This window comes from Morganella psychrotolerans, from assembly GCF_001676055.1.
GTDB lineage: Bacteria > Pseudomonadota > Gammaproteobacteria > Enterobacterales > Enterobacteriaceae > Morganella > Morganella psychrotolerans_B.
Genome location: NZ_LZEX01000004.1, coordinates 57,672 through 115,342, shown reverse-complemented (window position 1 = coordinate 115,342; position 57,671 = coordinate 57,672). Strand labels below are relative to the sequence as shown.

The window sequence follows — 57,671 nt, the reverse complement described above, 5'->3', positions numbered from 1 at the left end:
AATAATGCCCTGCGGGTCAACAACAAACGTACCGCGGTCAGCCAGACCTTCCAGTTCACGCATGTTTTCAAAGTTGCGTGTCAGTGCACCGGTCGGGTCACCGATCATGGCGTATTTGATTTTGCCGATAGTGTCAGAGCTGCTGTGCCATGCTTTGTGTGTGAAATGGGTATCTGTTGAAACAGAATAGATATCCACACCCATTTTTTGGAATTCGTCGTAATGGTCAGCCAGGTCGCCTAACTCTGTCGGGCAGACAAACGTGAAGTCGGCCGGATAAAAGAAGAAAATGCTCCACTTGCCTTCAGTATCTTTTTCAGTGACTTCAACAAATTCACCGTTTTTGAATGCCATGTTTTTGAAAGGTTTGATTGGGGTATTGATTAAAGACATAGGTAACTCCTCCTGTTTCGTTGAGGACAACAATACGCAAACGGGAGAGGGCGCGCCAATGGCTTCCCGCTATCGATTTGATAGGTTTTACCTTGCCGCCTGCCTGCATCTTGAATGACGTTGGGTATATATTTCAGGAAGTGATACTGAAGCACATTCAATCAGAAGAGGGATTTGTTAAGATCTAAATAACTAAAGATGAACAAAAAACGGGTGGCGAAATGACGTTTCGGCTTTCAATTTGAGGTCGCTGTGTTTATCATGCCCCTTCTTTTTTTCGACGGCGTAACTGGTTTTGGGCATTGGCCATAAGTAGACCAATCTGCTTTAACAGTCTTTTTTCAGTTACGGTTCTATCTGCATGACCTCCGGGATAGAGTATATAAATGACTGCAACAACTTTTCTGACACCACTTGTTACCCTGAAAGGCCTGAGTAAAGGTTTTGACGGCAAAAATATCATTAAGAATTTCGATCTCACTATCAACCACGGTGAGTTCGTCACCATTCTTGGCCCGTCCGGATGCGGAAAAACAACCGTTTTGCGTCTGATTGCCGGACTCGAAGATGTGGACAGCGGCACCATTATGCTTGGCCCGCAGGACATCACCCATATTCCGGCTGAACAGCGCCATATCAATACCGTATTCCAGAGCTATGCTCTTTTCCCGCACATGACGGTATTTGAAAACGTCGCATTCGGGCTGCGTATGCAAAAGACGCCCGAAAGTGAAATTACCCTGCGCGTGGAAGATGTACTGAAAATGGTGCAATTGCAGGACTTTGCCAACCGCAGGCCGGCTCAGCTTTCCGGCGGACAGCAACAAAGGGTTGCTATCGCCCGCGCAGTGGTAAACAAGCCGGAAGTTCTGCTGCTGGATGAGTCGCTTTCCGCACTCGACTATAACCTGCGCAAGCAGATGCAGAGCGAACTGAAAGCATTACAGCGCCAACTGGGGATCACCTTTGTTTTTGTCACTCATGATCAGGAAGAAGCACTGACCATGTCTGACCGCATTATTGTTATGCGCGAAGGGAAGATTGAGCAGGACGGCACGCCGCGTGAAATTTATGAAGAGCCGGAAAACCTGTTTGTAGCGCAATTTATTGGCGAGATCAATGTATTCGGTGCCGATGTTCTGCACCGGATAGATGACCAGCGGATCCGTGCCAGTGTTGAAGGTCATGAGTGTGATATTTATACCACGCTGGCAGTGACACCGGGACAACATGTGCATGTGCTGCTGCGCCCGGAAGATCTGCGGGTTGAAGAGATCCATGATAATTCGCCGGTTGCAGGATTGATAGGCTATGTCCGTGAGCGCAACTATAAAGGTATGACGCTGGACTCTGAAATTGAAATGGAAAACGGCAAACGGATAATGGTCAGCGAATTCTTTAATGAAGACGATCCGGATGTGGATCACTCGCTGGATCAGAAAATTGCAGTGACATGGGTTGAAAGCTGGGAGGTGGTGCTGAGCGATGAAAAAGACGCGTAAATCTTTCCAGACCATTGTGATAACCCTGATTGTCGCATGGTTACTGTTATTTGTTTTCCTGCCTAACCTGATGATAATTGCGACCAGTTTCCTGACACGTCATGATACGGATCTGGTCAGTATGGTTTTTACCCTCGATAACTACCGCCGGCTATTTGACCCGATGTACGCGCAGGTGATGCTGCATTCACTTAATATGGCAGTAATCGCGACCCTCCTGTGCCTGTTGATTGGTTATCCGTTTGCGGCAATGATTGCCCGCATGCCGCAGAAACTGCGCCCGCTGATGCTTTTCCTGTTGATAGTCCCGTTCTGGACAAACTCTCTTATCCGCATTTACGGGTTGAAAATATTTCTCAGCACACGTGGTTATCTGAATGAGTTTTTATTATGGACGGGCGTGATAGATAAGCCGTTTAAAATTATGTATACCTCAGAAGCCGTGATACTCGGGCTTATCTATATTTTACTGCCGTTTATGGTGATGCCGCTGTATTCAAGTATTGAGAAGCTGGATAAATCCTGCCTCGAAGCGGCCCGTGACCTGGGCGCGAATAAATTTCAGACTTTTTTCCGCATAACATTGCCGCTCACCATGCCCGGAATTATTGCCGGTTGCCTGCTGGTACTGTTGCCGGCAATGGGGCTGTTTTATGTGGCGGATCTGATGGGCGGGGCAAAAAATCTGCTGATTGGTAATGTTATCAAGAGTCAGTTTTTAAATATCCGCGACTGGCCATTCGGGGCGGCAACCAGTATTTTCCTGACGGCAGCGATGGGCTTATTGCTCTGGGTCTACTACCGTGCGGCAAAACTGTTAAATAAGAAAGGTGAACAGGAATGACGGGACGCCTGTTGCGCGGTGGTTTTATGACCATCATTTATGCTTATTTATACATCCCGATTATTATTCTGATTGTGAATTCCTTTAATTCATCTCGTTTCGGGTTCAGTTGGCAGGGCTTTACCACAGACTGGTACAGCATGTTGATGAACAACGACAGCCTGCTTCAGGCGGCCGGGCATTCACTGACAATGGCGGTTCTTTCTGCCACATTTGCCACGGTTATCGGTTCGCTGACCGCAGTTGCGCTTTACCGCTATCGTTTCAAAGGTAAACCGTTTGTCGGCGGCATGTTATTTGTGGTGATGATGTCACCGGACATCGTGATGGCGATTTCACTGCTGGTCCTGTTTATGATCCTCGGGGTATCGCTGGGGTTCTGGTCGCTGCTTTTTTCGCATATCACATTTTGCCTGCCGTTTGTGGTGGTCACTGTTTATTCACGGCTGAAAGATTTTGATGTAAAAATGCTGGAAGCGGCGCGTGATCTCGGTGCCGGTGAGTTTACTATTTTGCGTAAAATTATTCTGCCGCTGGCGTTACCGGCTGTTATTGCAGGCTGGTTGCTGAGCTTTACCCTCTCGATGGATGATGTGGTGGTGTCTTCATTTGTCACCGGGCCAAGCTATGAGATTCTGCCGCTGAAAATCTATTCGATGGTAAAAGTCGGCGTTTCGCCGGAAGTAAATGCATTAGCGACGATTTTAATGGCTCTTTCGTTATTTATGGTGATCCTCAGTCAGCTTGTGTTGCGTGACCGCTCACACAAACAGCAATAGCCTTTCCTTAACCGGCGCAGTCTGCCGCCGATCCGCCGGTTAATATTATCTGTAATCTCACATTACAACTGAATTTTGTATTCTGATGCTGCTTTAACCGGGCATTGTTGCTTTACCCCCCGCCAGTCCGCTTTTATAATCACGTTGTATAATCAAAAAAGGGGGCGTTATCGCCTGTGATATTCATCGACTAACCCGACGTTCTGAGGGGAAACACTGAAATGAAAAAGTGGTCCTTGCTGCTTGGTGCCGGTATTCTGGCAGCAGGCATAAGTTCAGCATCAGCAGATAACAGTAAAACGCTTTATTTCTATAACTGGACTGAATATGTCCCGCCCGGATTGTTAGAGCAGTTTACAAAAGAGACCGGAATCAAGGTGATTTATTCAACCTATGAATCCAACGAGAGCATGTATACCAAACTAAAAACCTATAAAGACGGTGCTTATGATTTGGTGGTGCCGTCGACGTATTTTGTCGCCAAAATGCGCCATGAGGGTATGCTGCAAAAAATAGACAAATCAAAACTCAGTCACTTTAGTAACCTGGATCCTAATCTGCTGCATAAACCGTTCGATCCTGAAAATGATTACTCTGTTCCGTATATCTGGGGAGCGACCGCTATCGGCGTCAACAGTGATGAGATAGACCCGGGGTCGGTCACCTCATGGGGTGATCTGTGGAAACCGGAATATAAAAACAGCCTGCTGCTGACCGATGATGCCCGTGAAGTGTTCCAGATAGCACTCAGTAAGCTGGGTTATTCTGCAAATACCACCAACCCTCAGGAAATTGAGGAAGCCTATAAAGAGCTGCAGGCGTTGCGTCCGAACATCCTGGCCTTTAACTCTGATAATCCGGCTAACCCATTTATGGAAGGAGAGGTTAACGTAGGTATGATCTGGAACGGTTCTGCTTATGTTGCCCGTCAGTCTGGTCTGAATATTGAGGTTATCTGGCCTTCCGAGGGCGGGATATTCTGGATGGACAGTCTGGCAATACCGGCAGGTGCGAAAAACCCGGAAGGTGCGCATCAACTGATTAATTTTCTGTTGCGCCCGGAAGTTGCAGCTCAGGTTGCACAGACCATTGGCTACCCGACACCAAATCTTGCTGCGAAAGCACTGTTACCGGCAGAGGTTGTGAATGATAAATCTCTCTATCCCGATGATGAAACTATTCAAAAAGGACAGTGGCAGGATGACGTTGGCGACAGCAGCGTGCTGTATGAGCGCTATTATCAGAAGTTGAAAGCAGGTCGTTAATTTTGCTAATTAATTGATTTTATGTTGCAGATAGTAACAGGTGCTCTCAGGAGTGCCTTTTTTGTTTCTGTATGTAATAAAAAACAAAGTGAATTATTTTTCTTTTATTACACATAATTATATAAATTTTTATATTTAGTAATATTAAACGGAAGTTAATCAATAAAGATTATTACCCTGAATGGGTATGTGAGATTAATCATATCTAATTATGACAGTGGCAGGATCACTTGTTTTAAATCAATTTACATTTAATATTATGAAATAAAAGAAAAAATTTAGAGGTGGTGATTTTTTTGTCAAAACGAAAAGTAATAAATCACAATTAAAATATTACAAATACAACAAATAAGTTACAATGTGTTAAGACGATTCTGCAATATCATGCTGAATATCTTTTTTTGCTGAGAATAAAAACTGGAAACTAAAGTAAATAGTTCATGTTGCAGCATGAAACACTTACTCACCCTGAATGTCAGATTTTAATAGTTTTTTGAACAAACAGCATAACTGATGTCTATCTAAAAATAATTAGATGATTATAATTACGAAAGTAATCAAGTAGTGAGAAAATGTGTAAACAAAAGTACCATTATTGGTGCAGATCCTTTCAGTCATGTTCATCATCAGACACTGGTTATGCTTCCATAGGGTTTTTTTTTCACCAAAAAGGCTTTTTTTTTAAGCTGAAATGTAAAATAAACGTGATCAAAGTCACTAAATTGATGCAATCGGCTGAAAAATATTTTGTTGCATGTGATCTATTCCGCTTTTTATGATGTTAGATCAAGGAATGATGGTTAGATAATGGATTAGTATATCTACAAGCATTCAGAGCTATATCTAATTTTTATTTTTTGCCTTAATTCTTGTAGTAAAAGAAATGAACAGGCGGAAAAACAAACATAAATGAGCCAAGTGATTATACTTAAATAATTAACTATTCTTATGTTGTTAGTTAATGGCACCTGGTCATAATTTGTTTAGAGAATAATCTGAAATAACCAGAGTGGTTTTAAATTTTGTTATCGTAAATAAGATTCTAATGTTTTTCTATGACGCTGTACTTTTTAAGCAGTTAAACAGATAAGCGGAAATTATGAATATTATACAAATTCAGATAAATCCGTTTCTGTGATGGCTTGTGTTAAATGGTTTTATATGACAAGCGTATATCACTATCAGGCTAAAATTAATTGTTACGTCATAATTTAAAACGAATCTCTTCATTATATTTTTGCATTTCGTAAGAAATGCTTTGTTGTTTTTATTTTATTATATAAAAAAATATTGTAAATTTAAGTATTTTTACTTAATTTAATTCACGACTTATAGAGAAAATAGGTAGATATTATGGAAACTTCCGACTTTTATGCAGTCTTAGGACACAGAATTCAATCAAGACGTAAAGAACTCGGGATCGTTACAGTTAAATTAGCGCAAAAACTGAATATCAGTCAGCAGCAATTTAACCGTTATGAGCGCGGTGTTAGTAAAATCAGTCTTCATCATCTCATTGAATTATCTGATTTATTAGACGTGCCAGTTGAATGGTTCCTCAACGGAAAATCTGACGCATCAGAACATCCTCACGAGCCACATATTCAGATGCGTTCAAATCAGTTCAGAGCCGAGACCGTTTTACTGAACGGAAAACAGTTTATTTAAATCATGATATTGTTTCTGCTGTTATCAATTAAGATACGGCAGGCATTATTCATTAATACCGGTAAGCCAGTCATCTTTGTTATTATCTTTATCAAAATCAGCGGAAAGCACATCCGGTGCCAGACTCATCTGTTTTTGGTTAACCATATTAAGAAGATATTGTTGGTAAAAGGCATGGTAACTCACAAGTTCTCCTCCAACCTGGCTTACTGATTTACGTATTTCCGTATCAGAATATTCCGGATTTTCTGTTAATTCTTTTTCGACGGTAATTAATAATGTTATTTTTTCTTGTATATTGTTACCGGTATTAAAACCATCAACACCCACCTGTGTTAGTCCCCGATATACATCCTCTTTTTTATTATAATTTAGTATAAGCCAGTCATGTAATCGTTTGGCTTTTTCTTCTCCCCCATCAAAGACACTATTTGTTTTCCCTGTGATGATATCTGTTTTCATTATTGTCATCCTTTTTTATATATGTAAGTGTTTTTGCTTAGCCTATTTAGTGCTATCCGGAATTATTCCGGTATTCAGCTGTGATATTTTTTTACAGGCAAACGTTTCCGGTGTCAGATAAAGTAATTTTTTCCCGGTGCGTAATACGGTGTAATGGTTAGAATGAAATGAAACCGGCACAGGAAGTGGCAGATATCCGGACATTTCTTTTTTAAGCACTGCCGGCAGAATTAATTCACATTCACACTCTTCAGCATATTGTTCAACCAGTTGGTGAATCAGTTGAAAGCGTATTTCAGTATCATCAAAAAAGGCAGCTAACTCAGTTTCCAGCCCGGCAACTGCCCGGGCCAGGTTTTGATGAATTACCGATTTATATTCATTAATTTTAGATATCAGTTCAGGCAACGCCTGTGTCAGCCCTTGCTGAAATCCGGCATCAAATCCCGCCTTGTGGTGTTGCTCAGCGACATTTTCAGCCTGTTTTATCAGACGGGCAGCATGGCGGTTTGCCTGGCGGGTCAGGTTATCGAGGCGGCAGAGTACTGAAATGTGTTGCTGTTTAATCAGCACGCCATGTTTTACATGTATTAATAAAGTGTCAGGCAGTGAACGGCACATAATGTAAGACCAGGGGTAAAAGGGAAGGAGGCAGATGTGGGATCCGGAGCTCTGTTGTTGATAAGGATGGATCCGTCATCAGCTGAAACCGGGCTGCCAGCGCAGGTGAAAACCCGGATAATAATTGTGTCATGGCAATAATGCCGTACAGGGCACCTGAAATATCCGTCAGTGTTTTTGCTTCCGGCCAGTCCGGTAATGACAACACCGGACATAAAGATAAAAAAGCCTGTTGTGACTGATCCGGCACTGAATCACACGGCAGCTCATAGGCATGACGTATGAATGCGTCCAGGTAGTCACATACTGCCGGAAGATGGGTCCAGTGGCGCAGCAACGGAATTATCAGGGGTGATAACAGGGAAAAATCCTTTTCCGGGGGCAGCTGATAATGGTCAATAATGGCTGCATTCTGCATTCTGTGGTATTGCACAGATTGTTTTTCCGGCGCAAGTCCGGTAAATAAACGGCTGCTGTGCAGATAATCCGCGGGCTGGAACATCACACGGGCAACCGCCGCGGGTATATCAAACAGGTTATTCATGATTTTTCATCTTCCGCTTCATCAGGAATGCCTGTAATTGGGTGCGCCGGAAATATCCGGCACCGGCCAACAGAAGCAGTATCGGCAATAGCAGAAAAAACGGGGACAAGTTTGTATTGCTGTCAGGCTGCGGTGGCAGGGAAAGGGCCGGTTTTCGGGGGTAAAGGATCACGGAAACGGTTTCTTCCGTCAGTCCGTCAAAAGCATTTATAACGAAAGTCTGAATATCCCGGGTAAACTGTGTTTCATCCTCAATTCCGGAATGATAAATCAGTACAGAGGCCCGTGGTATTTCCTGCCGTTTTTTATGATTAACTGATCCCGATAAAGGGTAACTGAGATGAACACGGGTCTCGGTTACCGCATCAAATGACAGCAGCGATTGTTCCAGGCGCTGTTCAATGGCGGAGATCAGGCGTGCTTTTTCTGACTGCGGGGAGGCAATCAGTGAATCAGCCGGGAATATCCCGGCAATTTCAATCCGTTCATTACTGGGCAGATGGTATTCCTGCAAAATATGAATAGCATGGCGGCTTTGTTCTTCAGGTACTGAAATAGTAAACAGTCCTTTCCCCTGCGGGATTTTCACCGCCTGAATCTGATGTTTATGCAGAGCGGCGAGTACTTCATTGGATTGACGCTGGTTTAGTGATGAAAGGATTGAGCCATCTTTACATCCGCCGAGCAGAAGACCAAACCCGGTTATCAGTAATATAAACAGTATCTTGTGCATTACTGGCCCTTAATCACGGTATCTGCGGCATTCAGGGTCAGGTGAAGCATACGCGAATAAAAACCAATTTCCGTATGCCACTGCGCCATCACAGCCTGGTTTTCCAGCATCATCATTACATCGCTGGTGTCAGTGGCTGTTTTTTTTTGAGTTCAGTGCCTGAGTTTTGCTGCGAAGATCTTTTCTGATGGCTCCCGGTAATGTCAGACTCTGGTGAGCTGATTGCTCCTGAGCGGTAAGATCTGCCAGTAACTCAGTGATACCGGTGATATTTGAGACAGGTAAAATTCGGTTGAATGATGACATCATAAAATCCTTTTTATGCGAAATGACAGGAAAACAGCATTGTATTTTCCTGTCATTCTTTGCGTCATAAATCAGCGCATATTGCCGATTGGGGTTGAGAGGTTTTCTTTATGCTGACGGATCATGGCAGAGAGTGCGGAGCATTTGATATTCAGTGATGATGTGTGAGCTTGTAACATCGCCATATTATAGGCATTGGCGGTGTCTTTACTGCCGGACTGTAAATCATTCATCAGCGTATTTAGCTTTATATTATCTTTACTTATAGGTGACTTAAATCGAGTTAACAGTGAGTGGAAGGTCATAGTATCATTGGTTTTTGCGATGTCAGGCATAAATATCCTTATTTATTGTCAGATATAAATTTTATATGATTATCAGATAATAAATGATAATTATCTGTTCCGTATACCCCGGGATGTCTTTCCTTGTTACTGATTTCCCGGTGTTGTACCAGTGTGTTTCCCGGAGATGAGAAAATTTCCGCATTGATATCATGAATAGATTTATTTGTTTCTTCAGGTCTCCTTTTTTCAGAATAAATAATAATGTTGTTGTTTGATTTCTCTATAGAATAACGGATTAGTTTGTGTTCGAATCTGTTGTTTATTAATCCCACTATATCACCGAATGAAAATGACTTAATGATAATACTGCCTATGAATATTTCAGGGATGTTTAACATATCATTGTTGATGTTTTTTTCTTTCGTTACTTATATAAATTATTTGTTTTTTGTTATTGAGTTTCGACATGGCGATTATGTCATTTTTATTTATTTTTAAAGTATTTTTATCCAATTGATGAATGTTGTAGTCGGGTAGTTCTTTCTTAACATAATCAATCATATCGTTATCAGCAGTGAAGATAAGAATATTATTCCCTCTGGTGATATATTCTTGTTTTTGATTATATCTCTTAATTATATCATTATAGTCTGATTTTTTTTTCATTAATTATTTTACTATTAAACCAGTATGTAAAGCATATCGCCAGTATGGATGACAACATCAGAGAGAAAATAATAATGAATATTTTCAATTCGTTGCCCCATGTTTTTCTTCTCTTTTTATTCGTTGTCAGAATGTTGTTATTCCATTTTTCTTTTTGTTTTTTTATGGCGAAAAGACATTTTCCCTGATAGAAGCAGGATGAGTTATAAGGTATTTTTTCTGTTACTGATTTATTGTCATATGTTACTAATGAGACACGATAGTTATCTTCATATAATTCTATTTCTATATGGTCCACAGAGGTGATTATATCATGAATATTCAGATTGATTAATCCACCATCAAGATCTGTTTTATTGTTAATGCAGTATTTCCCCGGGGGTAATATTATTTCACTCTTGAATTTATTTTCTGTAATTATAGCCATGCTGTATAGGTCTTCCATTTATTCCCCTTGGTTATTTAATCATGGTTATAATAACTTTATCTAATGGTATTTTTCTCGTTTTCAAATGGTAGTTAGTTTTATAAATAAATGGTAGTAAAAAATAGTGTCATATTTTAAATTCCCTGATAAATTTAAGTCTGTTCAGGTGACGTTTAAAACTATACGAATGTTTATTATTCACCATGTATTCACTATGATGTAAGTGATGGAGCAGATTTATATGGAAAAGGAAGCCAGAATCTATATTTATAATGATTTGTATAATGCTGATGGATGTATTAAAAATGAGACGGCTGATTGCTGCTTTCCGCTCTCAAAATGTATTAAATTATTGGCATTTATAGATGGCCATTATCATTTAACACAAACAGAGCATCACGAAGAAATCGAAAATCCTGATTTTCAAAATTATGAAGCGGTTTTTTATGTTCCGGGAGAGGCAGATAATCCGGAATACCGCCTGGTCTGTGAAATGCTGAATGAAAAGAGTGTTCTGAGGACATTTTTTAATACACTGCGTAATTCTGAACATTATTGGCTGGTGAAACATCTGATCAGCGCGGCTGACTGTAAAAATAGCAATATCCGGGATATCAGCCAGCGCTACGGGTTATCCGGTACGCATTTCAGACGCCTGTGTCAGCGCTATATCGGCAATCAGAGCAAGCATCAGCTGCGTCACTGGCGTGGCGTGACATCTGTGCTGGATATTTTGGTAAAGGAGCACTCACTTACCCGTATTGCCGCAGATAATGGCTACTGTTCCGCATCGCATTTCTCAAATGAAATCAAAATATTATTCGGAATGTCTCCCCGGAAAATAAGGAATTTAAATCATGTGGTTAAAAAATAACACTGAAAGATGCAGGAGACTGTTTTTTGTCTTTTTTTTATCTCTTTTCTCTGCCGGTAGCGGCACAACAGACTCTGTTATATGAAAAAAAACCACCGTCTGAGGAGCAGTATGTAGCGAAAGAAACCCGGCTGGATCATTTTTTTGATGCACTGGCAGGGAAGCTGGACATGATGATTATCACGTCAGAAGCGGTGAAAAAAAAGAAAATTTCCGGCACATTTGATTTGTCTGACCCGCAGGCAGCACTGTCCCGGATGCTGAAAACCATGGCGTTGGTGTCATATCGGGAAAATCGCACACTCTACATTTATAACAGTAATGAAGTTGAGTCTTCCATGCTGGCGCTGAATACCGTTACCCGGAGTGAACTGACGGCATTTCTGCAACAAACGGGATTATTTGATGCCCGCTATCCGCTGAAATCTGACCTTCAGCAGCAGATTTTATATATCACCGCACCACCGCGCTATATGTCATTGATCCGCTCCGCAGTGGATGCACTTGAGGCGCAGTACAGTGTGCAAGAGCAGGGAATGAATCCGGAAGATGAGCATATTCAGCTGGTTAAGCTGGAAAATAGTTTTGTTCAGGACAGGGAAATCACCTCGAGGGGAAAAAGCCAGGTATTACCGGGAGTGGCCTCCGCACTGCGGGAATTGCTCAATGGCGGAACGGCGGCAAAAACCGGTCTGATACCGCGTGATGAAGAACAGGCACAGGCACTGCCGGCAGAAACTGTTTGGCTGGGAGGGGAACGGATACGGATAGTCCCGCTGCAGGGGGAAAACAGTCTCCTGTTAAAAGGTAATCGCAATGCATTGAATTTAATCAATCAACTGATAAAACAATTGGATGTGGCGAAACCACAGATTGAATTATCACTATGGATTATCGATGTATCAAAAAATGAAGCCGATCAGTTAGGGATCAACTGGCAGGCTGATTATGGTGGCGGGAAAATGAAAGTGGCGTTTAATCTCAGTGAGCTTAATCAGTTCACCGGCTTTTCTTTCTTCAGCAAAATCAGAGCATTGTCAGCAAAAGGGCAGGCTAACATGGTGTCCAGGCCGATTATTTTGACTCAGGATAATACACCGGCCGTGTTTGATAATAATACGACATTTTATACCACGCTGCTTGGCGAGCGGGTTTCATCTCTGGAGAGCATCACTTACGGCACAAAGGTGAGTGTGACACCACGAATCGCTAATCAGAGAAAATCGGTGGAAATGATTATTGAGCTGGAAGATGGCGCACAAAAAAAAGAGATTGCCGAAAGCAACGGAGAAGGAGCCCTGCCGGTTATTAACCGGACTAATATCAGTACGATAGCAAGGGTAGCTCAGGGGAATACGCTGCTGATTGGTGGCTACACACGGGAAAATACTCATCATCATAAAGATAAGGTTCCGCTGCTGGGGGATATTCCGCTGGCAGGTCGCTTATTTCAGTTTGAATCAGTGAAGACAGAAAAAATGGTCCGGCTGTTTTTATTGCAGCCCCGTATTCTGCAACAGGATTTTTTCAGTGATACGGAGGTTACCGGACATATTCCGTTTAGTACTGAGAATAAACAAGGTATTAAGATGATGCAAAAACTGAAGCAGGACTATTGATATGATCAATGGGGTACCCGGAGCGACTGCGTTTCGCCCGTCGGTCATACCGCAAAAACAGCAGAGTGAGGCGGTGGCAGAGCAGCGCCCGGCTGAAACCCAGGCAGAAAATCATGCTGAGCAAATGATGGATGTGATGGATGATATGGCTATGGCGTTGTCGCAGTTTAACCGGCGGCAGTATGGAAAAGATGAAAATATCAGCCAGTTACCCGCATCAGAGCAGAAAAATAGTGCAGAGGGCGCTGATACAAAGCTGGATCGGGTGGTGAAATGGTTTGCCGCCTCCGGCCGTTCGGTGCGTGAGTTTCTGGATTATGTACGCAATCTGTTTCCGGATCCCAGTGATTATGTGATGGCGTTACGCACATTGCTGCGAAAATTGCCGTTCTCAGCTGAAGAAGCGGCTGAAATTGATGCCGAAATTGAACAATTACTGTATGGCGAATTTGCGCAGGAAACGCGGGCCGGTATCAATATCGCGCTGAAAATCCGCCAGTATGCGCCGGTGACACAGCTGGAATGCACTCAGTTACGAATGGTGTACCGCAGCTATATCAGCTGGAAATTCGACATTCTGTATTTGTGGAAAGTGTGGTTGGAGCAGTACAGGAAAAGCCGTGTCAGGAGTCTGCTGAATTATGTCCGGGATTCACTGGTGTGCGATATGGCCGCATCTTTGCCGAGTTGCAGCCATCACAGTGAGTTCGGGGAATTGACAGTGCGGTTGCACACTCTGAATCAGCTTATTTCTTTGAATGATATGTTTCATCAGAAAATCAGTTCTCTCAATTGTATTGAGCCGGTACTGGCAGATGAGCAGAGGTTGAATCAGTTATTGATTTCCGGGTTGGGTGATCCGGATGCATTTCAGTCAGAAACAGAATCATTGTTAGCAACGACGGAAGATGATAAAAATAAACCGATTATTTTACAGCGACTTATCGTTATTTTTGGTGAGATACCGGATGTCCTCTTTTTGCAGGAAGCTGGCAAGGAAAGCGTAGTTTCTTTTCTGAAAGCGCTTATGAGCGAAACTATTAATATCTTATAACTTTCTCCGGCAATGGATTGCTATGCTGACAAATTTTATTAATGCGGTCAAAAGCAGGCCTGAGATAGCGGTGCTGCTGATTATGGTCATGGTGATTGCCATGTTGATCATTCCGCTGCCGAAATGGCTGGTCGATTTTCTGATCGGGCTGAACATTGTGATTTCTATCCTGATGTTATTGCTCTCTTTTTATATCACCCGGATTCTGGGATTTACCTCTTTTCCGGCGCTTCTTCTCATCACCACGCTGTTCCGGCTGGCACTGTCAATCAGCACGAGCCGTCTGATCCTGCTCGATGCAGATGCCGGGGATATTATTCAGTCATTTGGCGATTTTGTTATCGGCGAAAATATTGTCGTTGGCTTTGTTATTTTCGCTATCGTGACTATCGTCCAGTTTATTGTTATTACCAAAGGTTCTGAGCGGGTGGCGGAAGTTGCGGCTCGTTTTTCCCTGGACGGGATGCCGGGTAAACAGATGAGTATTGATGCGGATCTGAAATCCGGGCTTATTGATAATGAAGAAGTACGCAAACGCCGCAAAGAACTGGAGCAGGAGAGCCAGATGTACGGCGCGTTTGATGGTGCGATGAAATTTATCAAAGGGGATGCGATTGCCGGTATTGTCATTATTTTTGTGAATTTTGCCGGAGGTATCAGTATTGGTGTTGCGCAAATGTCGATGCCGTTCAGTGAGGCGCTGAGCACCTACACACTGCTGACCATCGGAGATGGCCTGGTGGCGCAGATCCCGGCACTGTTGATAGCTATCAGTGCCGGTTTTATTGTCACCCGGGTCAGCGGTACTAATCAAAATCTGGGTGAAAATATTGTCAGAGAGCTGTTTTCTCATGATTTTACCTTGCTGGTGACTGCTGTGCTGGCGCTGTGTATGGGAATGCTGCCGGGGTTTCCGATCGGAGTTTTTGGCTTGTTGTCCGGCGGGCTGATGATATTTTACGGCGTACGGTTCAGACAACATAAACAAGCATCAGGTGCTGTGCAAACCAGCGCAGACAGTCATGTTGCCGCGTCGGTTTCACCACAATCTGCGGATGATTTCTCCTGTCGCGGATTGACGGCAGAAAATAATGAAGCGATTCCTCTGATTATCACACTTCACAGCCGTTATCAGTCTCAGTTTGAAAAACAAAAGATTACCGCGTGGTTGCAGGAGGAATTTGCTTTCCGTTACGGCGTCTTTTTACCCGGCATTATCATCAACTACAGCGGGGAGATAGCGGAAAATAAAGCCGTGGTCCTGATCAATGAGATTCAGTCCGGGGCTATTTACAGCTATCCGGATAAATACAAAATTACACAAGCGAATGACGCGCTTGAGTCACTGACGATTGAACCGGTGGTAATTGAGCCGGAAAGTGGTGAGAAAACACTCTGGATTGATAAAAAACAGGATGAATTGTGCCGTGCATCCGGCATGGAGACAGAGCACGGTATCACTGCCTTTTTCAATGAGTTCAGCCGGATAATGACACACAATATTCAGGAATTACTCGGTATTCAGGAAACCAAAACCCTGCTGGATAATGTGGAAAATAAATACCCGGAACTGCTGAAAGAGTGTTACCGCTACCTCTCTGTCCAGCGCATTGCCGATGTATTTCAGAGACTGATCGCAGAGGAGATATCCATCCGTAATATTAAAATTATTCTGGGTGCGCTGGTGCAATGGGGGCAGAAAGAGAAAGATCCGCTGGTACTGGTTGAGCATGTCCGCAGCCATCTTGCCCGCTATATTTCAGCGCACTTTGCCTGCAATCAGGTCTTGCGGGCGGTTGTGCTGTCAAACCAGCTGGAGGAGATTATCCGTCAGGGGATCCGGCAATCTTCCGGCGGTACATTTATTAATCTCGAACCGGCACAGCTCGATCATTTCTATGATGCGATGGCGGTAGTGATGACACCACTGCGATACCGGCAGGACATTGTTTTGCTGACGGCGATGGATATCCGCCGGTTTGTCAGAAAACTGACTGAACTGCATTATCCGGGTATTGCTGTACTGTCATTTTCTGAAATTGTACCGACCGCACAGGTATCGGTGATTGACTCTGTTTAATGTAATAAAAAGGAAACCAAGGATGGATCTTGCAACACTGGTTACAGAAAGTATGACACTTATCGGACGCGGGGATTTGGTGTCTGAGAGCGGTGCATTGGATAATCATTCGACAATCTCATTATCCCTCGGGGACCAGCAGGTTGTTCATATCGCGGTGATTGATGAATACCCTGTTATCTGGGCACCACTGTCAGCAGAATTACCGGTATTGCCGCCGGAAGTGAAAGGCCTGTTGCTGGATGTTCTGACGGAAGAATCCACTCCGCTGTTTTACCCGGGTTTACCGGCGCTGCGGCAGACAGATAACGGCGCCGAGCTGGTCGGGTATTTCAGTGATACGGCGGTCAGCGGCGCGGAGTCGTTTGTGCAGGCGCTGGATCTGTTTGTCCGGCTCAGCCAACAGTGTCATTCACTGATCCTCAGAGGCTGATCGTGCTTGATGCACTGCTCAGTCAGCGGGCATTCCCGGTTCATATCCGTGGCTATTACCTGGAAGCGCCGCTGCCGGATGTTTTTATCGGGGAAATTTGCCTGCTGTGGCGGGATCTCAGCTGCCGTGTGTTGCTCGGGCGTGCTCAGGTGGTGGGTTTTAATGAACACAATACATTGCTGAGCCTGATCGGGCAGGCGGCCGGACTGACATTGACGACCGTTATCGCGCCGACAGGCAGTGCGATGACGCTGACATTCACACCGCAAATACCGGGTTCAGTGATTGATCCGTCCGGTAATACCCTGGCCAGATTGAGCGAAACGATCATTTCTGATACCCGGATAATAACCCGTCCGATTAACGCGGAGGCACCGGATGTCCTGTCCCGGCTGCGCATCACGGATATTCTGCCGACTGGTGTGAAAGCGATAGATGCCTTGCTGACCTGTGGCAAAGGTCAGCGGCTGGGTATTTTTGCCGGTGCCGGGTGCGGAAAAACCGTGCTGATGAATATGCTGATTGAGCATGCGCAAGCGGATATTTTTGTCATTGCCCTGATTGGTGAGCGCGGGCGGGAAGTGACGGAACTGATTGATGAGCTGCGCCGCAGTCCGCAGGCAGCGAAATGTATTTTGGTATGTTCTACCTCGGATAAACCGGCGATTGATCGCTGTAATGCGGCGCTGGTGGCAACCTCACTGGCAGAATATTACCGCGATGAAGGTAAAGAGGTGATTCTGTTTACCGATTCGCTGACCCGCTACGGGCGTGCGCTGCGTGATGTGGCACTGAGCGCGGGAGAGATCCCTGTCCGTCTGGGGTATCCGGCATCTGTTTTTGAACGCTTACCTGCACTGCTGGAACGCCCCGGAGCCACAAAAAACGGCATTATCACTGCGTTTTATACCATTTTGATTGATAACGAAAATGAGCCCGATGGCTTTGGCGATGAAGTACGGTCTGTTCTCGACGGACATATTTATCTTTCCCGGCGGCTGGCAATGCAAAATCATTACCCGGCAATTGATATCCCGGCCAGTATCAGCCGGGTGATGTCGCAGATTGTTTCACCACAGCATCTGACTGCGGCGGGGCGCTTTCGGACATTGCTGGCGAAACAGAATGAACTGAAACTGCTGGTGGAATTAGGGGAATATAAACCGGGGCTGAATGTGGACAATGACAAAGCCGTTGAACTGACGCTGCCGATGCGCCGTTTTTTATGTCAGTCACCGGCACAATTTGTTGCACTGCATGAAACCGGCAAAGAACTTGAACAGCTCACGCAATGATGTGCAGCAGCTGATCGCCCACTTTAGTCTGAAAGAGCGTTATGCACAGATAGTGCTGGCGCAACTGCACCGGCGCTACCGGCAGGAGCAGGAAAATAAAGATCAATTGCTGCTTTTAATCAGTGGTTTAGAGCAGCAAATTCATGATTTTGAATGCCGTGGGTTGCTATCGTACACCGAACTGAATGAACTGAGGCGTAAACAGGCGATATACCGCAAACAGATCCTCGATGTCCGCGTCCGGGTGGACGAATCATCAGTGCAGTTAAGTCAGATTCTGGATGAAATTGAAGAAAGTAATAAAGCTATCAATAGTCTGAGAAAGAAAATAATAAAATTTGAAGAATATAATAAGAAATAAATTCAGAAGGTAAATATAAACAGAGGATTGCGATGAATATCAGCCATGATTATACAGAGACAGGGCCATTTATTTCTGATGGTGATGTTGATAAGAAAGCATCACACATTCTGAATATAATGAATAAGAATAAAAACAAAAATAATGACAAGGATGTTGTTGTGCCATTTAACTCCAATGCGGTATTGTATAACGATTGTTATCGTGGTGATGCATTGTGTGGCTCTCCACCGAAACGAATTAAAAAAAAACGGTGGCATCATTATTAATCATGTTCATGAGATATATATCCGGTCGGATAAGATAAGGTTTTTTACATTGTCAGATAATGACGGTAATACTAAATTAAGTGAGGTTCATGATATTATCACTACGGATAAATCGGCAAAATTGATATCTGGTAATAGAGGTATCGATGTATTTAAAGGTGATATTATAAAGAATAAATATATATTATCAGTACAGCGGGGGATAACGAAAAACAATGCTATGATGGTACAACCGGAAGAGATGATAAACATAACATCAGACAACGAAATATGTGATTATGGGGAAATAAATATCATCTTAACTGAGATGCCAACAGAGGTTGTATCGGCGGAAACACCTGTGCCATCGGAGTTGCCTGTTTTTCTTCACCATGTGATAGAGAGTTCAGAAACAAAAAATTCTTTGCCAAATATCTTGTTTAATCAACGGGATAATGGAGGGCAGGGAAAAATGTTATTACTCAGCGCTGACACCGGGAAATATCCGGTATCACAAGAAAATAACAGGGCTGACTATTATTTTTCTTATTATTTTAGACAGAAATACCAATCTCCTGAACCGGTTTATATTTATCGTGACCAATCGAACAGATTCAAACTGGATACACATTCAGAATTGGTTAAGCGAAAGCTTAAATTAGCAATGGATGTTAATACGGTTGATGATATTGATATATTATAGACGGGAATTATAAATGCATTATGATACATGCCAGTCAATGGATTATCTGAGCTGCTATCTGCCTGAACAAAAAGAAAATAACAAAAGAAAAATAAAATGTCATTTGGTCAATACACAAAATGCATTAGAGGTACTCATTGATGTTGAATCATTTCTCAGTTATTTGATTGGTGAAAATGATATTCCGTGGGAAATTATTCCTGAGAATTATTTAATTGAACTGATTAATGAAAATAGAAAAGAGATTTGGTTACCTTTTTTCTCCACAGAATGCTATTTCACAGAATTCGGGACGGAAAGTTTCTCCGTCAATACGGCGCGCAAACTTGCATTCAGCCGGGAAGGTATTGATTTTACACTATTGGGTGCCAGAGGCCGTTTTGATATTGACAGCCCGCCTCTGGCACAGGATTTATCTGTACCGGTGAGTGCCGGTATTTATATAGGTTCAACTCTGACATTCACCGGTGTGATTCAGCAGATTAATGAAGGTGATGTCATTTTCATTATACAAAACGACCGATTTCTGAGAGCAGGAGGCTATTTTCAGATGACACTGATGCAGGAGCAGGATGAAACTGTTATCACAGGGCGGGGAACTGTTCCGGAAAACCCCGTTGCAGCACCGGAAACTGCCGTTTTTGACAGTCGCAGAATACCGGTCCGGGTGGATTTTTTACAATGCCGCCGGGTGTTTCCGTTGTCAGATCTGATGGCATTACAGCCGGGGGACAAAATACCACTGCCGCAGACGGATAATCATCTGATCACACTGGAAATTAACGGACAGCGCTTTGCTCAGGGGGAACTGGTGCGTATCGGGGAACAGTATGCAGTTGAGATCCATCATATTTTCAGTAAGGGAGAGTGATGACTGACAGCGCAGTTTCGATGATGCTGATGCTGGCAGCCGCATCGATATTACCCTTTATTCTGGCAGCGGGAACCTGCTATCTCAAATTTTCCATTGTATTTGTGATGGTGCGTAATGCGCTGGGTGTTCAGCAGGTGCCGTCAAATATGGTTCTCAATGCCGTTGCATTTATTCTGGCAATGGTGGTGATGTTTCCTCTTGTCAGTAAAACCTATCACTATGTTGCTGAGAATCCGGTGGAATTATCACAGCCCGAATCACTGTCCCGCTTTGCGGACGAAGGTTTACAGGATTACCGGCAGTATCTTTTTCGTTATGCCGATAAACCTTTGCTGCATTTTTTTGCGCAAACCGATGTTGATGAGGAGGCCGATCCACAACTGCATGATGCCCGCGATGTCTCGTTTTTCCCACTTCTGGCTGCCTATGCATTGGGGGAGATCAAATCTGCGTTTTTGATAAGCTTCTATCTTTACCTGCCGTTTATTGTGATCGACCTGGTTGTTTCCAGTGTTCTGCTGGCACTGGGAATGATGATGATGAGCCCGGTTACGCTTTCAGTACCCATCAAACTGATCTTATTTATTTCACTGGATGGCTGGTCATTGTTATCCACCAGTCTGGTCTCTCAGTACCTCGAACTTATGGATATTTAACATGGATGTTATTTATGCGGCGGATAAAGGAATTTATCTGGTGATTATGTTATCCCTGTTGCCGGTGGCAGTGGCAACCGTCGTAGGGCTGACTGTGGGGCTATTACAAACCGTAACCCAAATCCAGGAACAAACATTGCCTTTCGGGCTTAAACTGATTGCGGTATTTGTCTGTATCCTGAGTCAGCTTTCATGGCTCGGGGACTCTGTGCTCAATTATGCCCGCGAAATGTTTTCGCTGGCACTCAGCGCAACGGCGGCGGGATAATCCCTGTGGCATTGTTTTCCTGGCTTCATGATATATTTCAGGCAGCATTATTCAGCAGTGTGCGGCTATTTGCCGCATTCTCTTTTCTGCCGTTTCTGAATGATAAATTTATTCTCAGCCGGACAAGCAGGGGCGTTGTGATTTTCACCCTTGCACTGTGCTTCAGCGCAAATGAAGGAGGCTCCGGTGTAACATTTTCAGCTGTCAGTGTACTGAGTGAGATTATTACCGGTACTGTCATGGGGCTGGTTTACAGTACGCCGTTCTTTATTTTCTCCGCATTTGGTGAATATATTGATAACCAGCGCGGGGCAAATATCAGTGACACTGCTGACCCGACAACCGGCACTGATGCTTCGCCGTTTTCTACCTTTATGAATCTTTTTTCGGTCTCATTTTTTTTGCTCAATGATGGTTTGGTATTATTAATGTCCTCGGTTCAGGACAGTTTCCGGTTGTTACCGCCGGGCACATTACTGACAAAAATTGATTACACGGTGGTGATGAATTGGCTGACAAACAGCCTGTCACTCTCGATACTGTTTTGCATGCCGGTTCTGATTATTTTATTTATTTCAGAGGTCAGCCTGGGCGTGCTGGCACTGTATAACTCACAACTCAATCCGTTTTCATTATCACTCTCAATAAAAAGTATTATTGCCTTTCTGCTGGCTCTGTTGCTGTTTCGCAGCACGACAGTGACGGACGTTACTGTGTTGTTTGATACGTCTCCGATAACACAATTTCTGAGGAAAAACGATGGCTGAAAAAACGGAAAAGCCTACCAGTAAAAAATTGAAGGATGAAGCCAAAAAAGGTAACACGTTTAAATATAAAGAATTACTGTCGACTGTCGGATATATATCAGGTGCATTTTATTTACTCTATATTGCCGACTGGACGGTATTTACCCGATTTTATCAAACGGTATTATACAATGTGAATCATCTGTCACTCTCTGTATATATCGATATGTTATCGGATATTTTTTTTCAAATGGTTTTACCGCTGATCATATTATGTAGCATGAGTGTCAGTTTTGTTTCACTGATGCAAACGCGTTTTTCCATTGCGACAGAAGCGATTAAATTTGATTTAAAAAAAATTGATCCTATCGCCGGGTTTAAACGGATCTTCACCAGGAAATCACTAAAAAATCTGGTGAAAGCATTGATCTGTGTTGTGATTTATTTATCAGCAGGTTATGTATTTATTTCTTTATATACCGGTGATATCTATCAGATGGTGGTTATTCCGTTCTCTGAGGTAAGCAAAGGATTTCTGTATTTTACCGGCCATTATATTTTTATTTTTATTTTACTGCTTATGCCATTATTAGTGATTGATTATATTGTTGAATACTTTTTCTTTTTTGGTGACATGAAAATGGAAAAGCATGAGGTTAAACAAGAATATAAGAACAGTGAAGGTAATCAGGATATAAAATCAGCCCGTAAGCAGCAGCATAGAGAGTTACTGAATGCAGAAACTAAAGCACTGATAAAGAATTCAGATGTTGTAGTCGTTAACCCGGTGCATATTGCAATAGCCATTTATCTTGACCCGGAAAATGGTGTTATGCCTCTTATTACAGTTAAAGAGAAAGGAACATATGCACTGGCTGTTCGCCAATATGCAGAAAAACATCAGGTTCCGGTTGTCCGGGATATTCGTCTGGCACGGCAATTATTCAATAAATACCATGTATTCGACACTATTATTGGTGATGACCTGGATAAGTTTTTGGATCTCTTATTGTGGTTGAATGAAGCTGAACAGGCAGGTCTTGACAGTTCAGAGTAACCTCAGGACTGAGGCGTATTTTATGAAAGTGATTATCAGGACAATAAGATAGTATTTTCCTGACTTGATAATCGGATATTATTAAGGAGCATTGTTATGGATGACAATATAAATTTTGATATTAAATCACTGGTAGGGAATATTTTTTCTCATCTGGAGAGTGGCAATATCGCTGATCTCCTGGTACCAAAGAAAGAACAGGATTTTACAAATGTTTATTCTTTGGCTTGTGATTATTATGATAAAGGACTGATTGAACAAGCAGAGAATATTTTTCGTTCACTCTGTTTATATGATTTTAGTAATGTGGATTATTTACTTGGATTGGCCGCTGTTAAACAAGTGCAAAAACAATATCAGAAAGCAATCAATCTTTATTGTTTAGCTATTAACTTAGATGAAACGAATGCATCTATATACCTGTATATAGGTCAGTGTTATTTATATACAGGCGAAAAAGAATCAGCAATAAGTAGCTTCAGGCATTGTCTCTCACTAGCGTGTAATGATAGTGAGCGGGAACAAGCGACCAATTATATATCCATTCTGGGAGGTAACTAATGCGATTAGAACATGAGCCAAGAATAGAAAACAGAGTCGGGTATCCGGATTCTCATAACTCATTGGATGCTAATAAACCAGTTGGTGGAGCATCTAATACCTCATCTGATGAAGAGAAACTAACGGTACTATATAATGAACTTGAGAGAATTGATTCTGTTTTATCTAATCCGGGTACAACAAAAGAACAAGCATTAAAAGAACTTGAATCATATAATTCGTTAATAAAAAATAATGAAAATACAAAGTTACTCAATAGTACGGGTAATGAGATTGCGGAAAAATCAAGGGCAATAAGTGATAAGATTCAGGACTATTTTATCATGAAGGATATGGTCACTTTTGGTTATTTTATTGATAAAATGGATACTGTCAGTAAATATGCCTATGATATTTCAGTTAAATATCAACGGGAAGGTATGAATAAGTACGTTGATTTTTATAAAGACGTAACAAAAAAAATTAAATACGTTCGGTGATTATATTAAAGAGAGTATTAACGACGGAAAACAAAATAAGGTATATAAACGAAAATATTATTCAGAAGTATATAACACAATGAAGCCTTACTTTTATAAAGGAGATGGGGAAGGCTATATTTTATATGAAAATAGTATAAGGTTAGTCAAGGTTGGCGATGATAAATTTAATGTTTTCATCGGAGATGAATTAGTTGATAAAGAGATCTCATATAAAGAGGCGTACGGGAAAATGGAGTATTTTTTTGCTTGTCATGAGCCTGTGATTAAGGGTACCCGCCTGTGTAAATTATTAAAGCCTATCATGGATAAAGACAATAATATTGTGGGTTTAGAAGGTAAGGTGGAGCAATTTTTATTTCCTACCGAATTTTATTATTTTATGGAGTTTGCATATAGCGAAAGTGATCTTGATAAGATAAATGAAAATTTCGATAAAAGCATCAATGAAAAATCACCTGATTTATCAATTTGGAATAATGTTAATGAAACATCAATATCTGCTACCAGTGATGTGGAATATACCAAGAGAGTGCTGAAAGAAAACTATGATGCAGGGGTCTATGATTATTATACAGATGAAGATAAGAAAAATGTTGGCTCTGATTTATATCAACACGATATAAATAGCATAAATCAAAAAATAGATGGAGCAAAAAAAGGGTTACAATTAACATTGGATGAATACACTCAGCGATATAATACTGTTAATAGTAATTATGATAATATGCTGAGAACCATTACAACAATGATAAGTGAATTAGCCCAGGAATTAAAGGGTTTTTTACGGTTCTGATATCAAAAGGAAATCATATGGATGTAAATGTTAATAAAATTTCAGGGTCAGGTACTGTAAATGAAAATTCTACAGGCGAAATTAAATCTGAAAAAAAAACGAGATATCACCAATAATCATATTGGTGAATTTAATGGGGAGATAATTAGTGATGTTAGTAAGAAATCAATAGTAGTTAATGAGGACAAAAATAAACCAAAATTAACTAATAGCAAACATGATGATAAAAATAATACAAAAACAAAGCCTGACTACTCACTTAACATAATTAATTCATTATTGTTCGATTTTTTTTCAGATGAGAAATTAAAATTTAATTCCAGAGCGCACGGGTATAACCACAAATTCCTTGAGGGGCTATGGTCTGAAAAAGAAGAAAATCAATTAACTGAATGTATTTCAGATTCTGCTTATTTAATTAATGATCATATCGATGCAACAGCTGATTACTATTTTTTACTGATGAATGAAAATAGTGATTCATTATCAAAAATGCCTGATGGAGAATTGAAAAACAAACTAACAGGTGATGGGGTTGATAAATTTAAAGATAAAAATGAAATTGTTTCCTATTTAAGAAAAAAAAACAAATGCAGATGAGGTAATTAAAAATATAAATACAGATTCCGCTTTCTGTAAAGATAAGACTAAATTATTTAAACAATTATCTGAAGAATTAAATAAGCTGCCGGTTCTTGATGATGAAGTCGGTTCACTTTTATCAGGGAATCGTGATGAAATTAATGCTGAGCTTACATCATTACATGCCTTGGCCGATATTCAGGATGATGCAAAAGATATTCTTAAAGATGCTGTCAATTTATTTGGTGCTCAGCGTAAATCTGACGTTAATTTTACTGAGTCATTAACTATTTTAATGGGTAAAATAGCAGATTTACGGGATAAATTAGCACAAAATAAACTTGAAAATGACCGACTTGTAGCCACTGCTCAGCAAAAAACATTGCAGGATAAAATTGATGCTGACGGGGCTGAAATGGCGAAGAAAATAAAAAAAGCAGAACGATTACAGGCTATTTTTAAATGGCTGGGACCATTATTGATTGCAATAATGGTTATATTAACTGCTTTGACCGGCGGCTTGCTGGCAAAAGCATTAGCTGCGGTGGTTGTGGCAGTCACCATTATCAATGAAATTGTTAAGGCGTCCGGTGGCCCGGATATAATGGCAAAGATAATGACACCGGTGACAAAATTGGTGGAAGCTATCCAGAAGTTTATTAAAAATATGGCTGTGGAACTTGGAAAAGCGCTTGGGCTGCCACCGGAAGCATTAAAAAAACTGGAAGAAAATATGGAGGTTATTTCTATGTTACTTGCAGTTGTTGTTGTAATGGCGGTGTTTGCTGCCGCTGGTGCTGTTGCCGGCAAAGTTATTGGTCAGGTGGCATCAGAAGCGGTGAAGGAAGTATTAAAACAAGTAATGGCTGAAGTTAAAAAAAATATTAATTACAATGATGCTGACATCTACTGTCATCAATGGTGTAAATTCAGTCACCCAGGCAAAGCTTAATGAAGATGCAATGAAATTAAACGCTGATATAGATTTAGATCAGGAATTGCTGGGTAAACTAATGGCGCTGATGGAGAAAATAATGGCGACTTTTTCGGAATCACATCGGGATTTAAATAAAATGAAAGAGCAATTAGGTAAGATTGGAAAAGATGATTTTCAGCGGAAGAAATCTATTATACAGCCAGGGCTATTAGCAGTTTAATTTAAAAAGGAATTTATCATGACAACTATAACTGCAGCAGATACCTCCAAACAGGTTTATTCACCGGAAATTGACGATGTTATTTCGGTAAAGAAAAGTTCACAGGAAATAAGTATTGACCCTGACGTTATAAAAGAGGTTACAAAAAATAACGGTATAAAAAATACAGAAGTTACAGATGAACAGATTGGTGCTGAGATCCGTACCCGGGTAGGATCAGTAATGCCCTCTCTGTTATCTGTCAGTGATCAAAAATGGATGAAATTAGCCATAGAATTATGCAAAGTTATGAATGATGATTCCCTGGGTCAGCTGGAGCGCCAGAATAAACTGGATGCACTTGTTATCGATCTGGCAAAAGAATTAAAAAATATGAAATATAAGGAAGCCGAGCTTCAGGTCAAAGCTGCCGTCGTCGGTGCGTTAGTTTCTATTGGTATCGCCATTGTCGGTGCTGCTATGTCAATAAAGGGGATTGATGCGGCTAACCCGACGGCGCCAACACCTTCCGGAATCGCAGGTCAGGCGATGTCCGGGCTGTCACAGCCTGTTAGTCAGGTATTCGTACAATTAATTCAGAAGAAGGTTACTGAGCTACAAGGTGATGCTGAAGTTGTTCGCGCGCAGAAAGACCTGAAGCTCAAAAGCGGATCTTCTCACGGTAAATTGTCTAATGATGCGAATGAATTAAATAAAAAACTGATGGATATGTTTAACCGTTATCTTGATAACAAGCAGGCGGCAACGAGTAACTTGCTTAATAATATGCGGGCATAATCACTGTTTTGTTTATAAAAATGAGAGCCGCTTCTGGCAGCGGCTTGAGATTGCTGACAAAGCAGGATAAAACGTGGTTTTTCCTGCTTTGTGTTATCAGCCGAAAATCAATAAATTGATTTTCCTGGTTTATTTTTCAACCTTTTTTATACTTTCTCTCATCATGAGGAAAATTCATCTTCATTTTACCACTTCTGCTTTGATCTCTTTCCGCATTACCGGTATAAAAAGATAAGTCTATACGTCTGGACGTCTAAATAATAATATTCACCTGTGCGGTAAGGAAGAACACATGAAACTTGAAACGCTCTCTGTCCATGCCGGTTATTCACCGGATCCGACCACTAAATCTGTTGCTGTTCCCATCTATCAAACAACCTCTTATGCCTTTGATGATACACAACATGGCGCGGATCTGTTTGATCTCAAGGTTCCGGGAAATATCTATACCCGTATTATGAACCCGACAAATGATGTTTTGGAACAACGGGTTGCTGCGATTGAGGGCGGCATTGCCGGGTTAGCGGTAGCATCAGGCATGGCAGCGATCACGTATGCGATTCAGACTCTGGCGGGTGTCGGCGACAATATTATCAGTGTCTCCAAACTGTATGGTGGTACTTATAATTTGTTTGCGCATAATTTTCCCCGTATCGGGATAGAGGCCCGGTTTGTGGAGCATGACGATTTTGCGCAACTGGACGCGCTGATTGACGACAACACCAAAGCTGTGTTCTGCGAAACTATCTCTAACCCCGCCGGACATATTGTTGATCTGGAAAAGATTGCAGAAATTGCCCATCGTCACGGCGTGCCGCTGATTGTGGATAATACCGTGGCAACCCCTGCACTGTGTCGCCCGATTGAGTTCGGGGCTGATATCGTGGTGCATTCACTGACGAAATATATCGGCGGACACGGCTCTTCCCTTGGCGGTATTGTTATCGATTCCGGAAAATTTCCGTGGCATGAGCATGCAGATCGCTTTGCCGTACTTAATACGCCGGACCCCTCTTATCATGGGGTGAATTATGTTGAACACTTCGGCGCGGCTGCATTTATCGCCCGTTGCCGTGTGGCGCCACTGCGCAACACAGGTGCAGCACTCTCTCCGTTTAACAGTTTCCTGATTTTACAGGGGCTCGAAACATTGGCACTGCGCATGGAACGCCATGTCGAAAATGCACAGCGGGTAGCGGAATATCTGCAACAGCATCCGCAGGTTGCCTGGGTCAAATATGCCGGCCTGGCAAACAGCCCGGAGCATGCCCTGGCACAGAAATATGTGAAAGGTACGCCGGCGTCGATTATGTCATTCGGTATCAAAGGCGGGGCAGAGGCGGGTGCGAAGTTTATTGATGCACTGAAACTGATTGTCCGTTTGGTGAATATCGGGGATACGAAATCGCTCGCCTGTCATCCGGCAACCACTACACACCGCCAGTTAAATGAAGCTGAACTGGCCCGTGCCGGGGTATCCCGGGATATGATCCGTTTATCCATTGGTATTGAGCACATTGATGACATCCTGGCGGATATCAGTGCGGCACTGGACAGTGCAAAATAATATTATTAAAAAATAAAAGATAACAATGCATTATGGAGATGACATGAAAAAAATTATAATATCCGCACTGCTGGCCTGCACCACATTACTGGCGGTTTCCTGCTCTCAGAATGAGGATGAAAAACCACTGAAAGTCGCTATTAATACCGGGCCGGACCAGGCTATCTGGGAAGAAGTGGTGAAAATTGCCAAAGAGAAGCAGGGGCTGGATGTTGAAGTGATCGCCTTCAATGATTATGTCCTGCCGAATGAAGCCCTGCGTAATAAAGATGTGGATGCCAATGCATTCCAGACCGTGCCGTATTATGAAGCACAAAGCAAAGAGCGTGGCTATCAGTTTGAAGTCATTGGTAAAACCTTTATTTTCCCGATCGCCGCTTACTCAAATAAAATAAAATCTGTTGATGAATTACCAAATGGCGCAACTATTGCGATTTCAAATGAAACCACCACACTCGGCCGCAGCCTGCTGCTGTTACAGGCGCAGGGGCTGATTAAGCTGAAAGATGGTGTAGGTTATCTGCCTGGTACCCCGGATATTATTGAAAACCCGAAAAAACTGAAAATTGTGGAAATCGATACACCACAACTCACCCGCGCGCTGGACGACCCGGACGTATATCTTTCTGTTATCAATAATAATTTCTCATCACAAGTCGGGTTGTCCGCCGCACGTGACGGGCTGTTTATGGAAGATGCTGATTCGCCCTATGTCAACCTGATCGTGGTTCGTGCAGCAGATAAAGACAATGAAAAGCTGAAAAAACTGGTCGCCGCGTTTCAGAGTGATGAGGTCCTGAAGAAGGCGGAGGAAGTTTATCGTGGTGACGCTGTCCGCGCCTGGTAAATACGCGTCATCCTTCAACCTGTAGCTGTGTTGGCTTCGTTCGGCCATGCGGGTCACATACTTATGTATGCTCCCCGCCTGTCCTCACTTTGCCGCCTTGCTACAGATTGAATGATTTAGCGTATTAATCTGAATGGATCAGAAAAACAAATTCTTATTTTCAAAGCTATGGCGCAGGTGACGGACAAAGAAAGCAGAAAGTAAAACACTACGGATGACAGATATTAGGATCATTATATTTTATTGAAAGTAATCTAATCATTTCATTTCGCAGATAACCGGTAAAAAAAGCAGAAAGCATGCGAGCCATGGATGGCGAGCCTGAGCGTACAGGGAAGTATTTACAGCGGCTTTCTGTTTTTACCGGTTTATCAGCGCAACACCGTAATCCCCCGGTTTTATTATGTCCGTCTCCGGTGCGGGCATCTGAATCACCGGTTATTCAAAAGTATTCACAGCGGCTTTCTGTTTTTACCGGTTTATCAGCGTAGCACCGTAATCCCAGGTTTTATCTCAGTGTCTTATTCCCCGAATCCTTGCCTTGAATCTCCCGCCGATTGCCTGAATAATAGTCGTCATTCAGACAAGGAAAATACAATGAAACAACTGATTATCGGGCTGTTAGGTGTGGTCGTACTGGTCGGCGTGTTACTGGTCTCCAATTACAACAGCATTCAGGCACAGGATGAAGGCGTAACAGCTTCTGCCTCTGAAATGCTCAATCAATACAAACGCCGCGCGGATCTGATCCCGAACCTGGTCAAAACTGTTCAGGCCTCTTCAGACTTTGAACGTCAGGTATTGCAGGATGTCGTGGAAGCCAGGGCGAAAGTCGGGCAGATGAATATCAAAATCACGGATCTGAACGATCCGGCGCTGCTGGCAAAATTTCAGCAGGCACAAAGCGAACTGGGATCTTCACTCTCCCGGCTGCTTGCCGTATCAGAGCGCTATCCGGATCTGAAAAGTAATGCGCTTTACAGTGACCTGATGGTGCAACTGGAAGGCAGCGAAAACCGGATCGCGGTGGCGCGCGGGCGTTATATTGAAAGTGTCCGTGAATACAACACCACTATCCGTAAATTCCCTGCGGTGATTATTGCAAATTACATGGGATATACCGGAAAACCGAACTTCAGTGTAGAAAATGAAGCTGAAGTTACCACGGTGCCGGATGTGCAATTTAAGTAAAAAATAAAGGGATAACAGGATGTTATTCCTTTTAGTTATTCTGATTACTGATTATCCCCAAAGGAGAGAGGGAATAATATGGAGTTGCTGTGTTAACTGAAGAGTTTCTCTCCAATAACGTACTCAGCCTGATTGTGTTGGTTATCTGTATCTTAGGCTCTGTTGGGTTGATGATTTATAACCGCAGGCGGGAAAAGGGTAAACATGCCACATTGGTACACATTTCCCAGCTTGTGATGTGGGCGCTGTGTGTCGTGATCCTCGGGGATTTTACCGAGCAGGGAATTGTCTATTTTCATTGGCGCTTTATCACCGCTGATACCGTGGCAATGATTTGTACCACGCTTATCGTATTGCTGTTGATCCGTAAATTATTCCTGATGATCAACCGCCTGGCGCAGGCACAGATAGCCCGTGGCAGTGATATTACCTCTGCGCACATTATTTCCCGCGTGCTGAAAATTCTGATCGTGATTGTGGTTTTTCTGCTCTACGGTGAACATTTCGGCATGAGTCTCTCCGGGCTGATGACGTTCGGCGGGATCGGCGGCATTGCTATCGGCATGGCGGGAAAGGATATTCTAAGTAATCTCTTTTCCGGCATTATGCTCTATTTTGATCGCCCGTTTAAAATCGGTGACTGGGTCAGTTCGCCTGACCGGCAGATTGAAGGCACGGTGGTGGAGATTGGCTGGCGTATCACAAAAATTATTACCTTTGATCACCGCCCGCTCTATATTCCTAACTCCCTGTTTTCTTCCATCAGTGTGGAAAACCCGGGACGCATGACGAACCGGCGGATCAAAACCACCATTGGTCTGCGCTATGAAGATGCAGATAAAATTGCGCCGGTTGTCAGTGATATCCGCGCTATGCTGAAAGCTGATGCAACAATTGATCAGCACCAGACCATGCTGGTCTATTTTGATGAATTCGGCGATTCGGCGCTCAATATCATGGTCTATTGCTTTACAAAAACCACCGTATGGGCAGATTGGCTGGCGGCGCAGCAGGCGGTTTATCTGAAAATTATTACTATTGTTCATCAGCACGGCGCAGATTTCGCTTTCCCGAGCAGGACTCTGTACATGGAACGAAATTCCGCTCCTGCAAGCCGCGAACCTGCGGGAATGTGATCCGGTACCTTGCACTGAATACCCTGTTTCCGTTATCGTGCCGCCGGTTAATCATTAAGATGTGACTCAGAGGCGGCACGGTATGGCGAAATATTTTTCTATCGGCGAAATGGCAAAACTTCATAAAATCAGCATTCAAACGCTGCGTTATTATGATCAACTGGGGTTATTCAGACCGGTCTATGTCGATCAGGAAAGTAATTACCGCTACTACACTATCGATCAATTCTCCCAGCTGGATATTATTAAATATCTGAAATACTTAGGGATGCCGCTGAAAGAGATTAAACACCGCTTACAGGACAGTGATACTCAGATTCTTAATCTGCTGACGCGGAAGATCACCGTTGTGGATGAAAAAATCCGCGAGCTGGAGCTTATTAAGAAGGTACTCTCCACCAAGAAAGAGACGCTGGAGAAAGGCATTGATACGGACAGTATCGGTAAAGTTACCCGCCGCTATATTCCCCGCCGCCATATTTTATCAATGGGTTACGAGCCGGGTCTGAGCTTTGAGGAAACCATGGAATTCTCACGGCGGCAGATTGCCAATATCCTGGAAGAGAATATTTCTATTTTCTACGGCGGTGTCAGCGGGCTTGTATCCCGTGACAATTTTCTTGCCACGCAGCAGGTTAACTATCTGAACAGCTTTGTGATTGTTGAGCGTGACCTGTTTAACCCGCAGGTGCAGAATAAAATTACTGAAATCCCGGACGGTGAATTTATTTGTCTGATGTATCAGGGGCCTTACAGTGACAATGGCGCGGCATTTAAAGCCATCACTGATTATGCTGAATACAAACGGATTCCGGTGGATGACATGATGTATGAAATCCCGGTAATTGACCCGCTGTCTACCAATGATGAGCAGCAGTTACTGACTGAAATCCAGATCAAAGTGAAACGGCGTGAAATAGATACGCGCTGCCTGGTGTAAAACCCTCCCCTTGGTATAGATAATAATCCGTATCCCCTTATTTATTCAAACTGCAGGTTCGTTGGCTGCGCTCAGTCAGCCGGGTCACATACTTGTGTATGCTCCCCGTCTGTCTTCCCTTGCCGCCTGCCTGCATCTTGAATGACATTGGGTATAACATGAAGGAGCAGGCTGAAAATACAGAGTCTGTTTCTGTTTTTTTTTATCTGAAAATTACCCGTTTTGTGATGAGTGTCAGATCTCCTCTCATTGACTCTATAGCAGCTAGAGAGTCTATAGTTAGCCAGTTCCCGTAAGCCACACTACTACACAGCTGATCCTGAATCAGGATCCCGAACTAATAATGAAAATGATGACATGCAGGTAAGTGAGCTGACCGCATGAGGAGTCTATTGTGCAAAAACCAACTGATTATGATTTGGAAACTAAACTGATCCATCAGGGACACTCGCCGGATCCAACCACAGGTGCTTTGGCAAGCCCTATTTATCAGACCGCGACATTTGCCGCGCACTCTGTTGAACATTTTGAAGAGCTCTGCCGGACATGGGGCTATGTTTACAGCCGTGAATGTAACCCGAACCTGACGGAGCTGGAGAGTAAGCTCGCCATGCTGGAAGGCGCGGACAGCGCAATTGTCAGTGCATCCGGCATGGGCGCAATTGCATCAACATTATTGTCACTGGTAAAAACCGGCGACCATATTGTCAGTGCTGACGGGATCTTCTCCCACACGCGGTTATTAATGACCGAACTGCTGGCTAAATTTGGTGTGGAAATTACGTTTGCTGATGCGACAAACAGTGAAAATATCCGCGCGGCAATGAAACCCGCCACGCGTCTGGTCTATGTCGAAAGCCCGCTGAATCCGTCTCTGGAGTTGGTGGATATCCGCGAAATTGCTGATATTGCGCATAAAAACAAAAGTCTGCTGATTGTTGACAGCACATTCTGTACGCCGATCCTCCAGCGTCCGCTGGATCTGGGCGCGGATCTGGTGGTTCACAGCCTGACGAAATTTATGAACGGGCACGGCGACACATTGGGTGGCGCGGTGATCGGATCGCGTGAATTGATCGAGCTTATCAAATGGCCGGGTTTATGCTGCTTTACCGGTGCCGCACTCGCGCCAAATAATGCCTGGATGATCATGCGCGGGATGAAAACCCTGGATATGCGCATGAAAAAACACTGTGAAAACGGGCTGGCACTGGCGGAATTTCTGACCTCACAGGAAGAGATTGAAGAGGTGCGCTATCCGGCACTGAAAACCCATCCGCGCTATGACCTGTGTCAGTCGCAGATGAACGGGCTGGGCGGCGGTATTGTCTCTTTCCGTCTGAAAGAAGATATTCACGGGCTGAGCCGTGACCAGGTGAGCCGCAAATTTGTTAACTCCCTCAAACTGACGACGATTGCCACCAGTCTGGGTGAAGAACACACGCTGGTACAGATGAACGGTGAAAACCTGATCCGCATTGCGGTGGGTCTTGAATCCGCAAAAGACATTATTGCGGATTTCCGCCAGGCACTGGACGCCGTCCACGGCTGACATCACAGAGATAACTATCATGGCAAATAGCATGGAAAATCTATCCCGCAGGAAACGTCTGCTGATCCTGTTTCTTCTCGCGTTCGGTACGACCGCGATGTACAGCCTGCCTTACCTGAAATCCTCATTTTATGATCCGATGCAGAAAGCGCTGGGGCTGACACACATTGAAATCGGTAATTTACTTAGCCTGTATGGCTTAATCGGTATGTTCTCGTATTTCTTCGGCGGCTGGTTCGCTGATCGTTTTTCACTGCGTAATCTTATCTCTTTTTCACTGCTCGCATCCGGCGGGCTGGGATTCTGGTTCGCCACGTTCCCGTCTTACAACACGATCCTGCTGATCCACGTTCTGTGGGGTGTGACGACGATCCTGACATTCTTTGCCGCCTCGATCAAAGTAGTGCGGATGCAGGGAACCGAAAAAGAGCAGGGGCGGATCTTCGGGTTCTATGAAGGGCTGTCCGGCGTTTCCGGTACCTTGATCTCATTCACCGGACTCTATTTCTTCGGCAAATTTGCCGAAGCGGCAGTTGGCTTTCGTTATGTGGTCTGGCTCTATTCAGGCGCTTCCGTTGTTTGCGGGATCCTGTTGTTTTTCCTGATCGCACACCGTGGCGGGAATACCAATTCAGATAACGCCGAAGAAGAAAAAACCACCTTCCGTTCACTGATGAGTGTGGTGACAATGCCGAAAGCCTGGCTTATCGGGCTGATCATCTTCTCCACCTATGTGGTGTTCTCCAGCCTGACGTATCTCAGTCCGTATTTGTCGCAGGTCTATGTGGTGCCGATCACACTGGTTACGGCGCTGTCTATCATCCGCACCTATGTGATTAAAATGGTCGCATCGCCGGTCGCGGGGATAGTGACAGACAAAGTCGGATCATCTATCAGTGTTATGTTTGTCGGGTTTATCATCATGGCAGTCAATTGCGCACTGTTCCTGGTTATCCCGAAAGGCAATGCTTTTATGTGGTTTGCTGTGGTGAATATGGTGATATTAAGTGCGCTGCTGTTCGCGTTTCGCGGAATTTATTTTGCCTCTGTTGCTGAATCCAAAATTCCGATGAAAACAACGGGTGCCGTGGTCGGGTTTGCGTCATTTATCGGTTTTTCACCAGATGCATTCTATTATTCTGTCGCCGGTTACTGGCTGGATAAATACGGCGAAACCGGTTACAGCTATATTTTCATGCTCTCTGTCGGTTGTTCTCTGCTGGGCGTGGTGGCGACCTTCCTGCTGCGTCAGATTAACCGCCGGGAAGCGGCGGGCAGCAGTGCAATGACACTTCCTGCATCTGCCTGACAGGTTTTGCAGCTTGAATAAAAAGACACGTCCGGGTGACCGGATGTGTCTTTTTTTGTGACTATATATCTAATTATTAATAACGGTACTCAACACCCAGCCAGAAATTGCGGCCTTCTTCCATATACCCGTTGGTAAAATAATAGGATTTATCAAACAGGTTATTTACCGATGCATTAGCGGAAATGCCGTGTCCGAAATCATAATCCATCCGCAGATCCGTTGTGGCAAAGCCCGCGACTTTCTCGTTGCTGTCATTGTATTGATAGCTCCATGCACGGAACTCTTCCGCCAGGGTGAGAGTCAGCGGATCGATCGGGTTCACTTTCAGCCAGGCATACATTTTGTGTGTCGGCAGGCCTTCCACATGATCAACATCTTTCGGGTCACTGTGAATGTAGCTGTAATTGACGCCAGTTTTCAGCCAGTCCGTTATATCGCCTTTCACACCCAGATCCAGCCCGGTGTAATCCACGCGGCCACTGTTCTGGTTCTGGAAGAAATCCTGACCATTTTTCACGACAGTGTGGGCGAGGATCGCATCATCCACGCGGTTATGATAAATACTGGCCTGGTAGCCCCATTTATCGGTAATGCTGCCTTCATAGGTTAAATCAAAGGTCAGTGCGCGCTCAGGGTTAAGATCCGGATTAATGATCCCTTTTGATCCATCTTTCGGTTTTTCAGTGGTATAGCGCTCTTTTTGTGTCGGGAAGCGGCTGCGGTCAGAAACAGAGAAACGGACATTATCCTGATTGGCAAAGGTGTATTTTGACATCACTTCCCAGTTGAATGCGTTTTGGCTGTTATTGCCCGCGCCTTTATCCGCATCAAGGCTGTCACGCCAGTCATAACCGATGGCACCGATGATATCGAGATCAGAGGTTGCCGCCCACTGGTACTCTGTTGCCACAGAATAGGTGCGGTCTTTGTAACGCAGAATTTCCCCGTTACGCTCTTTTTGCGCGCGGTGAACATCATCTTTCCAGTGTCCGGAAAAAGAAAGCAAATCGCGCTCGCGCATATCAATGCCTAACTGGAGAGAGGCGCCGTTACTGAAATCATCATAGTGGCTGTAATCGACCTTATTGCCTTTTTTCGGGTACATCAGCAGGGTATTCACAAATTTATCGTGATACAGGCGGCTCTGGAGATTCACGCCGTCGGTAATTTGTGTGGTGCCGTTAAAATAGTAACTCTCTTTATTATAATCCGGCCATTCCCAGTATGAATATTTACCCTTGCCTGTTCCGGCTGACGGCGGGCTGTCTTTGCTGCCATCCTGTTTCATATAGGTCACAACATATTGATCAGTTTCCCGTGGCGTCCAGCCCACTTTTACCATGCCGCGTTTATCATCAGAAGATGAGTGTGCGCGGCGGCCATTACTGCCGGCTGCGGCATTATCATCATCAGACGCGGGCAGACCCAGAAAGCGCTGTTTGTACTGACTGCCGCTGACCTGGATAAAGCCGAGGTCGCTGCGCGCGCCGACACGGGCGCTGGTGTTATACGCATTATCTGCGCCACGGGCAAACCCCTGACTGTAGGATACATTGGCCTCAAACGGTTTTTTCGGGGTAGCGGTGGTGAGGTTGATAGCGCCCCCCATCAGGTTCGGCCCCTGTAGCAGTGAAGTGTAGCCTTTACTCACTTCAATGCTTTCCAGCTCGCTGGTCATAAAACGTCCGAGGTCAAGATTGCCGTCATACGGCACATACGTCGGGATCCCGTCAAAGAAAACAGGTATCTGGCGGCTGTCAAAACCCCTGACTTTCACCGTCAGTTCATTGCGGTTGCCGGATTTTTCAAGCACCACACCGGGCATGGTACTGATCGCGGTTGCCGCATTGGTTTTGTTCAGGGATTTCATCTGAGATTGGGTGATGACATCCGGGTTTGAAGCCAGCGGGCTGCCCCATACTGTCAGAATATCAGCACTTCCCGCTTGAACAGCGGGTGCCGTCGCCAGCAATATGGCGCAGCTGAGTAGCGTTCGTTTCATTTTATTGTTTTTCCTGTGACCGAATTATCGATATGTATTTATTTATATAACGACTTTTTTTAAAAATAGGATAAAGCGGCAGATAAGTTATCTGACTGCTTTACCCTTACTTATTGTTTATTATTAATTATTTTTTATCAGACCGGATACAACCGGACCTTAATATCAGCTGGTGGTGCATAATACGGCGCTGAAGTCACAAACAGTTTCAGTCCGGTATCCGCGTAATCCCCGATGGTCTCTGCGTTCAGCCCGCCTGCGGCGGACAGTGTGCAGTGTGGTGCCAGTACAGCAACATCTTTAACCAGGCGGCGGATCGCATCAGGATGAAATTTATCCAGTTGCAGCACATCCGGGCGGCCTTGCAGTGCCTGATACGCTTCATCCGGATTATCTGCCTCGACAATAATGGTTTTTTCCGGTGCATCGCGGCGCAGAGCGGCGATAGCGGCACACCAGTTATCCGGCTCTGCCAGAAAACGCCGGTGATTGGCAAACATCAGAATCGTTTCTGCGCAGCCCTGCCGGTGAATAATGCCGTTTCCGGCGAGCACGGCGGCGGTTGCCAGCAGTTTGGTGCCGGGGATGTTTTTCCGCGTGCAGGCCAGTTGTGCATCCGGTTGCGATTTGCGCAGAATATCAACCATCCGGCGCGTCATATGAGTAACGCCGCTGCTCCACTCAATCACATTCTGAACAATTTTCCAGCCCTGATGCAGGACGTCAGCGCGGCCTTTTGCCACCATCAGCAGTGCGCCGGAATCTGTATGATCGCCGTCGTTCGCATATAATTCAGTCTGTAATCCGAGTTTTTCCAGTAACTTCTGACCTACGGTTAATCCGCTGACAAATCCCGCCTGTTTGCGGGAGAAATGCATTTCACCCTGCAGCGCGCCTATCCCGAGTGCGCGCGTGGTCAGATCGCCGTAATGAATATCTTCCAGCAGCAAACTGTCCAGAAAGGCATCACTATAATAAATCACTTTGTGCCCTCCGGCAGCAGCAGAGCAGCCTGCGGCACCACACTCCAGGAAACCATTGCCCAGTCCCGGGTAGCGGGCACAACCGGCAGACCGTCTGAGGCCTGTTTGTCATAATAATGGCGCAGCAGGGTCATTTCCTGCTCATCCAGCGAACCGAGTGACCAGACAACGCCGTCGGCAAACTGTTCAAAGGTCATGTTGTCACTGCTCTGGCAGTTCGGGCTGCGGATAAATTCCACATCCGGATGAATGCCGAGCTGGTTAAGGATATTCACCGCATAAATGTATGTCGGCAGTGTAACCGGTGTGCGCCCGATGGCGCGGATCACCCGGATATCCACAAAAGTCGGGCTGACGGTGTGCGTGGTGTAGACGCGCAGTTTTGCCTGACGGTTCAGTTTCAGAAGCGCAGCCTGTAAATCCATCACCAGTGTCGAGCGGGATGCCACCGCGATATCGCACGGTGGTAAGTCTGACCAGTCATCTTCCCAGGCGCAGTGGCGGAAAGTGACATTATCACTTCCCTGAGTTTGTGCGCGTTGACGGGCAACTTTCAGCATGCCTTCACTGTAATCAATACCGGTAACCTGCTCAAAGGTATCCGCCAGTTGCAGTGCGACAGAGCCGGGTCCGCAGCCGACATCCAGCAGTGTTTTTGCGCCTGTGGTATCCACAATCTCTTTAAAGCGGATCAGGTAGGGATCGGCGGGGTTGGCACAATTTTGTGCCATTTTCTCCGCACGTTTGTCCCAGTGTTCCGGATCTTTGCGTGTGCGTTCGGCCTGCGCCAGATGGTCGCGGTAAAGTTGTGCGAAATCGATATCATCAATTGTCATGACAATCCCTTATAAGTGGGTTGCGCAAAATGCGCGGAAATATGTTCCGGTGTCACATGATAGAGTGCCGCCAGCGTTTCCGGTGTGAGCAGCGCGGCAGGTTTGTCCTGGCGGGCAGGCTGCGCAGAGCCGAGCATCACAATGCTGTCTGCCACGGCAGCGGCGTGCTGCGGATGGTGAGTGGACATCAGCACTGTTATGCCACGCTCCCGTAACTGCTCGATTTTATTCAGTAATTTTATCTGATTGCCGAAGTCCAGGCTGGCGGCGGGTTCATCCATAATCAGTAAACCGGGCTGCTGGATAAGGGCGCGGGCAATCAGTACCAGCTGTTTTTCACCACCGCTCAGGCAGGAATAGGCCCGCTGCGCGAGATGCGCAATGCCCAGGGCATCCAGCTCCTGCTCTGCCATCTGCCGCTCGGCCCGTCCCGGGGAGGCAAACAGGGAAAGATGGGCACTGCGCCCGAGTGCCACCATATCCAGGACACGGAAAGAGAAGGGCATATTATGCGCCTGTGGCACATAGGCAACGCGCTGTGCCAGTGCGGTGGCACTCCAGTGGCTCAGGGGTTTACCGCTGATGCGGATCTCCCCGGCTTTCGGCGGCAGCAAGCCGAGCAGGGTTTTCATCAGTGTTGTTTTGCCGCAACCGTTGGCACCCAGCAGACAAATAATCTCTCCCTGCTGTAATTGCAGGTTTATGTCAGTGAGTATTAACTTCTCTGCGTAACCCACAGCCAGATCACGGGTGGCCAGTATATCGCTCATCCGTTCCTCCGCGTTTGCAGCAGCAGGAAAATGAAAAAAGGTGCGCCGACAGCAGAGGTCAGAATGCCCAGCGGCAGTTCGATGGGCGCGATAGTCCGCGCCAGGGTGTCTGTCAGCAACAGCATAATTGCCCCGATCAGCAGAGAGACAGGCAACTGGTGACTGAAGTTAGCGCCCACTAACAATCTGGTGATATGCGGAACAATCAGCCCGAGCCAGCCGATGATCCCGGCAATGGAGACTGCGCTGGCGGTGATCAGTGTGGCGCTGACAATAAAAACCAGGCGCGTTACCGTGACATTCAACCCGAGCGTGCGGGCTTCTTCATCACTCAGGCTGAGCAGGTTCATGCGCCAGCGCAGCAGCAGCAATGGCACCATGCCGGCGAAAATCAGGGGTGCCGTGGTTTTAATATCATCCGGCGATACCGCCGACAGCCCGCCCAGCAGCCAGAAGGTCATGGTGGGCAGTTGTGTGTAAGGGTCGGACAGAATTTTCATCAGTGAGATAGCCGAGCCGCACAGAGCGCTGAGCGCAATACCGACCAGCACCAGTGCCAGCACCGGGTCATGCTGACGGGCAAGGCGTGCCACGGAATACACCAGAGCGACAACACACAATCCGCCTGTAAAGGCGAACAGCTGGATAGTGAGCATTGACTGACCTAAAAAAATACCGAGGATAGCCCCGACACCGGCACCGGCTGAAACGCCCAGAATATCAGGGGAAACCAGCGGATTACGGAACATACCCTGATAAGCCGCGCCTGCCATCGCTAACCCGCCGCCGATCACCAGTGCCGCAGCAATGCGCGGCAGGCGGATTTGCCAGAATACCGTCATATTGCGGCTCAGTACGGGGGAGTCCCCGCCGCTGTTGCCGGTAATTTTGGCCTGTACCACGTCCCACAGTTGTTGCGGGGTTAGTGAGAACTTACCAACATTCAGTGCGATCCCGATAGTTATGAACAGAATCAGGATCAGTAACAGACTTTTTATACTGATACTCATTTGGCGGATAACAGAGTATCAATCTGTGCCTCAGTCAGCGGAGAGTGATAAAACAGCCGGAAAAACAAGCCGATATCGGCTTTCAGGTCGATACTACCCGGTTCAGATTGTGCCTGTAAGCGGCGCAGCCCGAGCAGCCGGTTCAGTCCCGGCGGGCTGTCGAGCCAGCCGAACGGCAGCCCGGCATAGTAAAAAACCTGTTTATTTTTCACCGCATCCAGCTCTGCCAGACTTCACCCTGCATAATGGCCTGATAAGTCACCGCGTCCTGAGCAATAATCATATCCGGGTTCCACTGCAATAATTGCTCTGCTGAGACATCTGCCAGCCCCTGCATGCCCGGAACCTCTGCGACATTTTCGAAACCCAGTAATTCAGGGGCTTCGCCGTGAATTGAACCCCGCAGACCGGTTTGTAACCCGTTTGCTCCACGGGCAAGATAGAAGCGTTTCTTGTGTGTTTGCCGTGCCGCAAAGTGCCGCGCATCTTCCAGCCACTTTTCAGCCAGTTGTGCCTGCTGTTCTGTCCGCGTGGTTTCGCCCAGCCGGGCACCAAGACGGCGCAACTGATCCGGTGTCTGAGACAGATTTCCGGATAACAGAAGATAAGGAATACCGGTCTGGCGGCTGAAACGGCTGGCCTGTGAGCGATAAGTTTCATCTGCCAGACCGCTGTCGATAATCATATCCGGAGCCAGTGCCAGCAGGCCTTCCGGCGACAATGTACTGCCGCGTCCTGAGATCCGCCCTAATTTTGGTAATGCGCGCCACTGCGGGGCAAACAAGGGTTCATCCCGCAGAAAAAGGGAGGAGAATCCTGCCAGTTTTTCAGGTGCCACAGCAAACAGCAACTGGTCAGTCGGCGGACCGCTGCTGATAATCCGGGTGATTGCGACAGGTTCAGGTAACTGACCGTAGCTGAATTCCTGTGAGGTTGTTTCCTGTGCTGCTGCCGCAAACGGCAGAGTCAGAAAAGCAAGCAGCAGGGCATACCGGGGGAGATAAAAAGGGAGTTGCAGGTTCAGTGTCATTGCTCTCAGATCAGTCTTTGTTATATACCCTTATTCATTCAAACTGCAGGTTTGTTGGCGGAATGAGGCCCGCCGGGTCACATACTTATGTATGCTCCCCGTCAGTCTTCCCTTGCCGCCTTCCTGCATCCTGAATGACGTTGGGTATAGCTATCGTTATATTTTTTATTATATAACGAACGTTAGCGCAGAGCATGAGGTGAGTCAATAAAATCAGCGGTAAACAGGGATGTAAGTCAAAACAAGGTAAAATAGTGGCAGAAATGTTGTATAACTACAGTCTCTTTCAGCGTATTCAGGATATTTACGTAATATTACGCGGATGTTCACTCTCCGGCGACACACAGAGCAGGCTGTATTAAGATAATAAATATGAAGAAAAAAACGCCCTTCGTTACAGGACGTGGCTGACCGCGTCGGTGTAACAAAAATGACCGTCAGCCGCTTTTTGCGCAACCCGGAACAGGTTTCAGAAAAATTGCGCGGCGCTATCGCCGGCTCACTGGACGAACTGGGGTATATCCCGAACAGAGTGCCGGATATTTTATCCAATGCAACCAGCCGCGCTATCGGCGTACTGGTGCCGTCACTCACAAACCAGGTGTTTGCAGAAGTGATCCGCGGTATTGAAACCATCACGGATGCGCAGGGGTATCAGACCATGCTTGCGCACTATGGTTACCGGGCAGAAAAAGAGGAAGACCGCCTGGTCTCCCTGCTTTCATACAATATTGACGGGCTGATTTTAGCCGAGCGCAACCATACCCCGCGCACACTGAAAATGCTGGCAACTGCCGGAATTCCTGTCGTGGAACTGATGGACAGTGTGTCACCGTGCTATGACTCCTCCGTGGGGCTGGATAACATCCGTGCCGCCTTTGAAATGACACAGATGATGATCTCACGCGGCTGCCGCCGTGTCATTTACCTGGGTGCGCGTTCTGACGAACGGACAATGATGCGTTTGCAGGGCTATGAGCAGGCGATGCAACAGGCGGGACTGCCGGCAGGAAATGTGATGACACCGGAAAGCTCTTCTTACTCGCTGGGTGCAAAACTTCTGCACAAGGCCAAAGCTGAATATCCGGATATTGACGGCTTGTTCTGTACCAATGATGACCTTGCTATCGGCGCGATTTTTGAGTGTCAGCGTCTGGGGATCCGTATTCCGGAGGATTTGGCTATCGCCGGGTTCCACGGACATGATGTCGGTCAGGTGATGACACCGAAACTGGCCAGTATTCTGACTCCGCGTGACCTGATGGGCAGACGGGCGGCAGAGATCCTGCTGGCTCGCCTGCGCGGTGAATTACCGGCTCAGCAGAAAGTGGATGTCGGCTTCGAATTATTACCGGGAGAGAGCATTTAACGGCTTCCGGCCCCTTCTTTGTGACAGGGATTTCATTTGAGAGAACTGTCACACTTTATCGATTAAAAAACGCTGTTTGATTGCATTGTAATCATATCCATTGGTAATGTTACCGGTAATAAGTTACCGGTAACATATCGGTGATAATGACCGCATTAGAGGAGTATTTATGAGTGACAGCCAAAAGCCACATCACGCCTTTGTTCTGATGGGGGTTTCCGGTTGCGGAAAATCTGCTGTAGCCAACGGAATTGCCACCGGACTGAATGCGGCGTTTCTCGACGGAGACTACCTTCATCCGCGCGCCAATATTGAAAAAATGGCAGACGGGCATCCGCTCAATGATGACGATCGCGGGCCTTGGCTGCAATCGCTCAATGATGCCATTTTTGCTATGCAGCGCACGAATGAACTTTCTGTCATCGTCTGCTCAGCCCTGAAAAAAAGCTATCGCGATATTCTGCGGCGTCAGAACAAAAACCTGACATTTATCTGGCTGAAAGGGGATTTTGATTTGATCGAAAGCCGCCTGAAAGCCCGCAGAGGGCATTTTTTCAAACCGGAAATGCTGGTCACACAGTTTGATACCTTAGAAGCGCCCGACACCGCAATTGAGCGCGATGTACAGATTTTAGATATCAGCCCGCCGCTGGACGCCGTTATCACCGGCGCAATGCAGATTATCACTCAGGTTGCCGGAGAGCGCTCATGACAACATTAACCCTGGTATTAACCGCTGCCGGTTCGGTTCTGTTACTGCTGTTTTTAGTCATGGTGGCGCGGCTTCATGCTTTTGTCGCCCTGATGATTGTAGCGATCGGTGCCGGGCTTTTTTCAGGTATGCCGCTGGAACAAATCACCCAGACCATGCAAAACGGAATGGGCGGGACATTAGGCTTCCTGGCCATAGTGGTCGCGCTCGGCGCCATGTTTGGTAAGGTACTGCATGAAACCGGCGCGCTTGACCAGATAGCAGTGAAACTGCTGAACTCCTTCGGTGAAAAGCGGGCGCATTACGCACTGGGGATAGCCGGGATTATCTGTGCATTACCCCTCTTCTTTGATGTGGCGATTGTTCTGCTGATTGGTGTGGTGTTTGCAGTTGCACGGCGCACCGGCGACAATGTTGTCCGGCTGGCTATCCCGTTATTTGCCGGTGTTGCGGCAGCGGCCTGCTTCCTGTTACCCGGACCGACACCTATGTTGCTGGCGGATCAGATGAATGCCGATTTTGGCTGGATGATCCTTATCGGACTATGTGCGGCTATTCCCGGGATGATTCTGGCCGGTCCGCTGTTTGGTAATTTCATCAGTAAGTTTGTGACGCTGGAACTGCCGAAAGATATGACTGAGCCAAGTATCGGGCAGAGTAAAATGCCGTCATTTGGTCTGAGCCTGGCGCTGATTCTGTTCCCGCTGGTGCTGGTGGGGCTGAAAACAATTGCGGCACCTATGGTGGATCCGGATTCAAAATTACATGCCTGGCTGGTGTTTATCGGGCATCCGTTCCTGGCTATCCTTATTGCCTGCCTGGTGGCTATTTACGGGCTGGCTATCCGTCGTGGTATGAGCCGTAACCAGGTGATGGACATCTGTTCTGCGGCCATTCAGCCGGCGGGGATCATTCTGCTGGTGACAGGGGCGGGCGGTGTGTTCAAACAGGTGCTGGTGGACTCCGGAGTGGGTCCTGCGCTGGGTGAATCGCTGATTGGTGCCGGTCTGCCAATCGCGGCAGCCTGTTTTCTCCTCTCTGCGGCGGTCCGTGTTATCCAGGGCTCAGCGACGGTTGCCTGCCTGACAACCGTCGGGCTGGTGCTGCCGGTTATCAGTGAGCTGGGCTACTCCGGTGCGCAGCTTGCCGCGCTCTCTGTTTGTATCGCAGGTGGTTCAATTGTACTGAGCCATGTGAATGACTCCGGTTTCTGGTTATACGGAAAATTCACCGGTGCGACAGAAGCACAGACACTGAAAACCTGGACACTGATGGAAACCATCCTCGGTACTACCGGGGCACTTGTCGGGATGTTGTTCTTCGCATTCCTGTAAGACCTGTTTTCTCTTTATTAAAGGCAGCGGATTGTTAAGATCCGCTGCTTTTTTTATACCATTCAGTCATCTGTATAAAGCCCCCATGACATAAGCCGATAATCGATATGTCCGTCAGGACAACTTTCGCTATTTCGTTATTTTTTTATTTTCATTTTTATGGCGGCGCAGCCCGGGATCACATGCTGAAAAAAATAAAAAACCTGGTATCTTCCCGCAAGACGGTACATGCCGGACAAATGAATGATATGGAAACTTTTAAGAAACATTCAGGTGGAGCTGCCGGCGTATGTGCCGGAAATGAACCGGCTGAAAATCCGGATAGTCTGCAGAGCGGGCATGGTGATATGTTATGCCGCCATCTTCTGAAAGGCATCAGTGCGATTGAAATTATTCGTAATTCGTTGCTGGATTCAAGTAACTGTCTGGCAAGCGAGCAGAGCACGCTTGATGAAATGACACATTATAATGGCGAAACCCGTCAGCATATGCATGAGCTTAATGATGTACTGGATGATATCAGTGAACATGCAGATAAGGGATTGGATTACACAGAAAAATTGATTTTTACACTGGCGCAGATCAATCAGAATACCGACAATATTGAGCGCCTGTCTAACCAGACAAATTTGCTGGCAGTGAACTCAGCAATAGAAGCGTCTCATGTCGGCAGCCGGGGCGCGGGGTTTTCGGTTATTTCCCGTGAAATAAAGCAATTATCGGGTGAGATTCAGGAGGAAGCCATCAAAATTACCTCTTTTACCGGAAAAATTCAGTCTCATGCTCATCATATTCATACAGATGCAAAAGATAATCAAAAATTAGTGGTGAGTATCCGTAATATTGCACTACAGGCTGAAAGCCATCTGCAAAACATGATCACCTGTTCATCCAGAATGCAGGCTATTATCCACTTTGTTGCTATTCAGCAGTTTCTCAATACAGTCAAGCTGGATCATGTTATCTGGAAAGGCGATATCTACAGCCGGTTATTGGATAATAATGCGGACCTGGTTGTTAATGATCATACTCAGTGCCGGCTGGGAAAGTGGTATTACGCAGACGAAGGGCAGAAATTTATCAGCCATGATGCTTACCGCCGGTTGGAAAGACCGCATAAAATGGTGCATCAGTCCGGACGTAAAGCACTGGAAGCCCGCGCTCAGGGATGTCGGCGTGATGAAGAAATGTATCTGGACGAGATGGAAAGTGCCAGCTGTAGTGTTATTCAGTATATTGATAATTTACTCGAATCAATAAGTTATTAGGCAGGGTTATAAAATAAAAAAGCACCGCAGTGCGATGCTTTCAGTATTTTATAACGTTAAATCAGGCTGTTGCCGTAATGGTTTTTTGTAAAACAGCAGCGGCGAGAGTATCACCGGTCACTGTGTCATTACTGTTTTCAGCCAGATCCCACAGACCGATTTCGCCGTCATGATTGAGCGTCACAATGTAGCGGCAGCCTGATTTCAGCGCACTGCTGTGCTGGCGTTTCAGCTTGGCGCCGGTGAAATCACTCAGGATTTTATATTGCGGTAACTGATGACGCAGTGTGTTCGCCAGTAACAGGGCATCCACATTCTGTGAAGCATCTTCATAGGTCACAACAATATCAGGCTGATTAACAATCGCTTTATCCAGACCTAAGGTTTGGATAAGCAGTAACAGCCGCTCAATACCGATAGCAAATCCGGACGCCGGCAGTTTTTTACCGCTGAACAGCTCAACCAGCCCGTCATAACGACCACCACCACAAACGGTTCCCTGTGAGCCCAGTTCATCCGTGATCCACTCAAAAACAGTGCGGGTATAATAATCCAGACCGCGTACCAGCCGCGGATTTACCACATAAGCAATGTTTTCGCTGTCCAGCAGGCGGCGTAAATCATCGAAGTGCTGCTGTGATTCATCACCCAGGAAATCCAGCAGACGTGGTGCCGCTTCAATCATCTCCTGCATAGCCGGGTTTTTACTGTCGAGAATACGCAGCGGGTTGGTGTCCAGACGGCGCAGGCTATCTTCATCCAGCTGTTCTTTGTGTTCTGTGAAGTAGCTGACCAGTTGCAGGCGGTGCTCTGAGCGCTCCTCCGGTGTACCCAGTGAATTAATTTCAAGGCGCACATGTTTATCTACGCCGAGCGCCTTAAAGATATCTTTCACCATAAAAATCAGTTCAGCATCAACATCGGCGCCCGGCATGCCAAACGTTTCCACCCCGAACTGGGTAAACTGACGCAGACGGCCTTTTTGCGGGCGTTCATAACGGAACATCGGTCCCTGATACCACAGGCGCTGCGTAGTGTTGTAGCACATGTTGTTATCAATAACCGTGCGCACACAGCCGCTGGTGCCTTCCGGACGCAGCGTGATGTGTTCACCGCTTTTGTCCAGGAAGTTATACATCTCTTTGGAGACAATATCGGTGGATTCACCGACCGCGCGCTCAAACAGGGCGACCGGTTCCAGAATCGGCAGCCTGACCTCCTGATATCCGTAGCGGGTGGTAATATTCCGGATCCGGTTTTCCAGCCACTGCCAGACCGGGGTTTCTTCCGGAAGCACACTTCGCATCCCTCTGATTGACTGAATTTTTTCCATTTTTAGTCCTCTATATACAGTTTCTCTGTGAGAAATTCCGGCTGTCATCATTGTCAGCCGGGAACGCCATCTCAGCGGTCTGCTCAGGGCAGATCCCCGGGATGTACGACAGGGCGAGCCCGGGGCGGGATGCGGGTGTTTTTTTTTTCGCGGCGCATGATGAAAACCAGGTACAGCGGAATAGTAAACATCTGTAGCACCATGCCCCAGAACAGCGGCGTTGTACCGGCGCCTATCAGCGCGACCATGGTGAATCCCAGACCAATCAGGCTCAGAGTGGCGTAAATAATAAAGGTGCGGCTATACTGCATTTTTTTGGCGATCATGCCGATAGGCAGGGAAACCGCGGCAAAGGCGTACGGGATAAGACTGGCCGAAACCGCAAGAATAATGATGCTGCGAAACTGCTGCTCCAGGCTCGGTGAAATAGTGAGCAAAAGTACGGCGCTCATCATGCAGGCGGTACAAATCAATCCCTTATAAGGCACGCCATGGCGGTTTACCTCGGCAAAAAATGAGGGAAATGTTCCGTTCTCTGCCGCAGAGCGCGGCACTTCAGTTTGTAAAATCTGCCAGCCGGGCAGTGCGCCGAAGCAGGCAATAATCGCCAGTGCAGAGATAATCTGCCCGGCGTGACCGCCCCATAAATATTGGGCAGTATCGGCAAATGGCGCGGTGGAATTAATCAGTTGTTCGTGGGGCAGAATGCCCATCATGACATTAACGGAACTGAGATAGCACGCCGCTGCAATTAAAAGCCCGATAATCGTTGCTAACGGAATATTGCGTCGCGGATTAATAACTTGCGCGGAGGACACCGACGCGGATTCAATTCCCAGATATCCCCAGAGCGAGATAGCGGCAGCCGCCATAATGGCATCGGTATCACTGGTTTGTGTGACATTGAAACTGCTGATGTAACGCGTGTAATCAAAACTTGTCCAGCCAAAAATACTGATGCTCAGAATGACGGCAAGCATACAAAGGCCGGTAAAAATTTGTGCATAACCGACAACTTTTGCGCCCTGCAAACCCAGCAGAACAAAAGACCAGAGAATAATAATAGCGGTGATTGCAGCGTAAAGCGGCGTGTGAAGTTGCGGAAAAAAGTAAGAGAGATAGCCAACCCCGGAGATTAACAGGGCACAATTGCCTATCCAGGTTGAAAGCCAGTAAAAAAGGGATGTCTGTAAGCCGGTGTACTGGCCAAAGGTGCGGCCGATATTAGCAATCACGCCGCCTTTACAGGGCGAGATTTCACCGGTTTTGGCAAAAACCAGTGCGAGTGCGAGCACACCACAAAAGGTGATAAGTCCGCCCCACAACGCAATAGAGCCAATGTGCGCCAGAGACGAGGGGAGCATAAACACACCACTTCCCATCATATTGGAAGCAGTCATAATAATCAGGGCAATCAAGCCCATACGGTGGGTGGGTTTACCATTGTGAACCATACCATTTTGTCCTCACAGAAATACTCCAGCTGCAGATGAGGGAAAGAGAGACCACATGATCAGCGGACTGACTGGTGTTTTTTTGTCTTTTTTCTTGCATCATCCTGCGTCGCTGTATAGGTTAGAGAGCGTTGCCGGCAGGATTGGCGTCTGCGCCGGCAACGAACCGTAAGGAGGCAGTGGATAATTACCACTGCCTTTTTTTTATGCCGCGTGTAATTTCGCGTCGGCGATAACGTCATCGATCAGCGCATCAATCTGAGCTGTGTCCAGATGGTGAGCGGTGGTGATCAGGTGAGCGTCATTACCGGAAGTTGCGAGGCAATGCTCTTTCCAGACCCGTTCAGACGGGCAAGGGAAGACAACGGTGATGGAGTTTTTGTTGCGCCATGCATTGATACCGGCTTTCTGCAGACGATCAACGGCGTACTGCGCCATATCCAGGCTGCGGCCGATACGGCGTTTCCAGTCTTCAGTTGAATGTGCGCGGACAGCTTCCCATAACATCAGTGGAGTATGACCGTTACGGGAACCGGTGATGGTTTTATCGTGTGCGGAGATGTAGTCAATTTCGACGGAGATACGGTCAACATTCTCTTTTTTCGCAACAACAATACCGCAAGGGATTGGTGAGCCAATCATTTTGTGGCCGGAAACACCAATTGAATCGATACCATCAGCAAAGGTAAATGCCTGTGGTTCATCAACAAATGGCAGGATCATGCCGCTCAGTGCCGCATCAGCGTGCAGATAGTAATCTTCACGTTTGATACCGGCGGCTTTCATGCGTTTTTGGATCTCAGTGATGTCATCAATCGCACCACGGACGGTTGTTCCGATGTTAGCGAAAATAATCGGATGAGCTTCTTTATCAGCCGCAATTTTCTTCATCAGATCGTCATAGTCGATTTCGCCGTTTGGCTGAGCTTCAACAACCTGTGATTTGATGCGCAGTAATTTAACGATTTTCGCTACAGAGTAGTGGGTATCTTTTGAATAATAGAGCGTACCGTCAGGGAAGATTTCACGGCCCAGGTAGCAACCGAACATATTACCTTCGGTCCCGCCGTTAGTGACATAGCCCCAGCTTTTTTCAAACGGGATCTTGAACAGGTCTGCGAAATACTCCATCACTTCTTTTTCGAAATCGAAAGAGTTCAGCAGGTAGTTGCAATATTCGCCCCAGTCACCACAGTTGTTGATGGAGAAACGTAAAAAGCGCTCCAGATTGGTGTAATCAAAATCCGCAGATTCAGGATAACCGATGTTGAAATACTGGTTTTTTACGCAATATGCCCAGAATGCATCGAGTTTGTTTTGATCATTGATAGACAGAGTCATAATTATTTACCTCTTGTTTTTCAAAATATAAAGACTGTAAAACGCAACAGATTACGATTTGCTTTGTTCGTCATGGATATAAAGAATGTCATTACCTTTTTTCGCGCGACCGGCAGCTACAAAGCTGAACAGCGGAATAGTGAGTGACATCATGACCAGACCCCAGAACATGGAATCAGACCCGGAACCTAACAGCGCAAAGACGCAATAAATGATGCCGATGACCACGAGGACGTTGTAGAAAATAAACGTACTGCCGCGGTTCATTTTTTTGGACACCATGATGATAGGCAGGGAAATCAGCGCATACATGTATGGCAGCAGAGAAGCGAATACAGACATCAGAATGACGATTTCAAACTGTTTGGCGAGGTTTGGTGATGCGGTCATCAGCAGCACTAAGCTCATCAGTACACCGGTGAAAATAAGGCTTTTCATCGGTACGTCATTTTTATTCACATCGGAGAAGAATTTAGGGAACAGACCCTGGTCAGCACCGGCGCGGGGACCTTCTGACTGAAGAATTAACCAGCCGGAGATAGAGCCGAAGCAGGCAATAATACTCAGGATTGATGCTACAGTACCGGCGGTTTCACCGAACATATAACGCGCTGCATCAGCAAATGGTGCGGCAGAGTTAACCAGTTCTTCATGCGGAACCAGACCCATGATGACGGTACAGCTGCCGACGTAGCAGACGGACGCAATCAGCAGACCATAGACGGTTGCACGGGGAACTGTGTATTCCGGTTTATCCACCTGACCACTGGACACCACGGCAGATTCAACCCCGAGGAAGCCCCACAGTGCAATAGATGCAGCCGTAATAATGGCGGAAGTATCGCTTTTACCGGTGCCGTTATAGACCTGAGAGAACATCTGCGGATCAAACCAGAACCAGCCGATAACACCCACACCCAGTACCACAACCAGCATACAGCTCGCGGTGAAAGACTGTGCGCGACCGGCGACACGGGCGCCGAAACTGGCTAAAACAACGAAACCCCACAAAATAACGATAGCAACAATGCTGCCGATAGTCGGGTTTCGCAGCTCAGGGAAGAAGTAGCTGAGGTAACCGACACCGGCAACCAGCAGCGCGACGTTACCGACCCAGGCACTTATCCAGTAGCAGACAGTGGTCTGGAAACCGATAAACGGGCCGAATGCATCACTGGCATACGCGACGATCCCGCCGTTACGTGGTGTGATAAGGCTGGTTTTGGCAAACACCAACGCCAGTGCAATCACACCAATAATTGTAAATAGCCATCCCCATAAAGAGATGTAACCAACGCCCGCAAGGTTGGTCGGCAGCATAAATACACCGGAACCCATCATATTTGATGCGGTTACCAGGGTTAGCGCGACGACCCCCATTTTATGGGCGGAACTGGCACTCATGTTTCCCATAATGCTTTTCCTGTTAATGATTGTTAATTGGAAAGGTGCACCCGATGACAATTACCGAGATGGGAAAAACTTAATTTCTTAAAGCCCCTTAAAACGTGATTTAGATCAACAAAAACAGTGTTCACATAACAGTTTCAACCAAAAATGAACATTTTATGAGCTATTTTTCAGTAAGTGACTCCGTCCCCTTTTTTATCGTGAATACCAACAACTTTCTGTGTGGTTATTATTTTACTTTTGTCATCAGTGAATGAACAAAATAACAAAGAAAAAATAAATATATTTATTTCAGTATGATAAAAAAGAACCGCATTCAAAAATAAAAACAATTGCCATAATATAAGTTAGAATGACAAGGTGATTTTTATATAATATAAACATTAGATAATTTAATTATTTTTAGCGGTCGGAGCGCTGAACTATGCCAAGACGAGAGCGCCTTTATTTTTCCGGATTACCACAGCTTATTAAACTTAACGGACACAATCATCAGAAACTCTTTCAGGAAGAGGAGGATTATTCCCGCTTTCTGACTTGCATTGATAAGTCTTTAGAATCATATGATTGTGAATTACATGCGTACTCTTTTCAGGCTGATGTTGTTCTGTTGTTACTGACGCCAAAATCAAAAGAAGATCTGAGTCGCTTCATTCAGCATATCGGCCGTCAGTATGTTCCTTATTACAATAATAAATATAAGCGCAGCGGTGCATTATGGGAACGGCGCTATAACAGTTGCCTTATTGAAGCGAATTCTTATTTTCTTTTAGTCTCTCAATATGTTGATACCTTCCCGTCAGATCAGTCAGAATATAATGATAAACATAACTGCAATTATTCCAGCTTCAGTCATAACTCAGGGGAATGTGTTATTCCGAGAATCACTGAACATCAGTGTTATTTACAATTAGGAAAATCAGCGCAGGAGCGCGGCATTCATTATCAGCATTTTTTATATACCACAATAAGCCCGGCCGTTACTGAGCGGATACAAACCTGCCTGAAACAAAACTGTGTGCTGGGAACGAATCAATATTGTCAGAAACTCGAGTTTGAGGCGAACCGCACTGTACGCCCGCATCAGGCGGGGCGACCACGGAAACACTACAGTAATAATGTGGCGGATTGGATCTGGCTCGAAAACCGGGCATCGAAGTTACTGGAGCGCTATTGCTACCAGGAGATCCGTTTTCCGTTGCTGGAATACTGGGATGAGAATATGAAAAATACAGCGGCATTTTCTCATGATAACCATGATTCCCCGACACTTAATTGCAGCCATCCGGCGCTGTTGCGCGGAGAAGGAACAATGGGATGTCTGCGGGTGATCGCACAACATCAGCATTTACAGTCGAAAAGTAAATTGTGGTATATCGGCGCAATGTTTCGCTCTGTTGCCGGGCAAAAGCAGGACTTTGAGCAATATCACCAGATTGGCGTGGAAGCGTTCGGCTACGATAATATTGATATCGAGCTGGAGCATATTTTAATGCAGTATGATTTTTTCAGTTCACTGCATCTCACGCCGTATATTGAATTAAATATTAATACCGTTGGTACAGAAGCTGAATTTACCCGGTTTCGTCAGGCGCTGGTGGCGTACTATCAGCCGTTTCTGCCCTTTTTTGAAGATCAGTGGCGGGTCATTCTGGAGGAAAGACCAGAGCAATTACTCTCAACGCCGCACAAATTGTTGGATATTGTGAATAAAAAAGCGCCGCTGCTGAGTGATTTTCTGTCTGAAGCATCCACCACCCGTTTCCGGGAATTGCTGGATTCACTGAACCGCCTGAAAATTCCGTACAGTGTGACGCCCACGCTTTATCCGGTGAATAATTACTGTCATACCCTCTTTGAGTGGCGTACCACGCATCCGGACAGCCCTGATGCGTTGCTTTGCCGTGGTGGCCGCTATGATGCCAGCGCCTCACACTTGCTGGGGAAACATATGGCTGTCAGCGGCTTTGCTTTCATGCTTGATCCGATCATTTTTCTGATCCGCACATGTCATAAACAGTTGTTACGCCAGAATGCGACGGATGTGGTTTTGATCCCTGAAAATACCCGTGCTGCCGGAAATGCCCTGATTGTGGGCCGCCGGTTACGGACACTGTTCCCGCATTTCACCATTAAAAATGATTGCTCCGGGATGCGGATTAATGCTTGTCGTAAGAACGCAGAACGCAATGGCAGCCGTTTTATTATTGTGGTGCCGCCGGAACATGGCGATGAGCTGGAACTGACTGATAAGAATAATGGATTAATTCAGAATATGAATGAGAACGCGATGATTGGTGTGCTCGGACACAGTGTGAACTGCTGAGAAAGGATAGTTTTTATCGTAACGTTTTCACAGTAACGGGGGGCTTTCCGTCCCGTTACTGTGAATAACATTATACAGCTTATTTATTGCTGGCGGAGCAGTGCATCCAGCGCGTTATAGAGTGCTGTGGCACTGCGTTCATAGCCTGCGGCTGAGAGATGAACTTTATCCGGACGCGCGAGATCCCGCAGAACCCAGCTGTTAATCGCACAATCCCCGCCCATATATTGCTGCCAGTCCCAATAAAGTAAACCTTCGCTTTTGGCGACAGACTGCTGAATGTTTATCACATTATGCAGGTTCGCCGGCTGTTGTGAGCGGCAGTCCGGTGCTGTTTTGTTTTTGATACTGTCACCGGGACCGACCAGCAGGATCACCGCATCCGGCATTGCCTGACGGATTTTATGCACATTAGCGGTAAGCTGCTGACGATAGAGATCCAGATTCAGGGTGTCATTGAAGGCTTCATTGGTACCGTAAGCGAGGATCACCATCTCCGGTGCGGTTTCTGCCAGAGTACTGACCCATTGCGGCGACCATTTGTCTGTCATGGCAATGGTGGCACCATTGATGCCGACAGCCGACAACATCACACCCGGATGGTTACGGGTAATAAACCAGCCACCGATATTCAGCGGGCTCTGTTCACTTGTCGTAATGTCCGCCGGGAAGGTCACCGGTACACTGTCAGAGAAACGCCAGCCGGAGGACGGCTGAAGATTCAGTGTGCTGTTGGTGGCAGAGCGTACAGAAACTGATGCCGGATAAGATGTTTGATATAATACCTGCATATCATACTGATTTGACGTTGGATTACGCTCTTTCATCGTCAGTGTGCTGTGTCCGGTCAGCGGCGAAATAATAAAGCCGCCCAGCGGGAAGTTCGGTGCATCATCTTTCCGGCTGGTCAGAAATGACCACTGTTTTTTCGGCTCAGTGAAGACGAAATTTGCGGTACGCTGTCCGGCAATAATGCTTGGCGGAACAAAGCCGATACCTGCATCACCGTAGCCTGCCTGGAATTTATCCCGCAATGTGCCGGAGAAAAAATCGGCCGCAGTATGTGAATCCCCGATCTGGACAATATGGATGCGGGCCGACGGATCACGCAGGCGATGCGCTAACCGGCTGAGATTCGGATCGCCATAGTTGGTCAGATCATTACGTGACACCGGTGGCGGTGTCTGCGTCGGTGTTATCCACGGCTTGTCAGTGCTGTTCTGACAAGACATCAGAGAAACGGCAGCGGCGAGTAATACAGCCGCGCCTGCGAGTTTAAGGTGCCACGACGGGCGTTTTTGTTGTTTCATTATGTGTTTCTTCTTGCACCTCAGGTTCCTGAGGTGCAGCATTAAATTTAATCAGATCAAACACCGTGTCAGCGATAGCTTTCTGACCTTTATAGGTGAAGTGAATACCGTCTCCGCTGCGCAGTTTGATATTACTGCTGCCGTCACCGATATAATCGGAATAGACCTGATCCTGATATTTGAAAATTGTATTTGCGGACAGCCAGATTTCCCCGGCATTTTTGATTTCCGACTGATAAAGCCCGCTCAGATAGTGTACACCATCCGACAATTTCTCTTTGCGCATATTCGGCGGACTGATCCAGATGATATCCACATCATGAATCCTGGCGGTTAACAGAATGTCCTGAATCCGTTTACGGTACTGCTCTTCCCACTCCGGTGAGGTGAAGCGCAGATAGCGACCGCCACCGTCCGGCGGCATATCCCACGGATCATTCGGCCCTAGGAACACCACCATCAGCCGGATATCCGGGTTGGCGGCTAATGTCGTTCTGACGATTTCCGGCCAGTTGAAAAACTTGAGGTAAGTGAGGCCGGTACTCTGCTTGCTGAGGTTGATGCTCTCAATGCCATAGGCTTTGGTCAGCCGTGATTGTAACACAGGCGCCACGCCCTGCATGAGCGAATCACCGACAAAGAATACTTTATCACCGGCTTCAAGTTCGATTATTGATTTCGGTGTCTTTTTCGCCAGAATTTGCTTTGCGGCCAGTTCTTTATCCAGTTTCAGTACAGAGCTGCCTGCCGGCAGGCTACCCCGGTTAAGCAACTCAGGGAAGGTTACAGACAGCGCAGAGGCCGGATAGAGATAGCCATTGATAAAATGCAGGCCGGTCTGAAACTCTTCCGGAAATGCCAATTTACCGGGGATCGCTTTTTCAGTCTCTTCAATGACATGATTTCCCTGCGCATATTCCGCCATGGTTTCCCCGGCGGCAATGACGCCATCCTGAAGATATCCGCCGAGATCCCAGGCATAATGCCCCTGTAATTTTGCCCATGGCGCAGGCTGGTGATATGTCTGCTCCCAGTAACGCGCCAGCGGATTCTGGTTCAGCCAGACAAGCGCCACAGAGGCGCTCAGCACAATAAATACCACCTTCAGGGCGCGTTCAAGGTTTTCCGTAAAATCAAAAATTCGCATAGATAAAACCCGGCATGCCTGAAGGTGAGAAAATGAAAACCAGTGTCATAAAGAGCGCCAGCGGCAGCGGATACCAAACCCAGGAAACCCGCTGATAATACTGACCGGCCTTGTGATACAGATTAACACATGACGGATACAGGAATAATAATATCCAGAACGCGGCAAGCAGCGGGGCGCTTGCGGTAACCGAGGATACAAACCCGCCTGCGGTCAGTTGTGTCAGCATAGTGACCGCATCACTGAGGGTGGCGCTGCGAAAGAAAATCCATGTCAGGCAGAGCACATGGAAGGTGAAAATCCGTGCTATCCAGACCGTGGTTTTCTGCCATACCGTTTCAGCCGGGTCTTTGCGCGGCGGCATAAGTTTGTGT

57 protein-coding genes and 2 pseudogenes (2 of these 59 cut by a window edge) are annotated in these 57,671 nt (G+C 46.0%); 38 read left to right on the top strand and 21 right to left on the bottom strand.

What is annotated here, in order from left to right; translation table 11 throughout:
- Nucleotides 1–393, bottom strand: partial view of an alkyl hydroperoxide reductase subunit C gene (gene ahpC / locus AYY17_RS05625; RefSeq protein WP_067400989.1) — the 5' portion only. It extends 171 nt beyond the left edge of the window; only the first 393 of its 564 coding nucleotides appear in the window; its start codon is at nt 391–393; its stop codon lies off the left edge, out of view.
- Nucleotides 394–779: 386 nt separating this feature from the next.
- Between ahpC and potA the strand changes: the two genes are divergently transcribed.
- The 5 genes from potA (at nt 780) to AYY17_RS05600 (ending at nt 6,451) form a co-directional block, all read left to right on the top strand.
- The gene (gene potA, locus AYY17_RS05620) at nt 780–1,895 is read left to right on the top strand and encodes a spermidine/putrescine ABC transporter ATP-binding protein PotA (protein WP_067422074.1); all 1,116 of its coding nucleotides are present in this window, start codon (nt 780–782) and stop codon (nt 1,893–1,895) included.
- Entirely contained in the window at nt 1,879–2,739 is an 861-nt protein-coding gene (gene potB / locus AYY17_RS05615; protein WP_067422072.1) for a spermidine/putrescine ABC transporter permease PotB, read from the top strand. Before potA ends, potB begins: the two co-directional genes overlap by 17 nt.
- A complete protein-coding gene (gene potC, locus AYY17_RS05610) occupies nt 2,736–3,518 on the top strand; it encodes a spermidine/putrescine ABC transporter permease PotC (protein WP_067422070.1) in 783 nt (260 codons plus the stop codon). The genes potB and potC overlap by 4 nt, the downstream gene beginning before the upstream one ends.
- 221 nt (nt 3,519–3,739) lie before the next feature.
- A complete protein-coding gene (gene potD / locus AYY17_RS05605) occupies nt 3,740–4,783 on the top strand; it encodes a spermidine/putrescine ABC transporter substrate-binding protein PotD (protein WP_067422068.1) in 1,044 nt (347 codons plus the stop codon).
- Between the two features lie 1,353 nt (nt 4,784–6,136).
- Nucleotides 6,137–6,451, top strand: coding sequence for a helix-turn-helix domain-containing protein (locus AYY17_RS05600; protein ID WP_067400998.1), 315 nt, complete (start codon nt 6,137–6,139; stop codon nt 6,449–6,451).
- Between the two features lie 45 nt (nt 6,452–6,496).
- Here AYY17_RS05600 and AYY17_RS05595 read toward each other — a convergent pair whose 3' ends face one another.
- The 7 genes from AYY17_RS05595 to AYY17_RS21095 all read right to left on the bottom strand — a co-directional run bounded on the left by AYY17_RS05595 (nt 6,497) and on the right by AYY17_RS21095 (nt 10,515).
- Nucleotides 6,497–6,913: a hypothetical protein gene (locus AYY17_RS05595; RefSeq protein ID WP_067422065.1), complete on the bottom strand. Its 417-nt coding sequence runs from the start codon at nt 6,911–6,913 to the stop codon at nt 6,497–6,499.
- A gap of 42 nt (nt 6,914–6,955) precedes the next feature.
- On the bottom strand, nt 6,956–7,534 hold the full coding sequence (locus AYY17_RS05590; RefSeq protein ID WP_067422063.1) for a hypothetical protein: 579 nt from the start codon (nt 7,532–7,534) through the stop codon (nt 6,956–6,958).
- The gene (locus AYY17_RS05585) at nt 7,515–8,078 is read right to left on the bottom strand and encodes a hypothetical protein (RefSeq protein ID WP_067422061.1); all 564 of its coding nucleotides are present in this window, start codon (nt 8,076–8,078) and stop codon (nt 7,515–7,517) included. Before AYY17_RS05585 ends, AYY17_RS05590 begins: the two co-directional genes overlap by 20 nt.
- Entirely contained in the window at nt 8,071–8,811 is a 741-nt protein-coding gene (gene sctJ, locus AYY17_RS05580) for a type III secretion system inner membrane ring lipoprotein SctJ (RefSeq protein ID WP_067422059.1), read from the bottom strand. The genes AYY17_RS05585 and sctJ overlap by 8 nt, the downstream gene beginning before the upstream one ends.
- A gap of 129 nt (nt 8,812–8,940) precedes the next feature.
- The gene (locus AYY17_RS22115) at nt 8,941–9,120 is read right to left on the bottom strand and encodes a hypothetical protein (RefSeq protein WP_235845295.1); all 180 of its coding nucleotides are present in this window, start codon (nt 9,118–9,120) and stop codon (nt 8,941–8,943) included.
- Between the two features lie 68 nt (nt 9,121–9,188).
- Entirely contained in the window at nt 9,189–9,452 is a 264-nt protein-coding gene (locus AYY17_RS05575) for a hypothetical protein (protein ID WP_067422057.1), read from the bottom strand.
- 595 nt (nt 9,453–10,047) lie between these two features.
- Complete coding sequence (locus AYY17_RS21095) at nt 10,048–10,515, bottom strand: hypothetical protein (RefSeq protein ID WP_082981299.1); 468 nt, start codon at nt 10,513–10,515, stop codon at nt 10,048–10,050.
- Between the two features lie 334 nt (nt 10,516–10,849).
- Here AYY17_RS21095 and AYY17_RS05565 point away from each other — a divergent pair, with 334 nt between their 5' ends.
- The 28 genes from AYY17_RS05565 (at nt 10,850) to AYY17_RS05440 (ending at nt 35,659) form a co-directional block, all read left to right on the top strand.
- A complete protein-coding gene (locus AYY17_RS05565) occupies nt 10,850–11,371 on the top strand; it encodes a helix-turn-helix domain-containing protein (protein ID WP_235845294.1) in 522 nt (173 codons plus the stop codon).
- A 26-nt stretch (nt 11,372–11,397) separates the two neighbouring features.
- Complete coding sequence (gene sctC, locus AYY17_RS05560) at nt 11,398–12,990, top strand: type III secretion system outer membrane ring subunit SctC (protein WP_235845293.1); 1,593 nt, start codon at nt 11,398–11,400, stop codon at nt 12,988–12,990.
- Between the two features lies 1 nt (nt 12,991).
- Nucleotides 12,992–14,044, top strand: coding sequence for a type III secretion system gatekeeper subunit SctW (gene sctW, locus AYY17_RS05555; RefSeq protein ID WP_067422053.1), 1,053 nt, complete (start codon nt 12,992–12,994; stop codon nt 14,042–14,044).
- A gap of 22 nt (nt 14,045–14,066) precedes the next feature.
- On the top strand, nt 14,067–16,124 hold the full coding sequence (locus AYY17_RS05550) for an EscV/YscV/HrcV family type III secretion system export apparatus protein (protein WP_067422051.1): 2,058 nt from the start codon (nt 14,067–14,069) through the stop codon (nt 16,122–16,124).
- Nucleotides 16,125–16,146: 22 nt separating this feature from the next.
- Entirely contained in the window at nt 16,147–16,557 is a 411-nt protein-coding gene (locus AYY17_RS05545; protein WP_067422049.1) for an InvB/SpaK family type III secretion system chaperone, read from the top strand.
- 2 nt (nt 16,558–16,559) lie between these two features.
- On the top strand, nt 16,560–17,852 hold the full coding sequence (gene sctN / locus AYY17_RS05540) for a type III secretion system ATPase SctN (protein WP_067422047.1): 1,293 nt from the start codon (nt 16,560–16,562) through the stop codon (nt 17,850–17,852).
- The gene (locus tag AYY17_RS05535; protein WP_235845292.1) at nt 17,833–18,213 is read left to right on the top strand and encodes a hypothetical protein; all 381 of its coding nucleotides are present in this window, start codon (nt 17,833–17,835) and stop codon (nt 18,211–18,213) included. The genes sctN and AYY17_RS05535 overlap by 20 nt, the downstream gene beginning before the upstream one ends.
- Nucleotides 18,214–18,245: 32 nt before the next feature.
- Nucleotides 18,246–18,482: a hypothetical protein gene (locus AYY17_RS05530; protein ID WP_067422043.1), complete on the top strand. Its 237-nt coding sequence runs from the start codon at nt 18,246–18,248 to the stop codon at nt 18,480–18,482.
- A gap of 49 nt (nt 18,483–18,531) precedes the next feature.
- Nucleotides 18,532–19,164, top strand: a complete 633-nt coding sequence (locus AYY17_RS05525; protein WP_067422041.1) for a hypothetical protein — start codon at nt 18,532–18,534, stop codon at nt 19,162–19,164.
- A 13-nt stretch (nt 19,165–19,177) separates the two neighbouring features.
- Nucleotides 19,178–20,035: a FliM/FliN family flagellar motor switch protein gene (locus AYY17_RS05520; RefSeq protein ID WP_067422039.1), complete on the top strand. Its 858-nt coding sequence runs from the start codon at nt 19,178–19,180 to the stop codon at nt 20,033–20,035.
- Entirely contained in the window at nt 20,035–20,694 is a 660-nt protein-coding gene (locus tag AYY17_RS05515; protein ID WP_067422037.1) for an EscR/YscR/HrcR family type III secretion system export apparatus protein, read from the top strand. The genes AYY17_RS05520 and AYY17_RS05515 overlap by 1 nt, the downstream gene beginning before the upstream one ends.
- A 1-nt stretch (nt 20,695) precedes the next feature.
- A complete protein-coding gene (sctS, locus tag AYY17_RS05510; protein ID WP_067401027.1) occupies nt 20,696–20,962 on the top strand; it encodes a type III secretion system export apparatus subunit SctS in 267 nt (88 codons plus the stop codon).
- Between the two features lie 5 nt (nt 20,963–20,967).
- On the top strand, nt 20,968–21,729 hold the full coding sequence (sctT, locus tag AYY17_RS05505; RefSeq protein ID WP_067422036.1) for a type III secretion system export apparatus subunit SctT: 762 nt from the start codon (nt 20,968–20,970) through the stop codon (nt 21,727–21,729).
- Nucleotides 21,722–22,765 carry an EscU/YscU/HrcU family type III secretion system export apparatus switch protein gene (locus AYY17_RS05500; protein WP_067422033.1) on the top strand — a complete coding sequence of 348 codons (1,044 nt, stop codon included), beginning with the start codon at nt 21,722–21,724 and terminating at the stop codon, nt 22,763–22,765. The genes sctT and AYY17_RS05500 overlap by 8 nt, the downstream gene beginning before the upstream one ends.
- 96 nt (nt 22,766–22,861) lie before the next feature.
- Complete coding sequence (locus AYY17_RS05495) at nt 22,862–23,326, top strand: tetratricopeptide repeat protein (protein WP_067422031.1); 465 nt, start codon at nt 22,862–22,864, stop codon at nt 23,324–23,326.
- Complete coding sequence (locus AYY17_RS05490; protein ID WP_067422029.1) at nt 23,326–23,805, top strand: hypothetical protein; 480 nt, start codon at nt 23,326–23,328, stop codon at nt 23,803–23,805. The genes AYY17_RS05495 and AYY17_RS05490 overlap by 1 nt, the downstream gene beginning before the upstream one ends.
- Nucleotides 23,806–23,884: 79 nt before the next feature.
- The gene (locus AYY17_RS05485; protein WP_067422027.1) at nt 23,885–24,601 is read left to right on the top strand and encodes a hypothetical protein; all 717 of its coding nucleotides are present in this window, start codon (nt 23,885–23,887) and stop codon (nt 24,599–24,601) included.
- 60 nt (nt 24,602–24,661) lie between these two features.
- Nucleotides 24,662–25,201 (top strand): hypothetical protein, encoded by a 540-nt coding sequence (locus AYY17_RS22110; RefSeq protein WP_235845291.1) that lies wholly within the window; start codon nt 24,662–24,664, stop codon nt 25,199–25,201.
- Nucleotides 25,202–25,370: 169 nt separating this feature from the next.
- Nucleotides 25,371–26,135 (top strand): hypothetical protein, encoded by a 765-nt coding sequence (locus tag AYY17_RS22105; protein WP_235845290.1) that lies wholly within the window; start codon nt 25,371–25,373, stop codon nt 26,133–26,135.
- 10 nt (nt 26,136–26,145) lie between these two features.
- Nucleotides 26,146–26,340 carry a hypothetical protein gene (locus tag AYY17_RS22100; RefSeq protein ID WP_235845289.1) on the top strand — a complete coding sequence of 65 codons (195 nt, stop codon included), beginning with the start codon at nt 26,146–26,148 and terminating at the stop codon, nt 26,338–26,340.
- 18 nt (nt 26,341–26,358) lie between these two features.
- The gene (locus tag AYY17_RS05475) at nt 26,359–27,117 is read left to right on the top strand and encodes a hypothetical protein (protein ID WP_067422025.1); all 759 of its coding nucleotides are present in this window, start codon (nt 26,359–26,361) and stop codon (nt 27,115–27,117) included.
- A gap of 292 nt (nt 27,118–27,409) precedes the next feature.
- Nucleotides 27,410–28,684 carry a bifunctional O-acetylhomoserine aminocarboxypropyltransferase/cysteine synthase gene (locus AYY17_RS05470; RefSeq protein ID WP_067422023.1) on the top strand — a complete coding sequence of 425 codons (1,275 nt, stop codon included), beginning with the start codon at nt 27,410–27,412 and terminating at the stop codon, nt 28,682–28,684.
- A gap of 43 nt (nt 28,685–28,727) precedes the next feature.
- Nucleotides 28,728–29,531: a MetQ/NlpA family ABC transporter substrate-binding protein gene (locus AYY17_RS05465; RefSeq protein ID WP_067422021.1), complete on the top strand. Its 804-nt coding sequence runs from the start codon at nt 28,728–28,730 to the stop codon at nt 29,529–29,531.
- A 597-nt stretch (nt 29,532–30,128) separates the two neighbouring features.
- Nucleotides 30,129–30,722, top strand: coding sequence for a LemA family protein (locus AYY17_RS05460; protein ID WP_067422116.1), 594 nt, complete (start codon nt 30,129–30,131; stop codon nt 30,720–30,722).
- 89 nt (nt 30,723–30,811) lie between these two features.
- Nucleotides 30,812–31,858, top strand: a complete 1,047-nt coding sequence (locus AYY17_RS05455; protein ID WP_067422019.1) for a mechanosensitive ion channel family protein — start codon at nt 30,812–30,814, stop codon at nt 31,856–31,858.
- 82 nt (nt 31,859–31,940) lie between these two features.
- A complete protein-coding gene (locus tag AYY17_RS05450) occupies nt 31,941–32,798 on the top strand; it encodes a MerR family transcriptional regulator (RefSeq protein WP_067422017.1) in 858 nt (285 codons plus the stop codon).
- Nucleotides 32,799–33,192: 394 nt separating this feature from the next.
- A complete protein-coding gene (locus AYY17_RS05445; protein WP_067422015.1) occupies nt 33,193–34,350 on the top strand; it encodes a trans-sulfuration enzyme family protein in 1,158 nt (385 codons plus the stop codon).
- A gap of 31 nt (nt 34,351–34,381) precedes the next feature.
- Complete coding sequence (locus tag AYY17_RS05440) at nt 34,382–35,659, top strand: MFS transporter (protein WP_067422013.1); 1,278 nt, start codon at nt 34,382–34,384, stop codon at nt 35,657–35,659.
- A 76-nt stretch (nt 35,660–35,735) separates the two neighbouring features.
- On the opposite strand, the gene AYY17_RS05435 is transcribed toward AYY17_RS05440, so the two are convergent.
- The 6 genes and pseudogenes from AYY17_RS05435 to AYY17_RS05410 form a co-directional block, all read right to left on the bottom strand.
- Nucleotides 35,736–37,664 carry a TonB-dependent receptor plug domain-containing protein gene (locus AYY17_RS05435; RefSeq protein WP_067422011.1) on the bottom strand — a complete coding sequence of 643 codons (1,929 nt, stop codon included), beginning with the start codon at nt 37,662–37,664 and terminating at the stop codon, nt 35,736–35,738.
- Between the two features lie 137 nt (nt 37,665–37,801).
- Complete coding sequence (gene modD / locus AYY17_RS05430; RefSeq protein WP_067422009.1) at nt 37,802–38,647, bottom strand: ModD protein; 846 nt, start codon at nt 38,645–38,647, stop codon at nt 37,802–37,804.
- Nucleotides 38,644–39,483, bottom strand: coding sequence for a class I SAM-dependent methyltransferase (locus AYY17_RS05425; RefSeq protein ID WP_067422007.1), 840 nt, complete (start codon nt 39,481–39,483; stop codon nt 38,644–38,646). Before AYY17_RS05425 ends, modD begins: the two co-directional genes overlap by 4 nt.
- On the bottom strand, nt 39,480–40,253 hold the full coding sequence (locus AYY17_RS05420; RefSeq protein WP_067422005.1) for an ABC transporter ATP-binding protein: 774 nt from the start codon (nt 40,251–40,253) through the stop codon (nt 39,480–39,482). The genes AYY17_RS05425 and AYY17_RS05420 overlap by 4 nt, the downstream gene beginning before the upstream one ends.
- Nucleotides 40,250–41,263 carry a FecCD family ABC transporter permease gene (locus AYY17_RS05415; protein WP_067422003.1) on the bottom strand — a complete coding sequence of 338 codons (1,014 nt, stop codon included), beginning with the start codon at nt 41,261–41,263 and terminating at the stop codon, nt 40,250–40,252. The genes AYY17_RS05420 and AYY17_RS05415 overlap by 4 nt, the downstream gene beginning before the upstream one ends.
- A pseudogene (locus AYY17_RS05410) lies at nt 41,260–42,293 on the bottom strand (ABC transporter substrate-binding protein). The gene AYY17_RS05415 and the pseudogene AYY17_RS05410 overlap by 4 nt, the downstream one beginning before the upstream one ends.
- A gap of 376 nt (nt 42,294–42,669) precedes the next feature.
- On the opposite strand from AYY17_RS05410, the pseudogene gntR reads away from it, so the two are divergent.
- From gntR to AYY17_RS05390, 4 genes and pseudogenes are all read left to right on the top strand, one after another.
- Nucleotides 42,670–43,662: pseudogene (gene gntR / locus AYY17_RS05405) on the top strand (gluconate operon transcriptional repressor GntR); the annotation flags it as partial.
- A gap of 169 nt (nt 43,663–43,831) precedes the next feature.
- Nucleotides 43,832–44,374: a gluconokinase gene (gene gntK, locus AYY17_RS05400; protein ID WP_067422002.1), complete on the top strand. Its 543-nt coding sequence runs from the start codon at nt 43,832–43,834 to the stop codon at nt 44,372–44,374.
- On the top strand, nt 44,371–45,708 hold the full coding sequence (gene gntU / locus AYY17_RS05395) for a gluconate transporter (protein WP_067422000.1): 1,338 nt from the start codon (nt 44,371–44,373) through the stop codon (nt 45,706–45,708). Before gntK ends, gntU begins: the two co-directional genes overlap by 4 nt.
- A 182-nt stretch (nt 45,709–45,890) precedes the next feature.
- Complete coding sequence (locus AYY17_RS05390; protein ID WP_235845286.1) at nt 45,891–46,976, top strand: methyl-accepting chemotaxis protein; 1,086 nt, start codon at nt 45,891–45,893, stop codon at nt 46,974–46,976.
- A gap of 61 nt (nt 46,977–47,037) precedes the next feature.
- Here the strand turns inward: AYY17_RS05390 and hisS are convergent, their stop codons facing one another.
- The 4 genes from hisS to hdcC form a co-directional block, all read right to left on the bottom strand.
- On the bottom strand, nt 47,038–48,309 hold the full coding sequence (gene hisS, locus AYY17_RS05385) for a histidine--tRNA ligase (protein WP_067421998.1): 1,272 nt from the start codon (nt 48,307–48,309) through the stop codon (nt 47,038–47,040).
- A gap of 83 nt (nt 48,310–48,392) precedes the next feature.
- The gene (locus AYY17_RS05380; protein WP_067421996.1) at nt 48,393–49,763 is read right to left on the bottom strand and encodes an amino acid permease; all 1,371 of its coding nucleotides are present in this window, start codon (nt 49,761–49,763) and stop codon (nt 48,393–48,395) included.
- 204 nt (nt 49,764–49,967) lie between these two features.
- Nucleotides 49,968–51,104 carry a histidine decarboxylase gene (locus AYY17_RS05375; RefSeq protein ID WP_067421994.1) on the bottom strand — a complete coding sequence of 379 codons (1,137 nt, stop codon included), beginning with the start codon at nt 51,102–51,104 and terminating at the stop codon, nt 49,968–49,970.
- A gap of 51 nt (nt 51,105–51,155) precedes the next feature.
- Nucleotides 51,156–52,517 carry a histidine-histamine antiporter gene (hdcC, locus tag AYY17_RS05370; protein ID WP_067421992.1) on the bottom strand — a complete coding sequence of 454 codons (1,362 nt, stop codon included), beginning with the start codon at nt 52,515–52,517 and terminating at the stop codon, nt 51,156–51,158.
- 421 nt (nt 52,518–52,938) lie between these two features.
- Between hdcC and AYY17_RS05365 the strand changes: the two genes are divergently transcribed.
- A complete protein-coding gene (locus AYY17_RS05365) occupies nt 52,939–54,840 on the top strand; it encodes an ATP phosphoribosyltransferase regulatory subunit (protein WP_067421990.1) in 1,902 nt (633 codons plus the stop codon).
- 83 nt (nt 54,841–54,923) lie between these two features.
- On the opposite strand, the gene AYY17_RS05360 is transcribed toward AYY17_RS05365, so the two are convergent.
- The 3 genes in view from AYY17_RS05360 to AYY17_RS05350 are tightly spaced (each overlapping or abutting the next) and all read right to left on the bottom strand, a layout consistent with a single transcriptional unit that may run on beyond the window.
- On the bottom strand, nt 54,924–56,150 hold the full coding sequence (locus tag AYY17_RS05360; RefSeq protein ID WP_067421988.1) for an SGNH/GDSL hydrolase family protein: 1,227 nt from the start codon (nt 56,148–56,150) through the stop codon (nt 54,924–54,926).
- Nucleotides 56,116–57,297 carry an SGNH/GDSL hydrolase family protein gene (locus AYY17_RS05355; protein ID WP_067421986.1) on the bottom strand — a complete coding sequence of 394 codons (1,182 nt, stop codon included), beginning with the start codon at nt 57,295–57,297 and terminating at the stop codon, nt 56,116–56,118. Before AYY17_RS05355 ends, AYY17_RS05360 begins: the two co-directional genes overlap by 35 nt.
- On the bottom strand, nt 57,284–57,671 hold the final stretch of the coding sequence (locus AYY17_RS05350) for an MBOAT family O-acyltransferase (RefSeq protein ID WP_067421984.1). It continues 1,031 nt past the right edge of the window; the window shows 388 of its 1,419 coding nt (coding positions 1,032–1,419); its start codon lies off the right edge, out of view — the gene reads right to left on this strand; its stop codon occupies nt 57,284–57,286. Before AYY17_RS05350 ends, AYY17_RS05355 begins: the two co-directional genes overlap by 14 nt.

Bases quoted from the DNA above. Each gene is read 5' to 3' on its own strand.
- AYY17_RS05475 (WP_067422025.1), top strand. From the start codon at position 26,359: ATGACAACTATAACTGCAGCAGATACCTCCAAACAGGTTTATTCACCG.
- AYY17_RS21095 (WP_082981299.1), bottom strand. From the start codon at position 10,515: ATGGAAGACCTATACAGCATGGCTATAATTACAGAAAATAAATTCAAG.
- potB (WP_067422072.1), top strand. From the start codon at position 1,879: ATGAAAAAGACGCGTAAATCTTTCCAGACCATTGTGATAACCCTGATT.
- AYY17_RS05425 (WP_067422007.1), bottom strand. From the start codon at position 39,483: ATGACAATTGATGATATCGATTTCGCACAACTTTACCGCGACCATCTG.
- AYY17_RS05600 (WP_067400998.1), top strand. From the start codon at position 6,137: ATGGAAACTTCCGACTTTTATGCAGTCTTAGGACACAGAATTCAATCA.
- AYY17_RS05575 (WP_067422057.1), bottom strand. From the start codon at position 9,452: ATGCCTGACATCGCAAAAACCAATGATACTATGACCTTCCACTCACTG.
- AYY17_RS05360 (WP_067421988.1), bottom strand. From the start codon at position 56,150: ATGAAACAACAAAAACGCCCGTCGTGGCACCTTAAACTCGCAGGCGCG.
- AYY17_RS05380 (WP_067421996.1), bottom strand. From the start codon at position 49,763: ATGGTTCACAATGGTAAACCCACCCACCGTATGGGCTTGATTGCCCTG.
- AYY17_RS22110 (WP_235845291.1), top strand. From the start codon at position 24,662: ATGAAAATTCTACAGGCGAAATTAAATCTGAAAAAAAAACGAGATATC.
- AYY17_RS05355 (WP_067421986.1), bottom strand. From the start codon at position 57,297: ATGCGAATTTTTGATTTTACGGAAAACCTTGAACGCGCCCTGAAGGTG.
- AYY17_RS05595 (WP_067422065.1), bottom strand. From the start codon at position 6,913: ATGAAAACAGATATCATCACAGGGAAAACAAATAGTGTCTTTGATGGG.
- gntU (WP_067422000.1), top strand. From the start codon at position 44,371: ATGACAACATTAACCCTGGTATTAACCGCTGCCGGTTCGGTTCTGTTA.
- AYY17_RS05460 (WP_067422116.1), top strand. From the start codon at position 30,129: ATGAAACAACTGATTATCGGGCTGTTAGGTGTGGTCGTACTGGTCGGC.
- AYY17_RS05390 (WP_235845286.1), top strand. From the start codon at position 45,891: ATGCTGAAAAAAATAAAAAACCTGGTATCTTCCCGCAAGACGGTACAT.
- AYY17_RS05435 (WP_067422011.1), bottom strand. From the start codon at position 37,664: ATGAAACGAACGCTACTCAGCTGCGCCATATTGCTGGCGACGGCACCC.
- potC (WP_067422070.1), top strand. From the start codon at position 2,736: ATGACGGGACGCCTGTTGCGCGGTGGTTTTATGACCATCATTTATGCT.
- AYY17_RS05520 (WP_067422039.1), top strand. From the start codon at position 19,178: ATGCATTATGATACATGCCAGTCAATGGATTATCTGAGCTGCTATCTG.
- AYY17_RS22115 (WP_235845295.1), bottom strand. From the start codon at position 9,120: ATGATGTCATCATTCAACCGAATTTTACCTGTCTCAAATATCACCGGT.
- AYY17_RS05590 (WP_067422063.1), bottom strand. From the start codon at position 7,534: ATGTGCCGTTCACTGCCTGACACTTTATTAATACATGTAAAACATGGC.
- hdcC (WP_067421992.1), bottom strand. From the start codon at position 52,517: ATGGGAAACATGAGTGCCAGTTCCGCCCATAAAATGGGGGTCGTCGCG.
- gntK (WP_067422002.1), top strand. From the start codon at position 43,832: ATGAGTGACAGCCAAAAGCCACATCACGCCTTTGTTCTGATGGGGGTT.
- AYY17_RS05365 (WP_067421990.1), top strand. From the start codon at position 52,939: ATGCCAAGACGAGAGCGCCTTTATTTTTCCGGATTACCACAGCTTATT.
- AYY17_RS05450 (WP_067422017.1), top strand. From the start codon at position 31,941: ATGGCGAAATATTTTTCTATCGGCGAAATGGCAAAACTTCATAAAATC.
- AYY17_RS22100 (WP_235845289.1), top strand. From the start codon at position 26,146: ATGAAATTAAACGCTGATATAGATTTAGATCAGGAATTGCTGGGTAAA.
- AYY17_RS05500 (WP_067422033.1), top strand. From the start codon at position 21,722: ATGGCTGAAAAAACGGAAAAGCCTACCAGTAAAAAATTGAAGGATGAA.
- AYY17_RS05470 (WP_067422023.1), top strand. From the start codon at position 27,410: ATGAAACTTGAAACGCTCTCTGTCCATGCCGGTTATTCACCGGATCCG.
- AYY17_RS05515 (WP_067422037.1), top strand. From the start codon at position 20,035: ATGACTGACAGCGCAGTTTCGATGATGCTGATGCTGGCAGCCGCATCG.
- AYY17_RS05465 (WP_067422021.1), top strand. From the start codon at position 28,728: ATGAAAAAAATTATAATATCCGCACTGCTGGCCTGCACCACATTACTG.
- potD (WP_067422068.1), top strand. From the start codon at position 3,740: ATGAAAAAGTGGTCCTTGCTGCTTGGTGCCGGTATTCTGGCAGCAGGC.
- AYY17_RS05550 (WP_067422051.1), top strand. From the start codon at position 14,067: ATGCTGACAAATTTTATTAATGCGGTCAAAAGCAGGCCTGAGATAGCG.
- AYY17_RS05495 (WP_067422031.1), top strand. From the start codon at position 22,862: ATGGATGACAATATAAATTTTGATATTAAATCACTGGTAGGGAATATT.
- AYY17_RS05485 (WP_067422027.1), top strand. From the start codon at position 23,885: ATGAAGCCTTACTTTTATAAAGGAGATGGGGAAGGCTATATTTTATAT.
- sctS (WP_067401027.1), top strand. From the start codon at position 20,696: ATGGATGTTATTTATGCGGCGGATAAAGGAATTTATCTGGTGATTATG.
- hisS (WP_067421998.1), bottom strand. From the start codon at position 48,309: ATGGAAAAAATTCAGTCAATCAGAGGGATGCGAAGTGTGCTTCCGGAA.
- sctJ (WP_067422059.1), bottom strand. From the start codon at position 8,811: ATGCACAAGATACTGTTTATATTACTGATAACCGGGTTTGGTCTTCTG.
- AYY17_RS05490 (WP_067422029.1), top strand. From the start codon at position 23,326: ATGCGATTAGAACATGAGCCAAGAATAGAAAACAGAGTCGGGTATCCG.
- AYY17_RS05530 (WP_067422043.1), top strand. From the start codon at position 18,246: ATGAATATCAGCCATGATTATACAGAGACAGGGCCATTTATTTCTGAT.
- AYY17_RS05420 (WP_067422005.1), bottom strand. From the start codon at position 40,253: ATGAGCGATATACTGGCCACCCGTGATCTGGCTGTGGGTTACGCAGAG.
- AYY17_RS05440 (WP_067422013.1), top strand. From the start codon at position 34,382: ATGGAAAATCTATCCCGCAGGAAACGTCTGCTGATCCTGTTTCTTCTC.
- sctW (WP_067422053.1), top strand. From the start codon at position 12,992: ATGATCAATGGGGTACCCGGAGCGACTGCGTTTCGCCCGTCGGTCATA.
- AYY17_RS05415 (WP_067422003.1), bottom strand. From the start codon at position 41,263: ATGAGTATCAGTATAAAAAGTCTGTTACTGATCCTGATTCTGTTCATA.
- AYY17_RS05545 (WP_067422049.1), top strand. From the start codon at position 16,147: ATGGATCTTGCAACACTGGTTACAGAAAGTATGACACTTATCGGACGC.
- AYY17_RS05585 (WP_067422061.1), bottom strand. From the start codon at position 8,078: ATGAATAACCTGTTTGATATACCCGCGGCGGTTGCCCGTGTGATGTTC.
- AYY17_RS05375 (WP_067421994.1), bottom strand. From the start codon at position 51,104: ATGACTCTGTCTATCAATGATCAAAACAAACTCGATGCATTCTGGGCA.
- potA (WP_067422074.1), top strand. From the start codon at position 780: ATGACTGCAACAACTTTTCTGACACCACTTGTTACCCTGAAAGGCCTG.